The organism is Stenotrophomonas maltophilia group sp. SKK55, assembly GCF_057179845.1.
The window spans coordinates 395,542-448,944 of record NZ_JBXUHP010000059.1; the positions used below are offsets into that span (position 1 = coordinate 395,542).

Annotated in this window: 61 protein-coding genes (2 of these 61 cut by a window edge); 37 read left to right on the top strand and 24 right to left on the bottom strand. The window is 65.5% G+C overall.

Features of this window, described 5'->3' with window-relative positions; all coding sequences use genetic code 11:
* The 5 genes in view from AC2A1N_RS19880 to AC2A1N_RS19900 are tightly spaced (at most 59 nt apart) and all read left to right on the top strand, a layout consistent with a single transcriptional unit that may run on beyond the window.
* Window positions 1-74, top strand: the final stretch of a protein-coding gene (locus tag AC2A1N_RS19880; RefSeq protein WP_242892803.1) for a glycoside hydrolase family 43 protein. It extends 1,621 nt beyond the left edge of the window; the window shows 74 of its 1,695 coding nt (coding positions 1,622-1,695); its start codon lies off the left edge, out of view; it ends in the stop codon at window positions 72-74.
* Window positions 71-2,770: a glycoside hydrolase family 3 protein gene (locus AC2A1N_RS19885; protein ID WP_242892800.1), complete on the top strand. Its 2,700-nt coding sequence runs from the start codon at window positions 71-73 to the stop codon at window positions 2,768-2,770. The genes AC2A1N_RS19880 and AC2A1N_RS19885 overlap by 4 nt, the downstream gene beginning before the upstream one ends.
* Before the next feature lie 59 nt (window positions 2,771-2,829).
* The gene (locus tag AC2A1N_RS19890) at window positions 2,830-4,314 is read left to right on the top strand and encodes an MFS transporter (protein ID WP_484373234.1); all 1,485 of its coding nucleotides are present in this window, start codon (window positions 2,830-2,832) and stop codon (window positions 4,312-4,314) included.
* Window positions 4,315-4,330: 16 nt separating this feature from the next.
* Window positions 4,331-5,368 (top strand): glycoside hydrolase family 43 protein, encoded by a 1,038-nt coding sequence (locus AC2A1N_RS19895; protein ID WP_484373236.1) that lies wholly within the window; start codon window positions 4,331-4,333, stop codon window positions 5,366-5,368.
* Window positions 5,358-6,203, top strand: coding sequence for an aldose epimerase family protein (locus tag AC2A1N_RS19900; RefSeq protein ID WP_484373238.1), 846 nt, complete (start codon window positions 5,358-5,360; stop codon window positions 6,201-6,203). The genes AC2A1N_RS19895 and AC2A1N_RS19900 overlap by 11 nt, the downstream gene beginning before the upstream one ends.
* Before the next feature lie 89 nt (window positions 6,204-6,292).
* Here AC2A1N_RS19900 and AC2A1N_RS19905 read toward each other — a convergent pair whose 3' ends face one another.
* From AC2A1N_RS19905 to ptsP, 4 genes are all read right to left on the bottom strand, one after another.
* Window positions 6,293-7,546: a carbohydrate porin gene (locus AC2A1N_RS19905; RefSeq protein WP_484373240.1), complete on the bottom strand. Its 1,254-nt coding sequence runs from the start codon at window positions 7,544-7,546 to the stop codon at window positions 6,293-6,295.
* A 14-nt stretch (window positions 7,547-7,560) separates the two neighbouring features.
* Complete coding sequence (locus AC2A1N_RS19910; protein ID WP_484373242.1) at window positions 7,561-9,267, bottom strand: PTS fructose transporter subunit IIC; 1,707 nt, start codon at window positions 9,265-9,267, stop codon at window positions 7,561-7,563.
* An 86-nt stretch (window positions 9,268-9,353) separates the two neighbouring features.
* The gene (locus tag AC2A1N_RS19915) at window positions 9,354-10,310 is read right to left on the bottom strand and encodes a 1-phosphofructokinase family hexose kinase (protein ID WP_061478275.1); all 957 of its coding nucleotides are present in this window, start codon (window positions 10,308-10,310) and stop codon (window positions 9,354-9,356) included.
* A complete protein-coding gene (ptsP, locus tag AC2A1N_RS19920) occupies window positions 10,307-12,820 on the bottom strand; it encodes a phosphoenolpyruvate--protein phosphotransferase (RefSeq protein ID WP_484373244.1) in 2,514 nt (837 codons plus the stop codon). Before ptsP ends, AC2A1N_RS19915 begins: the two co-directional genes overlap by 4 nt.
* A gap of 157 nt (window positions 12,821-12,977) precedes the next feature.
* Here ptsP and AC2A1N_RS19925 point away from each other — a divergent pair, with 157 nt between their 5' ends.
* The 4 genes from AC2A1N_RS19925 (at window position 12,978) to AC2A1N_RS19940 (ending at window position 15,551) form a co-directional block, all read left to right on the top strand.
* Window positions 12,978-13,961, top strand: a complete 984-nt coding sequence (locus AC2A1N_RS19925) for a LacI family DNA-binding transcriptional regulator (protein WP_484373246.1) — start codon at window positions 12,978-12,980, stop codon at window positions 13,959-13,961.
* A gap of 96 nt (window positions 13,962-14,057) precedes the next feature.
* On the top strand, window positions 14,058-14,678 hold the full coding sequence (locus AC2A1N_RS19930; protein ID WP_484373248.1) for a hypothetical protein: 621 nt from the start codon (window positions 14,058-14,060) through the stop codon (window positions 14,676-14,678).
* Between the two features lie 45 nt (window positions 14,679-14,723).
* Complete coding sequence (locus AC2A1N_RS19935; RefSeq protein ID WP_484373250.1) at window positions 14,724-15,170, top strand: Rap1a/Tai family immunity protein; 447 nt, start codon at window positions 14,724-14,726, stop codon at window positions 15,168-15,170.
* A 147-nt stretch (window positions 15,171-15,317) separates the two neighbouring features.
* Entirely contained in the window at window positions 15,318-15,551 is a 234-nt protein-coding gene (locus AC2A1N_RS19940; protein ID WP_005416583.1) for a hypothetical protein, read from the top strand.
* Between the two features lie 15 nt (window positions 15,552-15,566).
* Here AC2A1N_RS19940 and AC2A1N_RS19945 read toward each other — a convergent pair whose 3' ends face one another.
* The 3 genes from AC2A1N_RS19945 to AC2A1N_RS19955 form a co-directional block, all read right to left on the bottom strand.
* The gene (locus AC2A1N_RS19945) at window positions 15,567-16,118 is read right to left on the bottom strand and encodes a cysteine hydrolase family protein (protein ID WP_484373252.1); all 552 of its coding nucleotides are present in this window, start codon (window positions 16,116-16,118) and stop codon (window positions 15,567-15,569) included.
* Window positions 16,119-16,121: 3 nt separating this feature from the next.
* The gene (locus AC2A1N_RS19950; protein WP_484373254.1) at window positions 16,122-16,760 is read right to left on the bottom strand and encodes a DUF6766 family protein; all 639 of its coding nucleotides are present in this window, start codon (window positions 16,758-16,760) and stop codon (window positions 16,122-16,124) included.
* Window positions 16,761-16,859: 99 nt separating this feature from the next.
* Window positions 16,860-17,048: a hypothetical protein gene (locus AC2A1N_RS19955; RefSeq protein WP_134967931.1), complete on the bottom strand. Its 189-nt coding sequence runs from the start codon at window positions 17,046-17,048 to the stop codon at window positions 16,860-16,862.
* Between the two features lie 148 nt (window positions 17,049-17,196).
* On the opposite strand from AC2A1N_RS19955, the gene AC2A1N_RS19960 reads away from it, so the two are divergent.
* The 8 genes from AC2A1N_RS19960 (at window position 17,197) to AC2A1N_RS19995 (ending at window position 23,078) form a co-directional block, all read left to right on the top strand.
* Entirely contained in the window at window positions 17,197-18,360 is a 1,164-nt protein-coding gene (locus AC2A1N_RS19960) for a zinc-dependent alcohol dehydrogenase (protein ID WP_088497169.1), read from the top strand.
* 10 nt (window positions 18,361-18,370) lie between these two features.
* On the top strand, window positions 18,371-18,868 hold the full coding sequence (locus AC2A1N_RS19965) for a hypothetical protein (protein WP_484373256.1): 498 nt from the start codon (window positions 18,371-18,373) through the stop codon (window positions 18,866-18,868).
* Between the two features lie 109 nt (window positions 18,869-18,977).
* Window positions 18,978-19,919 (top strand): acyl-CoA dehydrogenase, encoded by a 942-nt coding sequence (locus AC2A1N_RS19970; RefSeq protein WP_484373258.1) that lies wholly within the window; start codon window positions 18,978-18,980, stop codon window positions 19,917-19,919.
* The gene (locus AC2A1N_RS19975) at window positions 19,907-20,665 is read left to right on the top strand and encodes a PIG-L deacetylase family protein (protein WP_061478265.1); all 759 of its coding nucleotides are present in this window, start codon (window positions 19,907-19,909) and stop codon (window positions 20,663-20,665) included. The genes AC2A1N_RS19970 and AC2A1N_RS19975 overlap by 13 nt, the downstream gene beginning before the upstream one ends.
* Complete coding sequence (locus AC2A1N_RS19980; RefSeq protein ID WP_061478264.1) at window positions 20,662-21,249, top strand: class I SAM-dependent DNA methyltransferase; 588 nt, start codon at window positions 20,662-20,664, stop codon at window positions 21,247-21,249. Before AC2A1N_RS19975 ends, AC2A1N_RS19980 begins: the two co-directional genes overlap by 4 nt.
* Window positions 21,246-21,935 carry a glycosyltransferase family 2 protein gene (locus AC2A1N_RS19985; protein WP_472957781.1) on the top strand — a complete coding sequence of 230 codons (690 nt, stop codon included), beginning with the start codon at window positions 21,246-21,248 and terminating at the stop codon, window positions 21,933-21,935. Before AC2A1N_RS19980 ends, AC2A1N_RS19985 begins: the two co-directional genes overlap by 4 nt.
* A 177-nt stretch (window positions 21,936-22,112) precedes the next feature.
* Window positions 22,113-22,541 carry a BLUF domain-containing protein gene (locus tag AC2A1N_RS19990; protein WP_484373261.1) on the top strand — a complete coding sequence of 143 codons (429 nt, stop codon included), beginning with the start codon at window positions 22,113-22,115 and terminating at the stop codon, window positions 22,539-22,541.
* A gap of 138 nt (window positions 22,542-22,679) precedes the next feature.
* Entirely contained in the window at window positions 22,680-23,078 is a 399-nt protein-coding gene (locus AC2A1N_RS19995) for a BLUF domain-containing protein (RefSeq protein WP_484373263.1), read from the top strand.
* 15 nt (window positions 23,079-23,093) lie between these two features.
* On the opposite strand, the gene AC2A1N_RS20000 is transcribed toward AC2A1N_RS19995, so the two are convergent.
* Window positions 23,094-23,486 (bottom strand): response regulator, encoded by a 393-nt coding sequence (locus AC2A1N_RS20000; protein ID WP_061478260.1) that lies wholly within the window; start codon window positions 23,484-23,486, stop codon window positions 23,094-23,096.
* A gap of 307 nt (window positions 23,487-23,793) precedes the next feature.
* Here AC2A1N_RS20000 and AC2A1N_RS20005 point away from each other — a divergent pair, with 307 nt between their 5' ends.
* The 3 genes from AC2A1N_RS20005 to AC2A1N_RS20015 all read left to right on the top strand — a co-directional run bounded on the left by AC2A1N_RS20005 (window position 23,794) and on the right by AC2A1N_RS20015 (window position 25,661).
* Window positions 23,794-24,033 carry a hypothetical protein gene (locus tag AC2A1N_RS20005; protein WP_231352105.1) on the top strand — a complete coding sequence of 80 codons (240 nt, stop codon included), beginning with the start codon at window positions 23,794-23,796 and terminating at the stop codon, window positions 24,031-24,033.
* Window positions 24,034-24,191: 158 nt separating this feature from the next.
* Complete coding sequence (locus AC2A1N_RS20010; RefSeq protein ID WP_049416479.1) at window positions 24,192-24,713, top strand: ferritin-like domain-containing protein; 522 nt, start codon at window positions 24,192-24,194, stop codon at window positions 24,711-24,713.
* A 39-nt stretch (window positions 24,714-24,752) separates the two neighbouring features.
* Window positions 24,753-25,661: a manganese catalase family protein gene (locus AC2A1N_RS20015; protein ID WP_478457617.1), complete on the top strand. Its 909-nt coding sequence runs from the start codon at window positions 24,753-24,755 to the stop codon at window positions 25,659-25,661.
* Between the two features lie 121 nt (window positions 25,662-25,782).
* Here the strand turns inward: AC2A1N_RS20015 and AC2A1N_RS20020 are convergent, their stop codons facing one another.
* Together AC2A1N_RS20020 and AC2A1N_RS20025 are read right to left on the bottom strand one after the other, a co-directional pair.
* Window positions 25,783-25,911: a hypothetical protein gene (locus AC2A1N_RS20020; RefSeq protein WP_278252469.1), complete on the bottom strand. Its 129-nt coding sequence runs from the start codon at window positions 25,909-25,911 to the stop codon at window positions 25,783-25,785.
* 33 nt (window positions 25,912-25,944) lie between these two features.
* Window positions 25,945-26,106 (bottom strand): KGG domain-containing protein, encoded by a 162-nt coding sequence (locus AC2A1N_RS20025; protein WP_478457621.1) that lies wholly within the window; start codon window positions 26,104-26,106, stop codon window positions 25,945-25,947.
* Between the two features lie 303 nt (window positions 26,107-26,409).
* Here AC2A1N_RS20025 and AC2A1N_RS20030 point away from each other — a divergent pair, with 303 nt between their 5' ends.
* Genes AC2A1N_RS20030 through AC2A1N_RS20040 form a run of 3 tightly spaced genes read left to right on the top strand, consistent with a single transcriptional unit; the run spans window position 26,410 to window position 28,368 of the window.
* Window positions 26,410-26,877, top strand: coding sequence for a BLUF domain-containing protein (locus AC2A1N_RS20030; RefSeq protein ID WP_484373267.1), 468 nt, complete (start codon window positions 26,410-26,412; stop codon window positions 26,875-26,877).
* Window positions 26,874-27,641: a DUF72 domain-containing protein gene (locus AC2A1N_RS20035; RefSeq protein WP_484373269.1), complete on the top strand. Its 768-nt coding sequence runs from the start codon at window positions 26,874-26,876 to the stop codon at window positions 27,639-27,641. The genes AC2A1N_RS20030 and AC2A1N_RS20035 overlap by 4 nt, the downstream gene beginning before the upstream one ends.
* A complete protein-coding gene (locus AC2A1N_RS20040) occupies window positions 27,634-28,368 on the top strand; it encodes a DNA-formamidopyrimidine glycosylase family protein (RefSeq protein ID WP_484373271.1) in 735 nt (244 codons plus the stop codon). The genes AC2A1N_RS20035 and AC2A1N_RS20040 overlap by 8 nt, the downstream gene beginning before the upstream one ends.
* Window positions 28,369-28,407: 39 nt before the next feature.
* Here the strand turns inward: AC2A1N_RS20040 and AC2A1N_RS20045 are convergent, their stop codons facing one another.
* The 3 genes from AC2A1N_RS20045 to AC2A1N_RS20055 all read right to left on the bottom strand — a co-directional run bounded on the left by AC2A1N_RS20045 (window position 28,408) and on the right by AC2A1N_RS20055 (window position 29,685).
* Window positions 28,408-28,905 carry a YciE/YciF ferroxidase family protein gene (locus tag AC2A1N_RS20045; protein ID WP_134967920.1) on the bottom strand — a complete coding sequence of 166 codons (498 nt, stop codon included), beginning with the start codon at window positions 28,903-28,905 and terminating at the stop codon, window positions 28,408-28,410.
* 112 nt (window positions 28,906-29,017) lie between these two features.
* The gene (locus AC2A1N_RS20050; RefSeq protein WP_484373273.1) at window positions 29,018-29,434 is read right to left on the bottom strand and encodes a low affinity iron permease family protein; all 417 of its coding nucleotides are present in this window, start codon (window positions 29,432-29,434) and stop codon (window positions 29,018-29,020) included.
* Window positions 29,431-29,685 (bottom strand): hypothetical protein, encoded by a 255-nt coding sequence (locus AC2A1N_RS20055; protein ID WP_484373275.1) that lies wholly within the window; start codon window positions 29,683-29,685, stop codon window positions 29,431-29,433. The genes AC2A1N_RS20050 and AC2A1N_RS20055 overlap by 4 nt, the downstream gene beginning before the upstream one ends.
* Before the next feature lie 270 nt (window positions 29,686-29,955).
* Between AC2A1N_RS20055 and AC2A1N_RS20060 the strand changes: the two genes are divergently transcribed.
* Window positions 29,956-32,637, top strand: a complete 2,682-nt coding sequence (locus AC2A1N_RS20060) for an excinuclease ABC subunit UvrA (protein ID WP_484373277.1) — start codon at window positions 29,956-29,958, stop codon at window positions 32,635-32,637.
* Here AC2A1N_RS20060 and AC2A1N_RS20065 read toward each other — a convergent pair.
* Window positions 32,634-32,915, bottom strand: coding sequence for a hypothetical protein (locus tag AC2A1N_RS20065; protein WP_484373279.1), 282 nt, complete (start codon window positions 32,913-32,915; stop codon window positions 32,634-32,636). The two genes, AC2A1N_RS20060 and AC2A1N_RS20065, sit on opposite strands and share 4 nt — an antisense overlap.
* Before the next feature lie 516 nt (window positions 32,916-33,431).
* On the opposite strand from AC2A1N_RS20065, the gene AC2A1N_RS20070 reads away from it, so the two are divergent.
* Window positions 33,432-33,731: a hypothetical protein gene (locus tag AC2A1N_RS20070; protein WP_484373281.1), complete on the top strand. Its 300-nt coding sequence runs from the start codon at window positions 33,432-33,434 to the stop codon at window positions 33,729-33,731.
* A gap of 43 nt (window positions 33,732-33,774) precedes the next feature.
* Here the strand turns inward: AC2A1N_RS20070 and AC2A1N_RS20075 are convergent, their stop codons facing one another.
* Both AC2A1N_RS20075 and AC2A1N_RS20080 read right to left on the bottom strand, forming a co-directional pair.
* On the bottom strand, window positions 33,775-34,086 hold the full coding sequence (locus AC2A1N_RS20075; protein WP_484373283.1) for a hypothetical protein: 312 nt from the start codon (window positions 34,084-34,086) through the stop codon (window positions 33,775-33,777).
* Between the two features lie 236 nt (window positions 34,087-34,322).
* The gene (locus tag AC2A1N_RS20080; RefSeq protein ID WP_061478248.1) at window positions 34,323-35,276 is read right to left on the bottom strand and encodes an alpha/beta fold hydrolase; all 954 of its coding nucleotides are present in this window, start codon (window positions 35,274-35,276) and stop codon (window positions 34,323-34,325) included.
* Between the two features lie 168 nt (window positions 35,277-35,444).
* Here AC2A1N_RS20080 and AC2A1N_RS20085 point away from each other — a divergent pair, with 168 nt between their 5' ends.
* The 8 genes from AC2A1N_RS20085 to AC2A1N_RS20120 all read left to right on the top strand — a co-directional run bounded on the left by AC2A1N_RS20085 (window position 35,445) and on the right by AC2A1N_RS20120 (window position 43,059).
* The gene (locus AC2A1N_RS20085; RefSeq protein WP_484373285.1) at window positions 35,445-36,014 is read left to right on the top strand and encodes a TetR/AcrR family transcriptional regulator; all 570 of its coding nucleotides are present in this window, start codon (window positions 35,445-35,447) and stop codon (window positions 36,012-36,014) included.
* Between the two features lie 62 nt (window positions 36,015-36,076).
* A complete protein-coding gene (locus AC2A1N_RS20090) occupies window positions 36,077-36,553 on the top strand; it encodes a nuclear transport factor 2 family protein (protein WP_021202431.1) in 477 nt (158 codons plus the stop codon).
* 79 nt (window positions 36,554-36,632) lie between these two features.
* Window positions 36,633-37,364 (top strand): hypothetical protein, encoded by a 732-nt coding sequence (locus tag AC2A1N_RS20095; protein ID WP_134967915.1) that lies wholly within the window; start codon window positions 36,633-36,635, stop codon window positions 37,362-37,364.
* A gap of 223 nt (window positions 37,365-37,587) precedes the next feature.
* Window positions 37,588-38,235, top strand: coding sequence for an aldehyde dehydrogenase iron-sulfur subunit PaoA (gene paoA / locus AC2A1N_RS20100; protein WP_242892705.1), 648 nt, complete (start codon window positions 37,588-37,590; stop codon window positions 38,233-38,235).
* Window positions 38,232-39,182 carry an FAD binding domain-containing protein gene (locus tag AC2A1N_RS20105; protein WP_242892703.1) on the top strand — a complete coding sequence of 317 codons (951 nt, stop codon included), beginning with the start codon at window positions 38,232-38,234 and terminating at the stop codon, window positions 39,180-39,182. The genes paoA and AC2A1N_RS20105 overlap by 4 nt, the downstream gene beginning before the upstream one ends.
* Window positions 39,182-41,386, top strand: coding sequence for an aldehyde oxidoreductase molybdenum-binding subunit PaoC (gene paoC, locus AC2A1N_RS20110; protein ID WP_242892835.1), 2,205 nt, complete (start codon window positions 39,182-39,184; stop codon window positions 41,384-41,386). Before AC2A1N_RS20105 ends, paoC begins: the two co-directional genes overlap by 1 nt.
* Window positions 41,387-41,395: 9 nt before the next feature.
* Window positions 41,396-42,457: an XdhC family protein gene (locus tag AC2A1N_RS20115; protein ID WP_242892701.1), complete on the top strand. Its 1,062-nt coding sequence runs from the start codon at window positions 41,396-41,398 to the stop codon at window positions 42,455-42,457.
* Entirely contained in the window at window positions 42,433-43,059 is a 627-nt protein-coding gene (locus tag AC2A1N_RS20120) for a nucleotidyltransferase family protein (protein WP_242892699.1), read from the top strand. Before AC2A1N_RS20115 ends, AC2A1N_RS20120 begins: the two co-directional genes overlap by 25 nt.
* A gap of 104 nt (window positions 43,060-43,163) precedes the next feature.
* On the opposite strand, the gene AC2A1N_RS20125 is transcribed toward AC2A1N_RS20120, so the two are convergent.
* The 7 genes from AC2A1N_RS20125 to AC2A1N_RS20155 all read right to left on the bottom strand — a co-directional run bounded on the left by AC2A1N_RS20125 (window position 43,164) and on the right by AC2A1N_RS20155 (window position 49,991).
* Entirely contained in the window at window positions 43,164-43,634 is a 471-nt protein-coding gene (locus AC2A1N_RS20125) for a hypothetical protein (protein WP_242892697.1), read from the bottom strand.
* On the bottom strand, window positions 43,635-43,991 hold the full coding sequence (locus AC2A1N_RS20130; RefSeq protein ID WP_242892695.1) for a hypothetical protein: 357 nt from the start codon (window positions 43,989-43,991) through the stop codon (window positions 43,635-43,637). It abuts the gene before it with no gap.
* Window positions 43,992-44,448: 457 nt separating this feature from the next.
* Window positions 44,449-45,204, bottom strand: coding sequence for a tetratricopeptide repeat protein (locus AC2A1N_RS20135; protein WP_242892692.1), 756 nt, complete (start codon window positions 45,202-45,204; stop codon window positions 44,449-44,451).
* A 397-nt stretch (window positions 45,205-45,601) separates the two neighbouring features.
* Complete coding sequence (locus AC2A1N_RS20140) at window positions 45,602-46,000, bottom strand: hypothetical protein (RefSeq protein WP_242892689.1); 399 nt, start codon at window positions 45,998-46,000, stop codon at window positions 45,602-45,604.
* On the bottom strand, window positions 45,981-46,442 hold the full coding sequence (locus tag AC2A1N_RS20145; protein ID WP_242892686.1) for a hypothetical protein: 462 nt from the start codon (window positions 46,440-46,442) through the stop codon (window positions 45,981-45,983). Before AC2A1N_RS20145 ends, AC2A1N_RS20140 begins: the two co-directional genes overlap by 20 nt.
* Before the next feature lie 78 nt (window positions 46,443-46,520).
* Window positions 46,521-48,821, bottom strand: a complete 2,301-nt coding sequence (locus AC2A1N_RS20150; RefSeq protein ID WP_242892683.1) for a TonB-dependent siderophore receptor — start codon at window positions 48,819-48,821, stop codon at window positions 46,521-46,523.
* Between the two features lie 297 nt (window positions 48,822-49,118).
* Window positions 49,119-49,991, bottom strand: a complete 873-nt coding sequence (locus tag AC2A1N_RS20155) for an AraC family transcriptional regulator (RefSeq protein WP_242892679.1) — start codon at window positions 49,989-49,991, stop codon at window positions 49,119-49,121.
* A 556-nt stretch (window positions 49,992-50,547) separates the two neighbouring features.
* On the opposite strand from AC2A1N_RS20155, the gene AC2A1N_RS20160 reads away from it, so the two are divergent.
* Complete coding sequence (locus tag AC2A1N_RS20160; RefSeq protein ID WP_242892676.1) at window positions 50,548-50,874, top strand: zonular occludens toxin domain-containing protein; 327 nt, start codon at window positions 50,548-50,550, stop codon at window positions 50,872-50,874.
* Between the two features lie 958 nt (window positions 50,875-51,832).
* Here AC2A1N_RS20160 and AC2A1N_RS20165 read toward each other — a convergent pair.
* Window positions 51,833-52,291, bottom strand: a complete 459-nt coding sequence (locus AC2A1N_RS20165) for a DUF3693 domain-containing protein (RefSeq protein WP_484373291.1) — start codon at window positions 52,289-52,291, stop codon at window positions 51,833-51,835.
* 163 nt (window positions 52,292-52,454) lie between these two features.
* Between AC2A1N_RS20165 and AC2A1N_RS20170 the strand changes: the two genes are divergently transcribed.
* The 3 genes in view from AC2A1N_RS20170 to AC2A1N_RS20180 are tightly spaced (each overlapping or abutting the next) and all read left to right on the top strand, a layout consistent with a single transcriptional unit that may run on beyond the window.
* Window positions 52,455-52,694: a hypothetical protein gene (locus AC2A1N_RS20170; protein ID WP_484373293.1), complete on the top strand. Its 240-nt coding sequence runs from the start codon at window positions 52,455-52,457 to the stop codon at window positions 52,692-52,694.
* Complete coding sequence (locus AC2A1N_RS20175) at window positions 52,691-52,861, top strand: hypothetical protein (protein WP_484373295.1); 171 nt, start codon at window positions 52,691-52,693, stop codon at window positions 52,859-52,861. Before AC2A1N_RS20170 ends, AC2A1N_RS20175 begins: the two co-directional genes overlap by 4 nt.
* Window positions 52,851-53,403, top strand: partial view of a rolling circle replication-associated protein gene (locus AC2A1N_RS20180; protein ID WP_484373297.1) — the 5' portion only. The gene runs 197 nt beyond the window's last position; only the first 553 of its 750 coding nucleotides appear in the window; the start codon lies at window positions 52,851-52,853; its stop codon lies off the right edge, out of view. The genes AC2A1N_RS20175 and AC2A1N_RS20180 overlap by 11 nt, the downstream gene beginning before the upstream one ends.

The following is a 53,403-nucleotide window of genomic DNA, read 5'->3' on the forward strand; positions in this document are numbered from 1 at the left end:
ACCGGGCAGGCGGCTTCGTGGGCGCACTGCTGGGTCCCTTCGCGCGCGACGAGCGCACCGGGAGAAGCAAATGAGACTGTCGATTTCATCCAGGGCCCGCCGCCGTACGTGGCGTGGCCGGGCCACCCTGTTCGTCCTCACCTGCGTGGCGGCCGCGGCGTCCGCGTCCGCGGCCGCGCCACGGCCCTGGCTGGATGCCTCTACAAGCTTCGAGCAACGGGCCGCCGCACTCGTCGCGCAGATGACCCTGGAAGAGAAGGCCGCGCAGATGCAGAATGCTGCACCGGCAATCGAACGGCTGGGAGTGCCCGCCTACGACTGGTGGAATGAGGGGTTGCATGGCGTCGCACGGGCGGGCCAGGCCACGGTGTTTCCGCAGGCAATCGGCCTGGCCGCGACCTTCGATGTACCGTTGATGGGGCAGGTGGCCACGACCATCAGCGACGAGGCCCGCGCAAAGCACCACCAGTTCCTCCGAGAAGGCGCGCATGGCCGTTACCAGGGCCTGACCTTCTGGTCGCCGAACGTCAACATCTTCCGCGACCCGCGCTGGGGGCGCGGACAGGAGACCTATGGCGAGGATCCGTACCTCACCGCGCGCATGGGCGTGGCCTTCGTACGCGGCCTGCAGGGCGACGACCCCGTCTACCGCAAGCTGGACGCCACCGCCAAGCACCTGGCCGTGCACAGCGGCCCGGAGGCCGACCGCCATCACTTCGATGCACGCCCGAGCCGGCGCGACCTGTATGACACCTACCTGCCGGCGTTCGAAGCGCTGGTGAAGGAAGGCGAAGTGGATGCGGTCATGGGCGCCTACAACCGCGTGTACGGCGAGTCCGCCAGCGCCAGCCGTTTCCTGCTGCGTGATGTGCTGCGACGCGACTGGGGCTTCAAGGGCTACGTGGTCTCGGACTGCTGGGCCATCGTCGACATCTGGAAGCACCACCATATCGTTGCCACGCGCGAAGCCGCCGCGGCGCTGGCGGTCAGGAACGGCACCGAGCTGGAATGCGGCCAGGAGTACGCCACGCTGCCTGCGGCAGTGCGCCAGGGGCTGATCAGCGAAGCGGAGATCGACGATGCGGTGACCCGCCTGTTCACCGCTCGGATGCGCCTGGGCATGTTCGATCCGCCGGAGCGGGTGCGCTGGGCGCGCATTCCGGCCTCGGTGAACCAGGCGCCGGCCCATGATGCGCTTGCCCTGAAGGCCGCGCAGGCATCGCTGGTGTTGCTGAAGAACGACGGCGTCCTGCCGCTGTCGCGCGACACCAGGCGCATTGCCGTGGTTGGACCCACCGCCGACGACACCATGGCGCTGCTCGGCAACTACTTCGGTACACCGGCCGCGCCGGTCACCATCCTGCAGGGCATACGCGAGGCGGCCAAGGGCGTTGAAGTGCGTTATGCCCGCGGCGTGGACCTGGTGGAAGGGCGCGACGATCCCGGTGCCACGCCGTTGATCGAGCCGACCTTCCTGCGGCCCTCGGCGGACTCGCCCGAGCGCGGCCTGCGCGCCGAGTACTTCCGCACGCCCGACCTGTCTGGCACTCCGGCCCTGGTACGTACCGACGCGCAGATCGGCTTCCGCTGGGACCGCGGCTCGCCGACCGACAACCTGCTGGCACGCGGCGAAGCGGCACCGGGGCAGGGGATTCCCAACGACCGCTTCAGCATCCGCTGGAGTGGCCAGCTGCTGCCCCCCGTGTCCGGTCGTTACCGGCTGGAGGTGGCCGGCGATGATGGCTACCGCCTGTACCTGGACGGCAAGCGTGTGATCGATCACTGGGTGAACACGGATCGCCTGCATGCCGAAGGTGTCGAACTCGACCTGCAGGCGGGGCATGCCTATGCGCTGACACTAGAGTACTACGACGACCAGCGCGATGCCGGCGTGCGCCTGGGCTGGCGCATGCCCGGCGCCAAGGCGCCGTTCGATGAAGCGCTCGACGCCGCACGCGAGGCCGATGTGGTGGTGTTCGTTGGTGGACTCACCGGCGATGTCGAAGGCGAAGAGATGACGGTCAACTATCCGGGCTTTGCCGGTGGCGACCGCACCGACCTGCGGTTGCCCGAGCCGCAGCGCACCCTGCTGGAGGCCCTGTACGCTACCGGCAAGCCGGTGGTGATGGTACTCACCGGCGGCTCGGCCATCGCCGTGGACTGGGCGCAGGCGCATCTGCCGGCGATCCTGATGAGCTGGTACCCCGGGCAGCGCGGCGGCACCGCCGTCGGCCAGGCGCTGTTCGGCGACATCAATCCGGCGGGTCGCTTGCCGGTCACCTTCTACAAGGCCGGCGAAGTGATGCCGGCATTCGACGACTACGCCATGGAGGGCCGCACCTACCGCTACTTCCGCGGCACGCCGCTGTACCCGTTTGGTCACGGGCTCTCGTACACGCGCTTCGATTATGGAGCGCTCCGCCTCGATGCGGACACCATCGGCGCCGATGGCCGCCTGGGCGTGACGGTGGATGTGACCAATGCGGGCACACGCAGCGGTGACGAAGTGGTACAGCTGTACGTGCGGCGCGAACACGCCGGCAGCGGCGATGCCGTGCAGGAACTGCGTGGCTTCCAGCGCGTCCAGCTGGCCCCGGGCGAACGCCGCACGGTGACGTTCACCCTGCAGGCGGCGCAGGCCCTGCGCCACTATGACGAGGCGCGTGCGGCGTACGCGGTGCAGCCCGGTGCCTACGAGGTCAGGGTGGGGGCATCCAGTGCCGATATACGTGCGCAGGGCAGGTTCACCGTGGTGCCCGCCCATGACTGATCGCCCTCGTTGGCATCGGTTCCTCTTCGACCAGATTCCTTTTCAAGGACGTCCGCTGCATGGCAAGCACTGAACACGCGCTATCGGTACGCGAGAAGCTCGGCTACAGCCTGGGCGATCTCGCCGCCAACCTGATCTTCCAGACCCTGATCACCTACCTGGCGTTCTTCTACACCGACGTCTACCGCCTGCCGGCTGCCACCGCGGCCACGATCATCTTCGTGGTGGGCCTGCTGGGTGCGTTCGTGTTCACGCCGTTGATCGGCATTGCGGCGGACCGAACGTCCACCCGCTGGGGCCGCTTCCGCCCGTGGATCCTGTGGACGGCCATCCCCTTTGGCGTCCTGTCCCTGCTGGCGTTCAGCACCCCGGACCTGGGCGAGCGCGGGAAGGTGATGTATGCACTGGGCACCTACGCGCTGCTGGTCTGCGTCTACGCCGCGAACAACCTGCCGTACTCGGCGCTGAGCGGCGTCCTGACCGGCAGCATGGCCCAGCGCAACAGCCTTTCGGCGTACCGCTTCGTGGCCGTGATGATCGCGCAGTTCATCATCCAGGTGCTGCTGATGCCGCTGGTGTTGATCCTGGGTGACGGCGACCGGGTGCGCGGCTTCGAACAGGTCATGACCGCCTTCGCAGTGATCGGCACGGTGTTCTTCCTGATCACCTTCGCCACCACCCGCGAGCGCATCGTACCGACGCGCGAGCAGACCGGGGGCGTACTGCAGGACCTGTCGGACCTGCTGCACAACCGCCCGTGGCAGGTGATGCTGGCCCTGACCGTGCTGGTGTTCATCAACCTGGCGTTGAAAGGCGGCACCTACATCTATTACTTCCAGTACTACATGAGCGAAGCGGCGCTGGCCGGCTTCCTGGAAAACTCAGGCTTCAACGGCCTGATCCGTGCATTGAATGGCGCCCTCGCCAGCGCCGGCTTCGCGGCGTTCACCTGGCCGAAGGACGCGGCCACCTCGGCGTTCAGCCTGTTCAACGCGTGCGGCATCCTCTGCATGATCCTGGGTATCGGTGCATCACGGCGGCTGGCGGATCGCTTCGGCAAGCGCGATGTCTTCGGTGGCGCCCTGTTTGTCTCGACCCTGTTCCTGCTGGCCTTCTACCTGTTTCCACCCACGGGCGTGGCGGTGGCCTTCGCTGCCTTCATGCTGCATGGCTTCTGCTATGGCATCACCATCCCGCTGCTGTGGGCGATGATCGCGGACGTCGCGGACTACTCCGAGTGGAAGAACCATCGCCGGGCCACTGCGATCATCTTCTCGGCGATGCTGTGCGGCCTGAAGATCGGCCTTAGCGTGGGCGGCGCACTGGTCGCTGCGATCCTTGCCCACTACGGCTACCAGGCAGGCCTGGTGCAGCAGCCTGAGGCCGTGGTGCAGGGCATCCGCTTGACCGTAAGCGTCTACTGCTCCCTTCCTTTCCTGCTCGCCGTGGCGCTGCTGTTCTTCTACCGGATCGACAAGCGCGCGGAAACCCGCATCGAGCAGGATCTCCACCTGCGTCGCCGTTCCGCCGACGCCTCCGCGTAACGCCAAGATGACAACCATGATCGACCTCTCTGCCGGTGAAGACGGCCAGGCCAGCGAAGCCCGTCTTGCGCAGCTCAGCGCACACGCCATTTCGCAACCGCTGGTGACCCACATCTACACGGCCGACCCTTCGGCGCACGTGTTCGAGGGACGCCTGTACATCTATCCGTCGCATGACATCGACGGTGGCCAGCCCTTCGACGACGAAGGCGGCCATTTCGGCATGCAGGATTACCATGTGCTGAAGATGGATACGCCCAACGGCACCGCCGTCGATTGCGGCATGGCGTTGCACGTGCGCGACGTGCCTTGGGCGCGGAAACAGATGTGGGCCCCCGACGCTGCCTGCCGCGATGGCCGCTACTACCTCTACTTCCCAGCCAAGGACGCCGAGGGCCGGTTCCGCATCGGCGTGGCGATCGGTGCGCGACCGGAGGGCCCGTTCGTGCCCCAGCCGGAGCCGATCAAGGGCGCGTACTCGATCGACCCGGCCGTGTTCGAAGACGACGATGGCAGCCACTACCTGTACTTCGGTGGCATCTGGGGCGGGCAGCTGCAGAAGTATCGTGACAACCAGTTCAGCGAAGCGCACGAGGAACCCGAGGGCAGCGCGCCGGCCCTGGGCCCGCGCGTGGGCCGCCTGGATGCCGGAATGACCGAGCTGGCCGAACCCACCCGCGAAGTGCAGATCCTGGATGAGCATGGCCAGCCGCTGCGTGCGGACGACCATGCGCGCCGCTTCTTCGAAGGCCCGTGGCTGCACAGGTACCAGGGTCGCTACTACCTGTCGTACTCCACTGGCAACACCCACCAGCTGTGCTACGCCGTGGGTGACAGCCCGTACGGGCCGTTCACCTATGCTGGCGTGATCCTCACCCCCGTGGTCGGTTGGACCACCCACCACTCCATCTGCCAGTTCCAGGGACAGTGGTACCTGTTCTATCACGATGCGCTGATGTCCGGCGGCATTACCCACCTGCGCTCGGCCAAGTGCACGCCGCTGCACATGGAGCCGGACGGAAGCATCCGCACGATCAATCCCTATGGGGCCTGAGCGCATGTTGCCGAGGGATGATGCGCTGGCCCCGCTGCCGGCCGGTCAGCTGCACTGGCTGAGATGCGGCGAACTGGAGGTTGCGCTCGCCGCAGCGGCGGGCGGGCGCATCGCGCACCTGCGTTACCGGGGCGTGGAATGGCTGGTGGACGCGCAGGAGACCGGGGCGGCGGCGATCGCCTGGGGCTGCTACCCGATGGTGCCGTGGGCCGGGCGCATCCGCCGTGGACAGTTCCGTTTTGACGGCATGCCGCATCGGCTGCCGCTCAACTTCGACGGGCATGCCATCCATGGGGTGGGCTTCTCGCGACCCTGGCAGATCGACCGGCTGGATGCGGCCGCAGCCGAGGTGTCGCTGCAGCTGCCGCGCGACAGCTACTGGCCCTTCGGTGGCATTGCCATGCTGGAACTGCGGTTGCAGGGGCACACCCTGCAGATGCGCCTTTCGGTCCAGGCCGGCGAGCAGGCGATGCCGGCGGTGCTGGGCTGGCACCCCTGGTTCAGGAAGCCGGACCGGTTGCTGTTCAATCCTCGCGCGATGTATCCGCGGGACAGGGAAGGTATTGCCACGCTGCCTCACGTGGAGCCCACCACCGGCCCCTGGGACGACTGCTTCGTTGCCGACGGTGACATCACGCTGGTACGCGAAGGCCAACGCCTGCGGCTGAGGTCGGACCACGACCACTGGGTGGTCTACGACGCTGCGCCGCACGCCACCTGTGTCGAACCGCAGAGTGGCCCGCCGGACGGCTTCACGCTGGCACCGCACCGGCTGGAGCCTGGCCAGCGCCTCGCGTTGACGTTCGAACTGGCGTGGGTGGCGGACAGCAGCTGAAGCCCGGCCAGAGTATCGGTACGCCGCCCGGACCGGTTGTGGACCCTGGTGCCTGACACGGGCTGCGCCTCACCACCACGTGCCATCTGCTACAGGTTCCAGTCAACCCGCATGCCCGCGATCAGTGCATTCGGCAGGTCCCGCTGCCGCGCAGGTTCGTTGAACGGGTCCGGATGCACGATGTAGTGCAGGTTCGGTGCAATCCTGAGCTGCGGGGTGAGCTGGATGCCATAGCTCAGCTCCATCATCACCTGGCTTCCGTGCGGGGTGCCGCTGCCGCCGGCGGCAGCGCGGGCCAGGCGGAGGTTCTCCAGCGCGATGTCGCTGTACTTCTGCCGGGTGACGACGAAGCCGATGCTGTCCTGCGGCCGGCCGGCGAACGTGCCATTCTGCACAAGCCCGGCCTGCAGGAAGTGATCCTCGATCAGCTGCCCGGAGGTACCCTTGAGCGCCGCGCCGAAAAGAGTCAGGCCGCGGCCATTGCCATCGCCGGTAAGCTGCTGCTCGAAGCGCGCGAACGCACCGGAGCGACCATGGCGTGCCGTGTAATCCTGGCCACTGAGCAGCGCGGGAATGCCGTTGGCATCGCGCAGCGGATCGCGATAGGTCGAGTTGTCCTGCCAGCCACCGAGTTCGTAGCGGGCTTTCAGTCGTGCCGAAGCAGGGCTGCGCCAGCCGATCGTGTAGGGCACGATCCACCCGGTGGCCTGGTTCGTATTCCACTTCAGGCCATGCTGGCCATCCTCGGCCTGGCTCGGGTCGACTTGGTAGGCACCGATGCGCACGTAGACATCGGGCGTCACCCAGGCCGTGGCGTCGGCCATCCAGCTTGATACGGGCCACCAGGTGAAGTTGCTGGTGCGGAAAACGTAGGTCGGGTTGCCGCACGCCGAGTTGCCCTGGAAGTACTGGCACAGCTCCGACCCGAGGTGGTGGATGTTGGCGACGCTGCGACCGGCCTCCAGCACCAGCCGGTCGTTGAACAGCTTCTGTTCCAGGGTCAGGTTGGCCAGGCGGGTCCCCTGGCCGCCGTAGATTTCCTGCACCGAGGTGCTGTTGCCGGTGCTGCTGTTGGCGAGGTTGGTGCCGTGGCGATTGATGCCATAGGCCTTGATCGTGGCCCCCCGCCAGCCGAACGCAGCGTCGAGGTCAACATCGGCGCCGAACATCAGCTGGCCGGCGTAGGCGGTGCCGCTGCGCTTGCCACCATCGAGCGTGGCGGCCGCCTCGCCGGTGTAAGCCAGTTTGGGAGTGAGGACATCACTCGCGTTGGCAGCTACGGCCAGTGAGGGCAGGGCCAGCAGGATCGCTACCGGCACCAGGCGGCAGGAAGGGCAGGTCATGGGCGGGGTTCCTTTTACAGGGTGGGGGCCGTGACCGGCTTCTTGAGGATGCGCAGTGCAATCGCGGTGACCGCCACGCCGGCCAACAGCGCCAGCAGGTAGACACCAAGATGGGTGACTGCGTTCGGGATCGGCAGCACGAACACACCACCGTGCGGCACCTTCAACTCGACGCCTGCGGCCATCGAGATCGCACCGGCCACCGCCGAGCCGAGGATCAGCGCAGGAATGGTGCGCAGCGGATCGCGTGCCGCGTAGGGAATAGCCCCCTCGGTCACGAAGCTCAGGCCGAGCACGCCGGCGGCACCGGCGGTGCCGCGCTCCTCGGCAGTGAAGCGGTTGCTGAACAACCACGTCGCCAGCGCGATGCCCAGCGGTGGCGTCATGCCGCCGATCATGGTCGCCGCCATCGGCGTGTACACCTGGCTGGAGATCAACGCGGTGGAGAAGGCGTAGGACGCCTTGTTGACCGGTCCACCCATGTCAACGGCCATCATGCCGCCCAGCAGCAAACCGAGCAGGATCGCGCTGCTGCCTTCCATGCCGCGCAGCCAGTCGGTCAGCCAGGCCAGCAGTGCGGCCACCGGCGTGCCGATCACGTACATCATCAGCAGGCCGACCAGCAGCGTGCCCAGCACCGGCAGGATCAGCACCGGCTTGAGGCCTTCCAGGCTGCGCGGCAGGCGCAGCGCACGGTTGATCCAGTGCACGCCATAGCCGGCGATGAAGCCCGCGAGGATGCCGCCGATGAAACCTGCGTCCATGTTGACCGCAACCAGCCCGCCGATCATGCCGGGCGCGATGCCGGGGCGGTCGGCGATGGAGTAGGCGATGTAGCCGGCCAGCGCCGGCACCATCAGCATGAAACCGGACTTGGCGCCGATCTGGAACAGCGACCAGGCCAGCGTCCCCTTGTGTGCGTCGTCGAAGGCATAGATGCCGCCGAGTGCGAACGCCAGGGCGATCAACAGGCCGCCGGCTGTCACGAACGGCAGCATGAACGACACCCCGGTCATCAGGTGCTTGTAAGGACCGGTGGCCCTGGGCTTTTCGGTCGTGCGGCCTGAAGTCGCCGTACCTGCCTGCACGCCGGCCTCGGCCAGCGCCTTGCGGATCAGGTTCTGGCCGTCATTGATCGCCGGCTTGGTACCGCTCTTGAACAGGCGCTTGCCGGCGAAGCGCGCCAGATCGACTTCGCGGTCGGCGGCGATCAGCACCACATCGGCGGCGGCGATTTCTTCATCGCTCAACGCATCCTGCGCGCCGACCGAGCCCTGTGTTTCCACCCGGATCGCATGGCCCAGCGCTTTGGCAGCCTGTTGCAGGCCTTCTGCCGCCATGAAGGTGTGAGCGATGCCGGTGGGGCAGGAGGTGACGGCAACGATGCGCTTGCCAGCCCCGGTGGCGGGGACACTGGCCGGCGCGGCTGCGAGCGGTGCAAGCGCGGCGACCGGATCGTCCAATACCTCGCCCAGGCTGGCATGCACGATCCGGGCATTGCCGAAGCGTGCGATGTCTGCCTCGCCATTGCCCACCAGCAGCAGTTGGGTCGCGGAGGCGGCGTCCGAGGCGGGCAGCGCGCCGGTCACGCCCTGGTCGCTGCGGATTTCGATCATCAGCTCAAGCCCGCGCTGGCGGGCCGCGCGACGCAGGGCCTCGGCGGCAAGTACCGCCTCGATGCTGCGTTCGCCAGCGGCGATGACTACGGTGGAAGCGTGCATGGAAACTCCTGGAATGCTTCGGGTTCGTCCTTGCCGGAGGCATCGCGGGTGGCCCGAAGCCAACCGCTGCTCCTCCGGCAGGTGTTTCAATCCAACCGCTCGATCAGTACATCGCCGGCCCCGGCGCGCACCTGCGCCGGATCGAGCCGCCGCGCGTCTCCGCTATCCAGCCGGCTCATCGAGAACGCCGTGGCCAGTCGTGCACAGGCGGCCAGGTCGAGGGAGCGCTCCAACAGCGCGGCGGCGATGCCGGCGACCATGGCATCACCGGCGCCCACCGTGCTGCCCTGGGCCAGACGCGGCGGTCGCGCGACCAGTGCGCCGGCGCGATCAATGAACAGCGCGCCGTCGGTCCCCATGGAGATGGCGACGAGTGCGACACCGCGTTCGACCAAGGCCTGGCCTGCAGCGCGCAGTGCGCTGCGATCCGGCAGCGACGTGCCGGTCCAGGCCTCCAGTTCGTGGCGGTTGGGCTTGATGGCGTAGGGCAGCGCGCCCTGCGCGCCGTCCAGCGCAGCTACGAGCGCATCGCCGCTGGTGTCCAGCAGCACGCGCGCACCGGCCGTTCCGGCCTGCGCCTGCAACCGCGCCCATGCATCGGCCGGTAGTCCGTGCGGCAGGCTGCCGGACAGCACGACCGGCAGGCCGGGCGCGAGCAGGGCGCCGAGCTGGCGCGACACCGCGTCCAGATCGGCAGCGTCCACGGCCAGGCCTGGCAGGTTGATGTCCGTCGTTTCGCCGTTGGCCTCTTCGACCAGCTTGATGTTGGTGCGGGTATGGCCCGGAACGCGCAGGCAGCCGTCAATGATGCCCCGCTCACGGAACAGCGTGCGGAACACGCCGTCGTTGCCGTCGCCCAGCACACCCAGCGCGGTGATCGGCACGCCCCAGTCGGCCAGGCAGGCCGCCACGTTGATGCCCTTGCCGCCTGCGTCGTCGCGGGAGCTGCCGGCGCGATGCACCCGGCCTGGCTGCAGGCGGGCCAGGCGCACGGTCTGGTCGATGGCCGGGTTCAGGGTCACGGTGACGGCGCGGGCAGTCATGCGCGCGCTCCATCGAGGCCGCGCACCTGCTCGGCGGTTTCGCACCCCAGTGCGGTGCTGGCCAGCGCTTGCAGTTCGGTCATCGCGGTGCCACGCAGGCGCGCCTTCACCGCCGGGATGTCGTTCGGGGTCATCGACAGTTCGTCCACGCCCAGGCCAGCCAGCAACATGGCGCCGAAGGGATCGCCGGCCAGGCCGCCACAGACGCCGACCCAGCGCCCATGCAGCCGTGCGCCTTCAACCGTGGCACGGACCGCGCGCAGCACCGCCGGATGCAGGCTGTCGGCCTCGGCGGCGAGTTCCGGGTTCTGGCGGTCGATCGCCAGCACGTACTGGGTCAGATCATTGGTGCCGATCGAGAAGAAGTCGGCATGGCGCGCCAGTACGTCGCTCTGAGCGGCGGCAGCCGGCACTTCGATCATGATGCCGATCGGCACCACCGGCGCCTCCAGCTCGGCACGCAGGCGCTCACAGATGGCGCGCAGTGCGACCAGCTCGGTCACCGACGTGATCATCGGGAACATGATGGACAGGCGTGCACCGTCCTTGGCGGCGCGATACAGCGCACGCAGTTGCGGCTCCAGCAGGTCAGGGCGGCGCAGCAGCAGGCGCGCGCCGCGCACGCCGAGGAACGGGTTCTCCTCGCGTGGCAGTTCCAGGTGCGCCACCTGCTTGTCGCCGCCGATGTCGAGCGCGCGCACGATCAGCGGGCGGCCGTTGAGTGCCTTGGCCATCGCCAGATAGGTGGTGTACTGCTCCTCCTCGCTGGGCGTACTGCCACGTTCGAGGAACAGGAACTCGGTGCGCATCAGGCCGACGCCTTCCGCACCCTGTTCCAGTGCCAGTGGCACCTGGTCGGGCAGGTTGACGTTGGCGCCGATGTCGATGCGGTGGCCGTCGGGGGTCTGGGCGGGTTGCGCGCGTTGCGCGGCTTCGCGCTCGCGGATCTGCTGCTGTTCGGCGATCCATTCGCGTGCCGAGGCGAGATCGGCTTCGGAGGGGGACAGGTAGAGCCGTCCGCTGCTGCCGTCCAGGATCGCTTCGCGGCCTGGCTGGATCGCCAACAGCCCGGCGCCGCCGGCCACCAGCGCCGGCAGGCCCAGCGTGCGCGAGAGGATGGCGGTGTGCGAGGTCGGCCCGCCCTGCGCGGTGGCCAGGCCGAGCACGCGACCGGTGTCGAGATTGGCGGTATCCGAAGGCGAGAGATCTGTGGCGATCAGGATGCACGGTTGCGACGGCAGATCCGCCAGGCCACCACCTTCAGCAGAAGGGTCAAGCTGCGCCAGCACGCGTCGGCCGACATCACGCAGGTCCGCCGCGCGCCCGGCCAGCACCGGATTGCCCAGCGCCGCCAGCCCGGAGGCGATCTGCTCGATGGCCTGGTGCCATGACCACGCCACACCATGGCCTTCGACCATCAGCTGGCAGGTGCGGGTGATCAGGTCGGTGTCGTCGAGCAGCGCGGCCTGCGCCTTGAAGATCGCCGCATCCGAAGCGCCAAGGCGGCGCTGGGTGTCGTCCTGCAGGGCGGCCAGCTGCTGGCGGGTGCGGCCGAGTGCATCCTGCAGGCGTGCGCCGCCCTCGCCAAGCGGGGCAGGACGGTCAGTGACTTCCGCCTGCGTGCTGGCCAGCACATGCACCGGGCCGATCGCCAATCCGGGGCTGGCGCCGATGCCAATGATCGTTGCCTGCGCTTCGGGTGGTTTCCACCCGGCGACAGGGGCTGCTGCCTTGCGCTGGGCTGCACGCTCGGCATCAGCCCTTTCCTGTGCGACCAATCCATCCATGACCTTGCGCAGCGCAGCCAGCAGCGCGGGGGCATCGGCGCCCTCGGCAGAAACACGCACGGCATCGCCCTCACGCAGCCCGAGCTGAAGCAGCGCTACCAAACTCTTGGCATCGGCCGCCTGATCGCCTGCGCGGACCTGCGCGCGGGCTGCGAAGCCGCGCGCCGTCTCGGCCCAGCGCGTGGCAGGACGGGCGTGCAGTCCGTTGGGGTAGGCGATGGTCCATTCGAAGCGCTCGGCCAGATCCACCGCTGGCGCGTGGGTGGCGGCAATCGCAACATCGCCGGCCAGCGCGTTCATGATCTCACCCGCCTCGGTGGTGGTGAACAGCCGCTGCAGCGTGGACTCGTCCTGGATCAGCCGGGTCAAGCGGCGCAGCACCGTGATGTGGGTATCCGACTGGGCAGCGATGCCGACCACCAGACGGGTGATCTGTCCCGGGTTCCATTCCACGCCTTGCGGCAACTGCAGCACGGCGATGCCATCGCGGAGCACCAGATGGCGGTCCTCGCCAAGCCCGTGCGGGATTGCCACGCCGTGTCCAAGGAAGGTGTTCGCCAGCGTTTCGCGCCGCCCCATGCTGGCTTCGTAACCCGGCGCCACGCAGCCGGACGCGACCAGCATCTGCGCGACCTGGGCAATGGCATCGGTCTTGTCCTGCGCCCGCGCGTCCAGGCGGATCAGTTCCCGGCTGGCCGGGGAAGGGGAGGTCTGGGGCGACAAAGGGGGCTCCGCGGAAGGGGTGGCTGAGACGTATTGGGAACGTTCCCACTCGCCATTTCAATGTGCAGTGCACAAAAATCCAATAGTCCTTTGGCGTTAACATGGTCCTGGACGGCCGTCCGGCCCAGAAAAGCGCTCGATTCCGGGAACGTTACCAGTGAGCATCAGCATCAATGACGTCGCACGCGTGGCGGGGGTATCCAAGTCCACGGTGTCGCGCGTGCTCGGCGGAGGCCCGGTCAGCGAGGCCGTGCGCGGCCGGGTGGAGGCGGCGATCCGCCAGACCGGGTACCACCCCAACCTGCAGGCCAGACGCCTGCGCGCCCGGCACACCGGCATCATCGGCCTGATCGTGGCGGATATCCGCAACCCGTTCTTCACCGCGCTGATCCGCGCCGTGGAGGAAGTCGCGTACCGGGAAGGCCTTCGCGTCACCCTCTGCAACACCGATGAGGACCCCGAGCGCGAAGCACTGTACCTGCAGTTGATGCATGAGGAGCGCATCAGTGGGTTGATCTTTGCGCCCACCCGGACCACGGTGGGGCGGTTGAACCGGTTGAGGCTGGATTATCCGACGGTGCTGGTCGACCGTGCCGCACCGGGTGGCACGATCGACAGCGTGGTCCTCGACAACGCAGCGGCGATGTCAGGCCTGGTCGAGCACCTGGCCGAGCGCGGTTATCGCCGCATCGGTGGCCTGTTCGGCAGCACCAGTACCACGGCGGCCGAACGCCGCGACGGCTATATCGCAGCAATGCGCAGGCACGGGCTGGAACCGGACTACCGCGAGGTAGAGCCCACGGCCGAGGCCGCCATCGCAACGGTCGAGCAGTGGTTGTCCAGTCCTTCGCGTCCCGATGCGCTGGTCGCCAGCAACAGCCTGCTGCTCATGGGCGCATTGAAAGCGGCCCGCAGCGCTGGGCTTGCGATTCCAGGAGAGCTGGCGCTGGCAGGGTTCGACAATGAGCGATGGACCGAACTGGTCGAACCCGGGGTTACCGTGGTCGAGCAGCCGGTTGAAGAGATGGGGCGAGCTGCGATGTCGCTGTTGCTGGAGCGCCTGCGCATGCCGGAGCTGCCGGTACGCAGACTGGTGATGACGGGAAGGTGCGTGGTCAGAGGGTCAACGGCTGCGCGATAGTCTGGCGCAGTCCATGAGGCTGGCACTGGGGTGTTGGCGGGTCGCGCGTTGTCTGCTAAAAGCCATCTGGACACGCAGACCGGATGGATCATCGCCTTGTCAGAGCCTTATTCAGCGCTGTTGCGCCTGCAGTTGCGCCACGAAGATCTCTCCAGATGGCTGGCGGCGCCCCTGCCTTCGCCATCCCGATGGTCCGACTGGCGATGCATCGCCGGGCCGTGGCGCTTGCGCAACGGTGAATGCCTGGCGTCTTCAAGCGACGAGGCGTTGGATGAACTGCTCGTAGACTGCCAGGCCCTGCTGGCCCGCTACCCCGACAATCGCGCCGCATTGAAGGCCTTCCTTGCATCCGCGCAGGCCGAGAACATCCAGGTTGCCGTCTATGACCGCACTGGTACGCACTTTGTTGCGGGATCGCTGACGTATTCGGAAAGCCTCTACGATCTCATCGCGTTTCTGACTGTGGCACGGGGCGCGGCCGATTTCCTGAAGGCGGGCGACCACGGGGTGGCACTGGTCCACGACTATCTCTGGGCAGAGGAAGGTGAGCGCGAGACCGTTGCCGCGATTGCCCTGGCCGGCCAGGGGCAATCCGGATTCCTTTCTTCCACGGACCTGGATACCGCTGCCGCGCCCTTCGACGCCTTGGTGGATGCCATGCTGGACGCTGAGGACGACCCGGCGTTTCAACCACGCAACCAGCTTGATCAACTCTGACCGGCGCCGCGTGGAATCCGGAAAAACGACAGCCAGGACCCTGATATGAAAGGACATCACGCCCGCCGCGCACACCGCCGCATGCGTTGGCTCCTGACACTGGGCCTCGGCGCCCTGGTGGGACCCGCCGTGGCAGGCACAACGCAACCGGAACGCACCTGGCTTGTCAGTGGGGCGGAGCTCATCACGCTGCTGGAGGGCAAAGGCGCTGACGGGTTCTGCGATGGCGAACACTGCCGGGGGCTGTCCAGCGCCCGGGCCAGCAGCTACATACTGGGCGTTGCCGATGCCAGCCGCGGGCAGTGGTGTGGGCAGGGCCGGATCCTTCCGCATGAACTGGTCGATCAGGTGTCTTCCCATCTGCGGCAGCTGCCCCGCGAGCGATTGCAACAGGATGCGTCTCCCCTGGTTGTCGAAGGGCTGCGCGCTGCGTTTCCCTGTGGTCACGGCAAATCGCCTGGTGGCAGTGCCGAGCCCGGCAAGGCACGCTGAGACGCGTGGGCTGGGCGTTGCCAACGCGCGCTGCGGCCTGCGTAATGAACACATCGGTGTTCTGCACGCTGGCGACACGATGCATTCACGACCGCCGACACCCGCGCCCGCGACACTGCATGCTCCTTCCTCCGCATGAGGTGCCCCATGGCCACCTGTGATGTCTGCGGCAATGACTACGACAAGAGCTTCACCCTCCAGCAGGGCGGACGCAGCGGCACCTTCGATTCGTTCGAGTGCGCCATCCATGCGTTCGCACCGCGCTGCGCACATTGCGACTGCGCGATCATCGGGCATGGCGTTGAAGGAAGCGGTCAGATCTTCTGCTGCGCACATTGCGCCGGTCACGCCGGTGTAAAGGGAATCGCAGACCGGGCCTGAGCCCGCTCCGGCCTGTCATGCCGGGACGAGCGAGGCGAGCCGTGCGACCCGGGCTGCACCCGAATCGGCGAGCAGCGCCATCGCACGCTGTTTCCGGGCCGGCGTCCCCGCCACGGCCTCCCGTGCCACCACTACGTCGAATTCCCTGGCGTTGGCGTCCAGCGCGGTAGCCAGGACACATGAATCGGCCGTCATCCCGCTGAGCCAAAGGCTGCGCACGCCAAGCTTGGCCAGCAGAATCGGCAACGGGCTGGCCAGGAACGCCGAATGCTTGGGCTTGAGCACGAAGTAGTGGCCGGGCAGGGGAGAGAGGAGGTCGGCAATCCGCCCGGCCGGTCCTCCGTCCCGCTGGCACTGTGCTACTTGTTGGCGGAAGTCACGCTTCCAGTCCGAGAAGTTGTCATTGGCGTAGATGACCGGCCATCCGTGGCCATCAAAGTGGTCTCTCAAGCGTCGGATCTGTGTGGCCGCCCGCTCCGCTGCTGGCGCCAGCGCCTGCGCGCCTGGGAAGTCGAAGCGACTGAACATATCGATGATCAGCAAGGCGGTCGACGGAGCATTTCCCATGGTTCAATCCCCTGTCTGCGCGTGCGGAGCTTCGACCGGCTTGGATTGCGGTGAGTCCTTCTGCCGCAGGAAGATCGTAAGCACGACGAGGGACAGCACGGCAAGGAATTCGCTCTGCCAGTTCTGCATCGATTCGAACCAGAACGTGCTGCTGGCCAGATGCTCCAGGAAACCCGGCACCGGCAACCCCTGCAGCTGCTGCTCGACCTGCTCGGCGCGCCAGCTACCCAGTGCATGCAATGCAAAACTGAGCAGGAACAACAGCCCGAAGGCAATCGCAAGCGAGTGACCGTAAAGCACCTTCCATGCGCCGCCGCGACGAACCGGCCACGGCGCAGGTCCCGGCTCGATGCGGTTCTGCTCCTGCGCCGGGTCCAGGGGCCGGGATTCGGCTGAGCCACGCTGGCGCAGGCTGACGGTCAGAAGAACGTACATCCCCATCTGCAGGAACTCGCTCTCCCAGTTCTCGAATGTAGCGCTCACGAAATGCCCGGTCGCCAGGTAGTGCCAGAGGCCGATCGGCGCGCGTCCGTGCTGCGTCAACGCCTGATTGTGCACGTGATGTCCCGCAACTGCCTGCCCGACAATGAAGACGACAGTGAGTGCGAGCAGTACCAGCGAGAGACCGTTGCGTTTCCACATGCAACACCTCTTTCAGCCTGACCAGAAGCCGTGCATGCAGCTTGCGCCGGCAGCACATCATGACGCGTGAACCCGGCGCATCCAGGATGTGAGGCGGCCTCAACGCTTGCCCGTCGGATCGGGATCGGGACGCTCGTAGTCCTCGGGTACGGCCTTGGGGCCATCACCGTCGTCCGGCATGTCGTGCTCCTTCCACTTCGCTCGATCATTGTGCCGCTTGTCCGGCGTGTGCGCTTTCGATTGATCGTCCACGTCTGTTGTTGGATTGAAAGGCAGCTTGTCGTTCATGGTGAGCTCCTGTGGCGGGTGTTCGCAGCGTGCCCCGGGCCGGGTTAACGCCACGACGCCGCGGAATGAACGCTGCGCACACCTGGATGTCACCGGGGCAGGAGGACGTCCCTGCAATGCTGTCGTTCCGATCTTCTGGAGAAGCACGATGCAGGCATTGACCTATCACGGACGCAAGGATGTGCGCGTCGAGACCGTGCCGGACCCGGTGCTGGCAGCCGAGGACGACCTGATCCTGAGGGTTACCGCCACCGCCATCTGTGGCTCGGACCTGCACCTGTACAGGGGCAAGATTCCCGATCTGCACGACGGCGATGTGCTGGGGCACGAATTCATGGGCGTGGTGGAAGAGGTCGGCAGCGGCGTAACCCAGGTGAGGCCGGGCGATCGCGTGGTGATCCCTTTCGTGATCGCCTGTGGCGAGTGCTTCCACTGCCGGCTGGCCGAGTATGCCGCCTGCGAGACTACCAACCCGGGCAAGGGCGCTGCGCTGAACCAGAAGGGCCTTCTGCCTCCGGCGGCGTTGTTCGGGTACAGCCATCTGTATGGCGGCGTGGCAGGCGGACAGGCCGAATTCGTGCGCGTGCCCAAGGCGAATGTGGGCCCACTGCGCATTCCGGAAGGCGTGGCCGACGAACAGGTTCTGTTCCTGTCAGACATTCTGCCCACCGGCTATCAGGCCGCGCTGAACGCAGGGGTCAAGCCGGGCTCGACAGTGGCGATCTTCGGTGCCGGTCCGGTGGGACTGATGAGCGCGGCCTGCTGCCGGCTGCTGGGAGCTGAGACCATCTTCATGGTCGACCATCTTCGCTACCGCCTGGACTACGCGCGCCGCGCCTATGGTGTGACGCCGATCGACTTCAAGGAGATCGAGGACCCGGCCGACTACATCCTGACCCAGACCAGTGGGCGCGGCGTGGATGCCTGCATCGAGGCCGTCGGTTTCGAGGCCGAGGGCAGTGCGCTGGAGTCAGCGCTGACCGCCGTGAAACTGGAAGGCAGCAGCGGCGTGGCCATCCGTCAGTGCATCGCAGCCGCCCGCCGCGGCGGCGTGGTCAGCATTCCCGGTGTCTATGCCGGTTTCATCCATGGGTTCCTGCTGGGCGATGCGTTCGACAAGGGCCTGACATTCAAGATGGGGCAGACTCACGTGCAGGGACTGATGCCGGAACTGCTGGACGCAATCCTGGAAGGAAAGCTGGATCCGGGAGACATCATCTCGCACCGGATGCGCCTGGCCGACGCAGCGCAAGGTTATGCGATGTTCGATGCCAAGGACGACGACTGCCGCAAGATCGTATTGACCCCCTGAGCAGGCCGTCATGAGTGGGATTGTCATGGCCTGTGTCTACGCAGTCTGGCTGGCCGCCGGTGCGCTGGACTTCCACTTTCACCGGCGTACCGACCTGCCGCACACGTCCGCGATGCGCGAGAGCCTGCTGCATGGGCTGCAGCTGCTGCTCATCGGCAGCGGCGTACTGGCGTGGCTCGTGCTGGAAAGCACGTGGTCGCTCGTCACGCTGTTGGCAGTCCTGGTCATCGCGCACGCAATCGCCGGCTACTTCGACACTGTCAGCGCGGACGGGCGGCGACGCATCAGCCCGGCCGAGCAGCACGTGCACAGTGTGCTCGACGCCGCTCCTTGGGTCCTGCTGGGCGGGGTGGCGTGGCAGGCCGAACCTCGATGGGCAGTCAATGTGGCACCGGCAGCACCGGCGCTGTGGTGGTTCGTATTGCTGCCGGCACTTGGCCTAATGGTGTTGCCATGGCTATGGGAGCTGCGCCTGTGCGTGCGTGCCAGCGAACATCGCCAGCGGTGAGCGCGTGAGGAACACTGCGCCGGGTATTCATGTGGCCGCCACACCGCCAAGACAGTGATGTGACCGCAGGGCGCCTACGTTCATGACCTATCTTCATTGCAGATCGGCCATGCAGGATGTGATGTTGCCTTCTTCGCTGTTCAACCGTGCACGCCAGGTTCTCGCCCAGCAGCCCGCACTGCCTTTGCCCGGAAGTGGCCACACGCTGCAGCGCTGGCGGGCGCTGGCGGCGTGGGGCGCAGAGGATCTCTGCCTGGCCAAGGTACTGGAAGCGCATTACGACGCCCTGGCGATCATTGCCGAGCTGAACGCGCCTGTGGTTGCTGAAGGGCAGCTGCTGGCGGTATGGGCCGCAGAAGGCCCAGCCAACACCCTGCGCATCGACGCCGGCGATGGGCTGTATGGCGACAAACCCTGGTGTTCAGGCAGCGCTTGGGTGGATGCGGCACTGGTAACCGTGCGGAGCACACAGGGCGTGTGGCTGTGCCACGTGGAGGCGGAGCATTGGTGCACGCTTTCGGGTGAGCCCTGGCCGGCCGCTGGCATGGCTGGCATTCCGTCCACGACGGTGCGCTTCGACGGCGCACCGATGACGATTCTGGGAGCGCGCGACGCCTACCTGCAACGCCCGGGCTTCTGGCACGGCGGGGCGGGCATCGCGGCGGTCTGGTTTGGCGCAGCGGTGGCACTGGCTGAACGCATGCGACCGGCCTGCAGCGACGGCAACCGCGCACGGCTGCTGGGTGCAGTGGACCTTGCCCTGGGGCCGGCTGCGGCGCTGCTTCGCGAAGTGGCCGCGCGCATCGACGACGCGCCCCAATCGGCGCATCGGGAAGACGTAGTGCGGCTGCGCTGCGTGGTCGAGCGGGCGGCGACGCGCGTCCTGGACCTTGCAGGTCGGGCGCTCGGGCCGGCGCCGATGTGCCTGGAAGACGGTCACGCCCGCCGCTGGGCGGACCTGACGGTGTTCCTCAGGCAGTGCCACGCCGATCGGGATTGGCAGTGGCTGGGTGAGCAGCGGGCAGCAGAGGAGACCGCATGGGCGCTGTAGCCAGCACACCCCTGCAAGGACAGGGAACGCAAGAACAGGCCTGGCTGCGCTGCGATTGGCTCTGGCAGCAACCGTCCACGCCCGCCCGCTCGCTGTGCGCCGACCATGACCGCCTTGTGGTCGTTGCGCCGCATCCCGACGACGAGATCCTTGGCTGTGGCGGGCTGCTCCATCAAGCCGCGGCACAGGGCATGGAGATTGGTGTCATTGCCGTGACGGATGGTGAAGCGTGTTATCCGGGTGAACCTTGGTGGACACCGGACCGCCTGCGGTCGGCGCGTCGGGCAGAGCTTGCCGCGGCGCTGGCGGAGCTTGGGATTCCGGCTGACGCCACGTTTCATCTCGGCATCGGCGATGGCGCGGTCAGTAAGCACGAACAGGGCCTGCAGGACTGGCTGCAGCAGCACCTGCAGCCGGGTGATCTGGTACTGGCGCCCTGGCGCTTCGATGGACACCCGGATCACGAAGCGGCAGGGCGTGCAGCCTGCCGCGCCGCGCGCGCAGTGGGTTGCTGTCGACTGGAGTACCCGGTATGGGGCTGGCACTGGCTGGATCCGGCCTGCGCGCACATGGCGTGGGAGCTCCCGCGACTTGTCGATATTTCCGCAGTGGCGTCGGTGAAACGAAGCGCCATCGCCCGGTTCCGGACGCAGACCGGCAACGTGCCGGGCCTGAACAGCCCGCCGGTGCTGCCTTCCCATGTACTGGCCCGATTTTTCCGCGATTACGAGGTGTTCCTGGCATGAGCGCGCAACCATACTTCGATGAACTGCATGAGCAGGAAGATCCTTTTGGCTACCGCAGCCGGTGGTATGAAGAACGCAAGCGTGCACTGCTGTTGGCAAGCCTGAGCCAGCGCCAGTTCAATCGTGGCTGGGAGCTGGGTTGCTCCAACGGCGTGCTGACCGAGGCCCTGGCGGCGCGCTGCGAGCGCCTGCTGGCCACCGACATCAGCCCGCGCGCAGCGTTCCGGGCCCGCCGCAACCTGGCCCACCTGCCGCACGTGCAGGTCCACTGCGCCAGCCACCCCGAGCAATGGCCGCCGGGGCGCTTCGACCTGATCGTCTGCGGTGAGATGGGCTACTACCTGGGGACGAGCGCCCTTCGCGAGCTACGGGCCGGAATCGATGAAGCACTTCGTGACGACGGATTGCTGGTCGCCTGCCATTGGTTGCCCCCGTTCCCTGGGCGGGCGAGCCGGACCGAAGTCGTGCATCGCTGCCTGGGAGACGGCCTGCACGAAGCCTTCCACTATCGCGATGCGGACTTCGTGCTGCAAGGCTGGACGCGCGGCACGCTGTCACTGGCCCGCAACGAGGGCCTGCGGTGATAGGCGTTCTGGTCCCCGCGCACAACGAGGCAGCCAGCATGGCGCGCTGCCTGCAATCGATCCGAAGAGCTACCCTGCACCCGGGCCTGGGCGGCGAAGCAGTGGACGTGGTGGTTGCACTGGACGCTTGCTCGGATGCGACGGCGTCCATCTGCCACCAGCAGCGCGTCGGCATTGTGCGGCTGGATGCACGCTGCGTAGGGGTTGCCCGCGGCGTGGCCGCCGCCGAGCTGCTGAGTCGTGGCGCCAGGTGGCTGGCCAGCACGGACGCCGATAGCGAGGTCCCTGGCGATTGGTTGGTTGGACAACTGGCGCAGCCGTGTGACGCCTTCTGCGGACTGGTGGACATTGCGGCGACCTGCCCGTCCGAACAGCGCCTGCGCAGGGTATTCCAGGGGCGGCAGCAGTGGGGCGAGGGCCACGGGCGCATCCATGGTGCCAACCTGGGTGTCTCTGCCCATTCCTATCGTGCGGTTGGCGGTTTTCCTGCCTTGCGCTGCGGGGAAGATGTTCAGATGGTGAGGGCGCTGCAGGCCCGCGGCGCGGATGTACGCTGGGCCGGAGCTCCCGTCGTCCTGACCAGCGCCCGTCTGGAAGGGCGCGCCGCAGGGGGATTTTCGGCTTATCTGGCGGAGATGGGGGCGGCGGGTGCCCCTGCCGTGCTGACCGGGCCGGCCATTGCGTAAACACCGGCCGTTTCGCCGCACCGCAGCATGCACTCGCGCCGTCAGGCGTCTCCGATCCAGCCCGAATCCATGAAACCCGCGCACATGGGCCCATGCGTGACGCGCTCCCTGTACGCGTTTACGGCGTGTGAACGCTGTCGCCCTTAGATTGATCGGCTGGGAGAGTAGGAGCAGCCGATGCCGAACAGCGCGATTGTCTACGCCAGCCGGGCTGTCCCCGGGTTCACGCCGGAACGCCTGGCTGCACTGATGGAAGATGCGGCCCGCTTCAATCGATCAGCGGGCGTGACCGGGGTCCTGTTGTTTGACGAGCAGCGCTTCCTGCAATACATGGAAGGCCCCGCCGACGGGTTGGATGTTGCGTTCTCCCGCGTAAGCGGCGCCCGCAGCCACACCGAACTGACCGAACTCGGGCGTGGCCGTGTCGGGCAGCGGCGGTTGCCGTTCTGGCCAATGCGCTGCCTGTCGGTCAGCGCGGGCGAGCTGCAGAGGATTGCCCTTGCCGACTGGAGCCATTTCATCCAGCGGGCGGTAACGAGCCAGGACGAAGGGGGAGCGATGGAAAAGCTGCTTGCAATCGTTGAGCCCTACGCGAACGCCGCCTGAAGTCCGGGTCGGGTGTTAGCGGAGTGTGCAGCCGAGGGGAGGGGGCGGTGCCCCAGCGCCTGAAGGCCCTCATCCGCGCCTACAGCGGGGCAGCGATCATTGCCGTGCAGGAAACCTCCTGCGCCAGAAGGGACGAATGTGCCCCTCCGCGCGATCGCCTACGCAAGTGAGGCGATACCGGGGCTTTCCATGGACCATGTGGACGACCTCGCCAGGGCCGCCGCCGGCTTCAACTTCGAATCCGGCGTTACGGGTGTGCTTCTTTATGATGGGCTCCGCTTCCTCCAGTACATCGAGGGACCGGAAGACAGCATCAACGTGGTGTACAGCCGCATTCTCAGTGCCCGCAGCCATCGCGAACTGATCGAACTGGGCCGCGGCAGGGTTTCAGGCCGGTTCTTTCCTTATTGGTCGATGCGGTTGCTGTGGGTTGAGGCCTCCGAGATCCGCAGCGTGGCGCGTAGCAACTGGGACGGGCTCTCCCGTGGTGGTGCGCTGCGCCAGCTGAGCCTGGTGGTGGCCCCACACCTCGCTTGACCGCTGCGGTTGGGGTCAGTGTGCGGAAGGGGGTGCGCAGGCGTCGCCCACCACGCGCCGCACCGTCTCCTGCAACTGATCGACGTGGAACGGCTTGGCCACGAAGGCGGCGCGGCGGTGACGCTGTGGCACCAGCTGGTCATAGACCGCAGAGACGAACAGAAAAGGGATGCCAAGTTCCGCCAGGCGATCGGCGACCGGAAACACCACGCCGTCACGAAGCTCGACGTCCAGCACGGCGCCGTCGAACCGCTGGGTGTCCAGCAGCCCCAGCGCGTCGAACACGCTGTAGGCGTGTGTCACCTGGTCGCCTGCCTCCTCAAGTGCATGTTCCATCAGTACTGCCAGGTCGAGCTGGTCTTCCACCAGCAGCAGGTTGCATCTGCGCTGGCTCATTCCGGATTGCATGTGTGCAGTCTGTATTGCTTCGGGAGTGCCAGTCTGTGCTGTGCAGCATCAATACGGCGCGTGCGGGTTGTCAGCCCCGCGCGAAGCCCGTGCAGCGCGCTTCCAGCACCGTCGAGGCAGCGTGCAGGGCCGGATGGCGTTCGTTGACGGCGCCTTGGCGCGTGCCATGGATACTGCCGCCGTCCCCCGCATTGGAGCTTCTCTCATGCCGCTATCCGGAACCGATTCTGCTTCTCCACGCGTGCTGCGTGTCGAGTGCATGCCGCTGGACTGCGGTGGCACTGCGATCGTAGTGGAACTGGACCGCATGCCTGAACGCACGTGGATGAAGTCGCTCAAGCGGGCGCTGCAGGCCGACGATCTCCTGGAGGGCGCGCACGCCAAATTCGATGGGCGCTTCGTGTATGTCGTGGGCGTGGAAGGCGGCGCTCATCGTATGCAACATCGTGTGGTACAGGCGCTGGTGGCAACGGACGCTCCGCGCGCGTCGGGCGGCAGCCGGCAAGGTCAAGCCGGCGGCGCGGCACTGTCCAGCCCGATGCCCTGATCGCGGACCGGGGCCAGCCCGCAGTCCGTGCATGTTATCGCTGCATCAGGGCCGCGTGCAGCGGCCACCTCCAGCGGTTCACAGCGCCCGACAAGGCGGTGATTGCCAGCGTTCCACCATGTTCTCCGGAGGCATGTCGCCCCAGACCGGAGATCGAGATGGCAGACCACAACGACACCCGACGCGAACGCCTGCTGAAATGGCTGCAGGATGCCTACGCCATGGAACAGGAAGCGGAGACCATGATGAAGGCCATGGCTTCGCGGATCGAGAACTACCCCCAGCTCGCTGCCCGGATCGGCCAGCACGTCCAGGAGACACAGGGGCAGGCCGCTTCCCTGCGGCAGTGCATCGAGGCGCTGGGAGGAAGCGTGCCCACCGCAAAGGGATTGTTCGCCAGCATGACCGCCGCCATCCACGCCGCTGGCAACACCCTGATGGAAGATGAGGTAGTCAAGAGCGTGGGCCTTTCGTTCGGCTTCGAGAACACCGAGATCGCCACGTACCGGGCGCTGGTGATCGCTGCCGAGCGCGCCGGTGCGCCCGACATTGCGGCGGTGTGTGGCCAGATCCTGCAGGAAGAGGTTGCCATGGCGCGCTGGCTGGAGGACCACCAGGACGGCCTGGTCGGTGCGTTCCTCAACCGTGACGAAACGCCTGGCGCCCAGGCCAAGCGTTGACCGCAAAGCCAGCCCACGCCAGCCACTGGAGAAATCCTCATGTTCTTTCATCACAAGAAACTGATGTATACCGTGCGCGTCCGCGAATCCAATCCGCAGCTCGCCAGCCTCATGCTTGAGCAGTTCGGCGGCTCGCAGGGCGAGTTGGCCGCCGCGATGCGCTACTTCACCCAGGGACTTGGCGAATGCGATCCCGGGCGCAAGGACCTGCTGATGGACATCGCCACCGAGGAGATCAGCCACTTGGAGATCATCGGCACCATCATCGCCATGCTCAACCGCGGGCCCAAGGCGATCCAGTCCGAAGGGCTTGCCGAGGCCGAGGACATGCGGCTGCTGGGCCAGAACAGCACCAGCCACACCGAACAGATCCTGTACGGCGGCGGCCCGGCGCTGGTCAGTTCCAGCGGGGTTCCGTGGACAGCCGCCTACATCGACTCGATCGGCGACCCCAGCGCCGACCTGCGCTCGAACATTGCGGCCGAAGCGCGCGCCAAGCTGGTGTATGAGCGCCTGATCAACGTCACCGACGACCCGGGCATCAAGGATGCGCTGCGCTTCCTGATGACCCGCGAGATCGCCCACATGAAGTCGTTCGAGAAGGCGCTGCACAGCATCCAGCCCAACTTCCCACCGGGCAAGCTGCCGGGGGATCCCGCGTTCACCGATCTGTACATGGACATGTCGCAGGGCGACGGCGCCGACAACCTGCAGGGCAGTTGGAACAGCGGCGAGCTCTGGGAGCGGGTCAGCGACCGCGAGGCACAGGCCGCTGTGGACGGTGGCGACGGCAGCGGCACGGTAGACCTGGATCCGCGCGAACAAGCGGCGGTGCAGGCCATGACCCTGCGCACGCTCTCCGACCCGGAAGCACGGCCGACCACCGGGGCCGAGCTGGGGGCCGGCCCGGGCGCGGGCGCACTGGACCTGCCACCACGCGAGCCGTGAAAAACCTGGGGCGCGCGCCTGCGGCGCCCCAGTTGAAACGCCCGTGAGTGCCGCGAGGGCGCACGAAAGCGGGCGGACATCACGTCCGCCCACGAAGGGGTACATCGGGTTTCAATGCCGATCAGCGCTGCTGGCCACCGCGGTTGTTGCCGCCGCCACGTTCCTGCTGTTGCTGCCCGCCTCCCTGGTTGCCGCCCTGGTTGCCACCACCGCGACTGTTCTGGCCGCCTTCGCGGCCGATGTCGGCCATGTGCTGGCGGTCCTGGCTCACTGCTTCGCCGCCCTAGCGGCCGGCTTCGCGTGCTTCTTCCGAGCTGAATTCATGGGCGCTACCTGACTCGTGCGCGGCACGTCCACCCTTGGCGGCGATCTCGCGCTGCCTGTCCTCGTCCATCGAAGCGAAACCGCGGTTGCTGTTGCCCTGGTTCTGGTTCTGGTTGGCCATGGAAAGTCTCCTTGGGTTCAGCCGCCCGATTGGCGGCAGCGACCATCTTCCAGATCCGGCGCTAGACGGCGGTGGCATGGCTGCCAGCGTGGCCTCATCCGGAAGCCCGCGATTCCTCATCCTGCCTCCACGAACCATGGTGCACGCGTGTGCGCACCGGCAGACACGTCTTCCGCAACCCAACCGCGCGTCAACGCGATGCGGAAGGGACACGCCACTGTTCGACGCGGCGTCCACACCGATCTCACCGCGCGTACGCTCCGCGTGGCTATGGTAGAGCGGTCTGCAACAAGCGGTGGTGCCATGCCTTTTCGAGCAATTGCCTACGTAAGTGAAGCCTCCCGCAACCTGACGGAACAGCGGCTGCAGCAGCTTGTGGCGGAGGCGGTGCAGTTCAACGAATCCGTCGATGTCACCGGCACACTGCTGTTCGATGGCTCGCGCTTCCTGCAGTACCTGGAAGGCCCGGAGGCAGGAATCAAGGCCGCTTACATGCGCATTCTGGGAGCCAGCAGCCACAGTGGGATCGTCGAGCTGAACCGGGGCAGGGTGGGGCGTCGACAGTTTCCGCACTGGCGGATGCGCAGCGTGCGGGTGGACGAGCTGGCGCTGGGAAAGGTCGCCATCTCCGACTGGACCGGCTTCGTGCGCAGCGCGTCGGCGCTCGACTCGGGGAAGAGTGCACTGGATCGTCTGCTGTCGGTTTCGCAGTCGCACACGGAGGCAGGTGCGGGCGGCATCACCGAACCGGACGGGCAGCTGGCACGATGAAGGCCGCAGCCGCCCCGGTCGCGCCCGCCCCACCACGCGTCGGTTGTGCGGGATGGTCGCTGCCGCGGGCGGATCAGGAAGCGTTCGGCGCGGGCGACAGCCTGCTGCAGCGTTATGCCACACGCCTGCCGATGGTGGAGATCAACTCGTCCTTCTATCGACCGCACCAGCCCAGGACTTACGCGCGATGGGCCGCGAGCGTGCCGGAGGGCTTCCGGTTCGCGGTGAAACTGCCGCGCGAGATCAGCCATGAGCGTCGGCTGCGCGATGCAATGCAACCGCTCGAACAGTTCCTTGAAGGCGTGCTGGCGCTGGGTGGAACGCTCGGTCCATTGCTGCTGCAGTTGCCGCCCAGCCTGGTGTACGACACGATCACGGCCGAAACCTTCCTGCGGGGCCTGCGCGCACGCACGCGGGCCGATCTGGCGTGCGAGCCGCGCAACCCGAGCTGGTTCACGCCGGAAGTGGATGCGCTTCTGAGCGCGCATGGCGTGGCACGGGTCGCCGCGGATCCGGCACGTGTGCCGGCGGCAGCGATCCCCGGCGGTGACCGCACGTGGAGCTACTGGCGCTGGCACGGCCAGCCGCAGATCTATCGCAGTGCGTACAGCGAGCAGACCCTGGCGGAGCTGGCGCAACGGCTGCAGCGCGAAGCCGATGCGCAACGGCCGGCCTGGTTCGTACTGGACAATACCGCACTCGGCCACGCCACCCGCAACGCCCTGCGCCTGCAGGCGCTGCTGCAGGAGAACGCCCATGCCTGAAGGTCCTTCCATCGTGCTGTTGCGGGAAGCGGCGAGCCATTTCAAGGGGCACGTGGTCCGCACCGTGTCCGGTAACAGCCGCATCGACCTGTCACCGCTGCAGGGCCGCCGGGTCAAGGCGGTCCGCAGTTGGGGCAAGCACTTCCTGCTGGAATTCAGCCGCCACACGCTGCGCATCCACCTGATGATGTTCGGCAGCTGGCGCATCGACGAACGGAAGCCAACCCCGCCGCGTGTATCCCTGATGTTCGACAATGGCGAGCTGAACTTCTATGCGTGCTCCGTGCGGCTGATCGACGAGCCGTTGGACGATGTCTACGATTGGCGCGCGGACGTGATGAACGAGGCCTGGGATCCGAAGCTGGCCCGGCGCAAGCTGAAGGCCCTGCCGGACGTCCTGGTCTGTGATGCGCTCCTGGACCAGAGCGTCTTCGCCGGCGTGGGCAACATCATCAAGAACGAGGTGCTGTTCCGGATAGGCGTGCATCCCGCCTCCCGGCTGGGCGACCTGCCGCCACGAAGGCTTACCGCCTTGATCGAGCAGGCTCGCGCCTACAGCTTCGATTTCCTGGAGTGGAAGCGCCGCTTCGAGCTGAAGAAGCATTGGCAGGTGCACACGAAAAAGGTCTGTCCCCTGTGTGGTGGCCCGATCAGCAAGCTCTATCTGGGGACAACGCGGCGACGCACGTTCTTCTGTCCCAATGATCAGGTACTGTACGGGACCTGAGGCTGCCGTCCGTGGCAGCCGTATTCCGCGGCGCGCCGATCAGGCGGCCTGTGCAGCCTTGGCGTTGCCGCCGCCCTTGGCCAGCAGGGTCAGCTTCTCGTCGGTGGCCTTCTCTTCCTCCAGCGTCTCCAGCAGCAGCGGTAGGGCGTCCTTGTAGCCCAGCTGCTTGGCCAGCGCGGCGATGGTGCCGTAGGACGCAATCTCGTAGTGCTCGACCTTCTGCGCGCCGCCAATCAGGGCCGCATCCCGCACCGGTCCCTTGTCGATGCTGTCGATCACTTCCTTGCCTTCTTCCACCAGGCCCTCCATCGCCGCACACTTGATGCGCTTCAGGCGAATGCCCAGGATCTCCACCACCTGGTCGATGCGCTCGATCTGGCCCTGGGTTTCTTCCAGGTGCGTTTCGAACGCTGCGGCCAAGTCCGGGTTCTCGGCCGCACGGGCCAGGCGCGGGAGGGCCTTGGTCAGCTGCTTTTCGGCACTGTAGATATCCGAGAGTTCATGGATGAACAGGTCTTCCGCCGTCTTGATAGCCATACTGGGCTCCGCAGTGAGTGGAGTGCTCAGCGTAGGTCCTGCCCGGTTGCGATCGGGCAGGGGCCAGGTGAAGGCGGCATGTGAGCGCCCGCAGGATTACTGCGCACGGTCTTTACGAGAGTGCGCCCGAACCACACGGCATGCAGCGCTCCTTCCTGGACTTGATGTCTGCAGCGGTCTTCGCCAGTGCCTCGCAACGCTGGCGAATGTCCTCAAGATGCGCCGGCTCCATCGACTCCAGGTTCAACAGCTCCTGGTTGGCGTCCATGCTGACCCGGATCAGTTCATCCAGCTTGATGTGCAACGCGGCCGTATCGGCGTTCTGCGTGTGCTGGATCAGGAACACCATCAGGAAGATCACGATGGTTGTTCCCGTATTCACCACCAGCTGCCACGTGTCATTGAAGTGGAAGGCCGGCCCGCTCGCGGCCCAGGTGATGATCACACCCAGCGCTGCGACGAATGCCCCCAGGCTGCCGGACAATCGCGCCGTCGCGGCCGCGACACGGGCGAAACCGCGCCGGATCACTGGTCACCTCCCCCGGCCTCCTCATCCGTGCGACGGTCTGGCAGCCTGACCCGCTCCCCAAGGCGCTTGTCCTGCTCGTCCGGCGTTGGCGCAGCGACGAAGGGTGAGATCGGGTCACTGGCGGGGAAGGTTTCCTGCAGCGCCTCGTCATGATTGCGGCGGTTGTGCAGCGTCGCCTGCAGCGGACTGACAGGATCGGGGCGCTGCGCCTCCGTGTCCGGATGGAGAAGGTCTTTCTGGTCGCGTTGCATGGTGCATCTCCAGGTTGATCACCACCTCGCAGGTGGCGGGCCCAGCATAGGAATGCACTGTGAGCGGCCCCATCAAGGGCGGGGCAACGTGGCGTCAATCCTCAGGCAACGCGCGTTAACAATCAGCGTGGCGGCGCGGTCTGCGTCGGCCATGGCGTTCTGATGCGGCACGTGGTTGCGCACCCCCTCACGCCATTCACCCCGCAACAGCGAGAATGGCCTACCGGGCGCACCATGCGCGAGCCGCCCACCGATTGCAGGAATGCTGAGATGTCCAACACCCCCTTTGGCGAGTCGTCATGTGCTGCCGCAGCCAGCGGCTGCATCGAGGTCCGCGGTGCGCGCGAGCACAACCTGAAGAATGTCGATGTCTCCATTCCACGCAATGCGCTGGTGGTGTTCTCCGGCGTATCGGGGTCCGGCAAGTCCTCGTTGGCCTTCGGCACGGTCTTCGCCGAGGCGCAGCGGCGCTACTTCGAATCCGTCGCGCCGTACGCGCGTCGCCTGATCGACCAGGCCGGCGTGCCGGACGTGGACGCCATCGACGGCCTGCCGCCGGCGGTGGCCCTGCAGCAGCAGCGCGGCGCGAGCAATGCGCGCTCGTCGGTGGGCAGCGTGACCACGCTGTCCAGCCTGGTGCGCATGATGTACTCGCGGGCGGGGGCCTACCCGGCCCACCAGCCCATGCTGTACGCCGAAGACTTCTCGCCCAACACCCCACAGGGTGCCTGCAGCACCTGCCACGGCCTGGGGCACGTCTATGAGGTGACCGAAGCGCGGATGGTGCCGGACCCATCGCTGAGCATCCGCGAGCGCGCCATCGCCTCCTGGCCACCGGCCTGGCATGGCCAGAACCTGCGCGACATCCTGGTCACGCTGGGCTACGACATCGATGTGCCGTGGAAGAAGCTGCCGAAGAAGGACCGGGACTGGATCCTGTTCACCGAGGAAACCCCGACCGTGCCGGTCTATGCCGGGTTCACGCCCGCCGAGTCCCGCGCCGCGCTCAAGCGCAAGCTCGAGCCCAGCTACATGGGCACGTACACCGGCGCACGCCGCTACGTGCTGCACACCTTCGCCAACACCCAGAGCGCGCTGATGCGCAAGCGTGTTTCCCGCTACATGGAGGGCCGGCTGTGCCCCGCATGCCACGGGAAGCGCCTGAAGCCGGAAGCGCTTTCAGTCACCTTCGCCGGCGTGGACATCGGCGAGTTCCTGCGGCTGCCGCTGGACCAGCTGGCGACGTTGCTCGAGCCCATCGCGCAGGGCGACTTCAGTGCACACAGCCACGGCGCGCGTACCAGCAGGCGTGCAACGCCCCGCGATCGCGCCAAGCGGGCAGCAAGTGGCCGCGCGACCCACGCCGGCGCACCCGACGTGCGCCTGACCTCAGCCTTGTCTGAGGAAAAGCGCCTGGCGGCGCAACGGCTGGCGGGCGGGGTCATGGCGCGGGTACGGCAACTTCGCGAGCTCGGCCTTGGCTATCTCTCGCTGGATCGCGCCACGCCCACGCTGTCGGCCGGCGAACTGCAGCGCCTGCGCCTGGCCACGCAGCTCAGCTCGCTGCTGTTCGGCGTGCTGTACGTGCTCGACGAACCGTCGGCCGGCCTGCATCCGGCCGACAGCCAGGCGCTGTACGACGCACTGGAACGGCTGCGCGACGGCGGTAACTCGGTGTTCGTTGTTGAACATGATCTGGAGCTGATGTGCCGCGCGCAGTGGCTGGTCGATGTGGGCCCGCAGGCAGGAGAACATGGCGGACGCGTTCTCTACAGTGGCGAGCCCGACGGCCTGCGCAACGTTCAGGATTCGCGCACGGCGCAGTACCTGTTCGACCGGGTGCCCGCGCCGGCCAGCCGGCAGCGCAGTGCCAACAGCTGGCTGGAGCTGAAAGGCATCCACCGCCATAACCTGAACGGCGTGGATGCGCAGGTGCCGTTGGGGTTGCTGACCGCAGTGACCGGCATTTCCGGATCGGGCAAATCCAGCCTGATGGCGCAGGCGCTGCCCGAGCTGATGCTGCTGCACCTGGGGCACGAGACGGTAGATGACAGCACCGACAGCGCGCCCACGGATGGACCCAGCGTGATCGAAGCCACGCGGGGCCAGCTGGCCGGCGACGTGGACGCGATCCAGCGCGTGGTGCAGGTGGACCAGAAGCCCATCGGCCGCACGCCACGCTCCAACCTGGCTACCTACACGGGCCTGTTCGACCACGTGCGCAAGCTGTTCGCCGCGACACCCGACGCGCGCCGCCGCCGATTCGACGCGGGCCGCTTTTCGTTCAACGTGGCCAAGGGCCGATGCGAGACCTGCGAAGGCGAGGGTTTCGTCAGCGTCGAACTGCTGTTCATGCCCAGCGTCTATGCACCATGCCCGACCTGCCACGGTGCCCGCTACAACGAGGCCACGCTGAAGGTGCAGTGGAACGGTCGCAACATTGCCGAGGTCCTGCAGATGACGGTGGACCAGGCCCATGCGTTCTTCGCCGAAGAAGAAGCCATCGCCCGCCCGCTGCAGCTGCTGCAGGAGATCGGCCTGGGTTACCTGCGGCTGGGCCAGCCAGCCACGGAACTTTCAGGGGGTGAGGCGCAACGCATCAAACTGGCTACAGAGCTGCAGCGCAGCCAGCGCGGGCGCACGCTGTACGTGCTGGACGAACCCACCACCGGCCTGCATGCAGCAGACGCGGACAGGCTGCTGATGCAGCTTCAGCGGCTGGTGGACGCAGGCAACACGGTAGTGATGATCGAGCACGACATGCGTTCTGTCGCGCAGGCCGACTGGGTGATCGACGTCGGCCCGGGCGCTGGCGGCGCGGGCGGCACCATCGTGGCGGCGGGGGCACCGCATCAGGTGGCCCACGCCAAGGGCAGCAGGACGGCACCGTTCCTGGCATCCGAGCTGGGGCAGGGTGTGCGCGAGCGGAATCATCCGGCAGGAGGCGCCTAGCCGCAGGACAGCAGCGTCCAGCAACGATCGGCAATCTCTGCCGCGCCAGGGTGGCCGCGCAGGCTTGATCGTTTCGCAAGGCGGCACTGCAGATCGTCCATCCAGGCTGACCGGGTACCGTGCGGATCTCTCACATAGATGTCGCAGGCAAGCCGGATGACCGGCGCCACTTCGTGCCGGAGACTCACCGCGGGCAACGCGCCCAGGTTGAACGCGGTTTCCCAGTGGGCCAGCTCGCGCTCCACATCGACAACGTGCTTGCTTCTTCCGCGGCTCACGGCGCCTACCCCTGTTCGAAACCTCACAGTACACGCTTGCTGCCGGGAGCCTGTTCATCACAACCGTTCATACAACGCGCTTGCCGGCACGTTCCCGTAGCGGCAACAGGCCCACAGTCAATCGGCAGCACACTTGCTGCGACGGAGCAATCGTGGCGCAGCGTTCGGCTGGCTGGAGTCGTTCCGCAGGGTCCAGCAGGACGAAGCACACGTATTCGAATGCGCAAAGCGCGCCGATGCGGCATCTTCCTAGGCGTCGCATCCGGACCTGACATCGCGCAGGCGTATGCTCGGGTCATCCAGGAGCAACGCGATGACTTTTCCGATCTGCATCTACGATAGAACGGGCACGGGGCTCCGGCTGCCCGCGGGGTGGTGGATCGACCTTCAGTCCGATCTGCCCGCGCTGGTGAACGGCGCCGCACGCATCGACCTTCCGCGCTCTTCGAAAGACGAGCATCCACGCTTGGATCCAGAGGTCCTGAGGGACCTTTTCCGGCGCATCGGGGGTTCGCAATGGCTAGGTTGAATCCGGTGCGTTCCCTGGGAGTGCGCTGGCTGTTCTTCCGTCTTCGCAATGGCCAATCCATCAGTCCCGCCAGGTTGATGTCCGTCTGGTCCGAGGCTGCCGAATCCAATGAGTGCGCCGTGCGCCGCGAGACCATCGACGGCGCAGGCTACGTCTATGCCCTGTACGCGCCCAACAGCCTGCTTTCCCCCCGGCGTGTGGAGCTGCGCATGAGAGCGCTGCTGGAGGAGGCCGGCTACGCCTTCACGATGGGCAGCCTGGCGGGGCGGCACCCGGGCGACGGTTGAGGCACGGCGCTGAGGCGCCGGCCGGACAGTCCATGCGTCGCTCTCATTCGGGGCCATCAGACTCCAGTGGTTCGTCAGGTGCGGGATCGAAGAGCGCCAGCATCCGTTCCCGCCGACACTGTTCGAGCCAGTGGTGCCATATCTCCACCTCGTCCATCAGCCCCGTGGCACCGCACGCGGGGCACGTGAGCGTCGTGCCCAATGGACTCGTCTTGAGGCCCTCGTCCTGAGTCATTGATGAGCGCAAGCCGCAGCTCTTGCAGGTCGATCGCAACTGATCGAGGCGAACGATGGCGCCATTGCGCGCAAGAAGGGGCTGGATCGCGTGGATCCGGAAGGCATTGGGAGGATGCATGGCCGTGTCGTCTGGGGCTGGACACGGGAGCAAAGGATTCTGCGCCGGAGAAGAGCCGTGAGAACGCAGTGTGCCTTGTTGGAGGTTAACCCTTCATCAAGGTGCGCACCGCGCTCCATGATTGGCCTGAAATCCCATGGCCGCAATCGTGCACTGACGTGGCAGCCGGCGCTCGTCCGGTGCCGGCCCTGCCTCTGGGCAGGAAGGGCTCCGCCATCACGACGGAGCCCCTACACTCACTTTTCCTGCAGGAACGCCAGCAGATCCTGGTTGACCTTGTCCTTGTGGGTGTCGGTCAGGCCGTGCGGCGCACCCGGGTAGACAATCAGCTTTGCGCCCTTGATCAGCTTTGCCGACTGGCGGCCCGAGATATCGATCGGCACGATCTGGTCGTCGTCACCGTGGATGACCAGGGTGGGCACATCGAATTTCTTCAGGTCCGCGCGGAAATCGGTGGCCGAGAACGCAGCGATCGAGTCGTAGGTGTTCTTGTGGCCGCCCTGCATGCCCTGTGCCCACCACGCATCGATCAGCCCCTGCGACACCTTCGCGCCAGGGCGGTTGAAGCCATAGAACGGGCCCGACGGAATGTCCTTGTACAGCTGCGCGCGGTTCTCCATCTGTGCCTTCCGGATGCCGTCGAACACTTCGATCGGCAGGCCGTTCGGGTTGTCGGCGGTCTTCAGCATGAACGGCGGTACCGAGCTGATCAGCACCGCCTTCTTCACCCGCCCGGTGCCATGCCGGCCGATGTAGCGCGCCACTTCACCACCGCCGGTGGAGAAGCCCACCAGGGTCACATCGTGCAGATCCAGCGTATTGATCACCGTGGCCAGGTCATCGGCGTAATGATCCATATCGTTGCCGTCCCACGGCTGGCTGGAGCGGCCGTGGCCGCGACGGTCATGGGCAATGACGCGGTAGCCGTGGTTGGCCAGGAAGATCATCTGCGACTCCCAGCTATCCGAGTTCAACGGCCAGCCGTGGCTGAAGGTCACGACCGGGCCGTTCTTCGGGCCCCAGTCCTTGTAGTACAGCTGCACGCCATCGGCGGTGGTGATGTAGCTGGCGGTGCGCGCGATGCTGGTGACTGCCGCCGGCCTGGGCGGTTCGGCGGCCTGCGCGGACAGGCCGGCCTGGACCGAGAGGGCGAGGGCGGCAACGGCCAGGGTACGGGCGAAGGTGTTCATGCGGGAACTCTCATGGGTGGGTGGTGAGACGTACTTTGCGCCTGCAATCAGGCGTCCGGGTGATGAACTGTCCTGATTTCTTGATAGATCGTCTTGCACGGATGTGCGCGTACGAATCGATCGCGATCGCCCGTTGACAGGGTAGAACGATCGTTCTACTTTGCAGCCATGAGCAAGCTCACCACCGACACCCAACAGAAGATCTTGGCCACGGCCGAGGCGCTGATCTACCAGAACGGGATCCACGCCACCGGCATGGATCTGCTGGTGAAGACCTCGGGCGTGGCGCGGAAGAGCATCTACCGCCACTTCGAGAACAAGGACGACCTGGCCGCCGCCGCGTTGAAGGCGCGCGACGTGCGCTGGTTGGCCTGGTTCCGGAACGAATGCGATAAAGCGGACACCCCGGAAGCGCGCATCCTCGGAATGTTCACCGCGCTCAAGAGCTGGTTCCAGTCCGAGGGCTATCGCGGGTGTGCGTTCATCAATACCGCGGGGGAGATCGGCGACCCGGCTGATCCGATCCGGCAGATCGCGCGTGATCACAAGCAGAAGCTGCTCGATTACGCGCTGGAACTTACCGAACAACTGGATGTGGAGCAGCCGGCGGATCTGGCCCGTCAGCTGCTGGTCCTGATGGAAGGCGCCATCACCCTGTCGCGCGTGATGGGTGATTACGACGCCGCAGACACCGCGAAGGATGTCGCGAAGCTGTTGTTGGAACAGGCCAAGCGTTAGCGCCTGGGTACGCCAGATCCTTTGAAGCAACCCGTGTATCCATTTCGATTGGAGGTCTCCCCGTGTCCGCAGAACAACCCCGTCCGCCGCTTCCTCCGTTCACCCTCGAATCCGCCACCCAGAAGGTGCGTCTTGCCGAGGATGGCTGGAATTCCCGCGATGCCGACAAGGTGTCGCTTGCCTATTCGCTCGACACCCAGTGGCGCAACCGTGCCGAGTTCACCAACGGCCGGGAGGAAGCCCGGCAGTTCCTGGCACGCAAATGGAACAAGGAACTCGAGTACCGCCTGATCAAGGAGCTCTGGGCCTTTACCGAAAACCGCATTGCGGTCCGCTACGCGTACGAATGGCACGACGACTCCGGCAACTGGTTCCGTTCCTATGGCAACGAAAACTGGGAATTCGGAGAGGATGGCCTGATGCAGCGCCGCTTCTCCTGTATCAACGACATGCCGATCAAGGAGAGCGACCGCAAGTTCCATTGGCCGCTGGGGCGTCGCCCGGATGATCACCCGGGGTTGTCGGAGCTGGGTATGTGATTCCCGCTGAGGCGCCATCCGAAGCACGCTCAGGTACGATGGGGCGGCCGGCATCCGCGCCGGCGGGGCAGGGGGCGCAATGGACATGCAGGCACGGGGCGGATTCGTTCCGCCCGCGAAGACCGATTCGCAGGAACTCACGTTCCACTGGCTCTACCAGCGGGTGCAGGGGCTGGTTGAGCACAGCATCTACCCCAAGGCGGGAAGGGTGGAGACGTGGGCGTTCCGCATCGGCATGGGTGCGGCGATCATCGGCATTCTCATTGGTCAGCTTCCGGATCGATGGCTGCCTGTTGGCGCAGTGCTCCAGGTGGTGGTTGCCTGCCTGGCAATCGAAATCGGAGGGTTCATTGTCGGTGGCGTCCTGGCCGCCCGCAGGGGCATTCGCCAGTTCAGCCAGCCGCGGCTCTCGCACGCCCGGGAGATGGATGAAGACTTCGCTCACTGGCAAGCGGTGGTGACCGAGCTTCGCGGATTCCCGCGCGTCCAGCGCGAGCGGCGACTCAAGTTCGTCAGCACCTTGCGCACAAACATGATTGAGCGCATGGGCATGATGTATGGCGGCCTGCAGCGGCTGGGACCATTCCCGCTGTTGATTGCCCTCTACCTGCAGTTCCGTGGATGGAAATGGGGTGACTGGGCGGGCGCTTTCGATGTTGGCCTGCTAGGCGCACTGCTCATCTTCGCCATGGTGCTGCTGTACGTGCTGGGCTGGATGCTGATCGGCCTTCGCACCAGGCTCGATACCTACGTTGCCTTGTTGGAAGGCTCCATCCACGAGCCCGAGCCCTCCCAGTCAACGCCCTTGTAGCGTCGGGCCATCATGTTCTTCATGTTGAGGGACAAACAGGATTGTGAGCCATCCAGTGAGGCATACGCATCGCTCAAGTTGGCAGGTTCGTACATTTCGCCGGCTTCACAGATCTGTACCCCGCAGATGGGCATAGTGGCCTTTGGGTAGTGTGAGCGCGTCCATCCAGCCACGGGATTTTCCCGAACGCCAGGAGGTCACTGTGCCAAGTTGTGATGAAGGAATGAAGTTGACGCGTCGCCAGGTGATCGCCGGTGGCGTCACGACCGTGGCGATGTCCGCCGCACCGGGGGCATCATCGCTCGCCGCCGAACTGGCGGCGCCCACGCCGCCCAGGTCCCCGGTCATCGGCACGGTGGCCTTGACCGTCAACGGCGAGCGGCGGGAGCTTGAGCTCGACACCCGGACCACGCTGCTCGATGCCCTGCGCGAACATCTGAAGCTGACCGGCACCAAGAAGGGCTGCGACCACGGTCAATGCGGTGCCTGTACCGTGCTGGTCAACGGTGAGCGCATCAATGCCTGCCTCAGCCTGGCGGTGCAGCACCAGGGCGATGCCATCACCACCATCGAAGGCCTCGGAACCCCCGATGACCTGCATCCGATGCAGGCCGCCTTCATCAAGCATGACGGCTACCAGTGCGGGTATTGCACGCCGGGGCAGATCTGCTCGGCGGTGGCGGTACTGGACGAGATCAAGCGGGGTGTCCCCAGCCATGTGCAGGCGGATGTCAGCGCACGGCCCCGGGCCACCAACATGGAAATGCGCGAACGCATGAGCGGCAACCTCTGCCGCTGCGGCGCCTATTCCAACATTGCCGAGGCGATGGCAGAGGTCGCTGGCGTGACCTCTGCAGGGAGGCGCGCATGAGGGCCTTCAGTTACGAACGCGCGAAATCCCCGGCCGAGGCCGCTAGGGCCGTCGCCGGTACCGAGGGCGCGAAGTTCCTGGCCGGAGGGACCAACCTGCTCGACCTGATGAAGCTGGAGGTCGAGACGCCAGCGCACCTGGTCGATGTGCAGGACATCGGCCTGGACAGGATCGAACCCACCGACGAGGGCGGCCTGCGCATCGGCACGCTGGTCACCAATACCGCGCTGGCCTCGCATGAGCGTGTGCGCCGCGACTACGCGGTGCTGACCCGCGCGATCGTGGCAGGCGCCTCCGGGCAGTTGCGCAACAAAGCCACCACCGGCGGCAACCTGCTGCAGCGCACGCGCTGCCCGTATTTCTACGACCCCAATCTGCCCTGCAACAAGCGCCTGCCCGGATCCGGCTGCGGCGCACTCGAGGGGTTCTCCCGGCAGATGGGCGTGATCGGCACCTCGGACAGCTGCATCGCGACCTACCCGGGCGACATGGCGGTGGCCCTGCGGGTGCTGGACGCCTCGATCCAGACCGTCAGCGGTGACGGCAGTACGCGCAGCATCCCGATTGCCGATTTCCATCGTTCTCCCGGCGACAGGCCGCAGCAGGACAACGTGCTGCAGCACGGTGAGCTGATCACCCACGTCACGCTGCCGAAGCCCCTGGGCGGTCGGCACGTGTACCACAAGGTACGTGACCGCGCGTCCTATGCGTTCGCACTGGTGTCGGTCGCCGCGGTCGTGCAGCGAGACGGCTCGGCGCGGTTCGCCTTCGGTGGGGTTGCGCCGAAGCCGTGGCGCGTCGAGGCAGCCGAACCGCTGCTGCGCGACGGCGTAAAGGTCGCGACCCGGCAGGTGTTCGCCGGTGCCCGTCCGACGCCGGAGAACGCGTTCAAGATCGCGCTCGCCGAGCGCACCCTCGCGGCGGTGCTGGTGGAAGGAGAGCGCTGATGCCCCTTGAATTCAACGCCCCCGCCGGCGACAACCTGTTCGACAAGGCCAAGGTCGTCGGCAAGTCGACGCCGCGCATCGACGGTCCACGCAAGACCACCGGCACCGCCCCCTATGCCTACGAGCGCCATGACGTGGCGCCGAACCAGGCCTACGGCTACATCGTCGGTGCGGGCATCGGCAAGGGGCGCATCATTTCGATGGATGCCTCCCGCGCACGTGCCGCGCCCGGCGTACTGGCGGTCATCACCGCACCGGAAACCAAGCCAGTCGGCACATCGAACTGGAACAATGCGCCGCTGTTCGGCGGACCCGAAGTGGCCCACTACCATCAGGCCATCGCCTGCGTGGTGGCAGAGACCTTCGAGCAGGCCCGCGCCGCCGCGGCGCTGATCCGCACCCGCTACGAGCGCGGCAGGGGACGCTTCGATTTCCCAGCCCTGGCGCCGTCCGCGCCGCTGGCAAAGGGGCGCGGTGGCAAGCCCGACCGGCAGACGCTCGGCGATTTCGACACCGCCTACGCGAGCGCCGCGGTCAAGCTCGACCAGACCTATCACACCTCCGACGAAAGTCATTCGATGATGGAGCCGCACGCCACCATCGCCGCCTGGGAGGGTGACACGCTCACGCTGTGGACGGCGAACCAGATGATCGACTGGGCCAGGCAGGGCATGGCGGCGATCCTCGGCATCGATCCTGCCAAGGTGCGCGTGGACTCGCCCTATATCGGCGGCGGCTTCGGCGGCAAGCTGTTCATCCGTGCCGACGCGGTGCTGGCCGCGTTGGCGGCCAAGCAGGTCGGGCGGCCGGTGAAGATCGCGCTGCAACGCCCATTGATGCCCAACAACACCACGCACCGGCACGCCACCCTCCAGCGCGTGCGGATCGGCTGCGGAAAGGATGGCCGGATCTCCGCCATCGCCCATGAGAACTGGTCGGGCAACATCAACGGCGAGGACGGCGAAAACGGTACCCTGCAGACGCCCAAGCTCTATGCAGGCGCCAACCGCCTGGTGGCCAACTACATCGCCACGCTCGACATGCCCGAAGGCAATGCGATGCGCGCACCAGGCGAAGCACCGGGCCACATGGCGCTGGAGGTGGCGATGGACGAAATGGCCGAGAAGCTGGGCCTCGACCCGATCGCGTTCCGCATCCTCAACGAGCCCGAGGTCGTGCCCGGCGATCCGTCCAAGAAGTTCTCCGACCGCAACCTGGTGCGCTGCCTGCGCGAAGGCGCGGAGCGCTTCAACTGGAACAAGCGCAACCCCAGGCCGGCGCAGGTCAGGGAAGGGGACTGGCTGGTCGGCATGGGCGTGTCCGCGGGCTATCGCGGCGCACCGACGATGAAGTCGGCGGCGCGGGTCCGGCTTGACGGCCAGGGCGGGGTGATTGTCGAGACCGACATGACCGACATCGGCACCGGCTCCTACACGATCATCGCGCAGACGGCAGCCGAGACCATGGGCGTGCCGCTGGACCGGGTCCAGGTGACCCTCGGTGACTCCCGTCATCCCGCCTCCGCCGGTTCCGGCGGCCAGTGGGGCGCGGCAAGCTCCACCGCGGGCGTGTACGCGGCGTGCGTCAGCCTGCGCCGTAAGGTGGGCGAGAAACTCGGCTTCGACGGCGACACCGCAGACTTCGCCAATGGCCGCATCCAGGCGGGTGGGCGGACGATCAAGCTGGCGGAAGCGGGGACACTGTCGGCGGAGGACGGCATTGCCTTCGGCGACTTCAAGCAAGGCTACGACGTCGGCACCTATGCAGGGCATTTCTGCGAGGTTGCCGTGCATGCCTACACGGGAGAGACACGCATTCGCCGCATGCTTGCCGTATGCGATGGCGGCCGGATCCTCAATCCGCTGTCCGCACGCAGCCAGGTCATCGGCGGGATGGTGATGGGTGCGGGCGCGACCCTGATGGAGGAACTGGTGGTCGACAAACGGCTGGGCTTGTTCATCAACCACGACCTGGCCGGCTACGAGGTTCCCGTGCACGCCGACATCCCGTACCAGGAAGTGATCTTCCTCGACACGCTGGATCCGGTGATCTCGCCGATGAAGGCCAAGGGTGTGGGTGAACTGGGCATCTGCGGGGTCGGCGCCGCGATCGCCAATGCGGTCTACAACGCAACCGGCGTGCGCGTGCGCAACTATCCCATTACCCTGGACAAGCTGTTGCCCGGCTTGCCCGACGTGGGCTGATCCTTGCGCATGGACCGACCCGCAGCTTCGCCCACTCTGGAGGCCTCCGCCGCGGGCGGAGGGGAGCCCGGCGATCTTGCCGAGGACCTGTCCGCAGCGCCGGGCTTCCTCGCCGAAGGCAGCCCGCGCGGCGTGCTTGAGACGGCCTTGACGCACGTGCGCGCTGGGGAGCACGCCGTGCTCGCGCTGGTGCTGGAAACCGATGGCTCCACTTACGCCGGTGCCGGCGACATGGTGCTGTTCTGCAACGGCAGCCAGGTCGGCTGGCTGAGCGGCGGATGCCTGGAACCCGAGCTCGCGCGACGCGCGGAGCAGGTGAGCGCGGCAGGGCAGGTCGACTGGATCGAAATCGACACCCGCAGTGACGACGACCTGTTGAGTGGGTCCGCCCTCGGGTGCCGCGGCCGGCTGCGGATTGCGCTCCTGCCGTTGCGTGCCATGGCCGGCATCGACGACGTCATCGAGGCCTGGCTCCGCGAGGGCGTGTCACTCCAGCGCGACCTTCGCACGTCGGGGCAGGTCGTTTTCCGCGCCGGCCATCGCGAGCAGGCGTGGCAGCTGCATCCGATGGAGGGTACGCAGTCCTTTGGCGAGGGTGCGTGGCGTTTGCCGTTGCTCCGGCTTCCGCGGGCCCTGGTGTTGGGGGGCGGCCCCGAAACGCCCTTCCTGGTTCCGTTGCTGCGCGGCCTGGGGTGGCGGGTCAGCGTGGCCGAACGGCGAGCGCGCTGGGCCTCAGCAGGGCAGTGCGCGGATGCTCATCTTCAGACCAACCCTGCCGAAGCCCTTCATGGCGACCCGTGCGACGCGGCACTGGTGATGCATCACGATTTCGAACTGGACCGGGAGACGCTGGTGGCCCTGGCTGATACCAACGTCGCGTTCATTGGGCTGCTGGGTCCGCGGCGAAGGCGCGAGGACCTGTTCAAGCTGCTGACACCGGATCAGCGCCACCGCCTGTCCCCGAGACTTCGGTCACCGGTCGGCCTGGACATCGGCGGCCGAGGGCCAGAGGCGATTTCGCTCAGCATCGCCGCGCAGCTGCAGCAATGGCGAAGCGCGCACGGCAGGTGACTGACGCGCATGCGGTCGTCGTGCTGGCTGCCGGCGGGAGCACCCGACTTGGCCAGCCCAAGCAGCTTCTGACCCGGCAGGGCGAGACCCTGGTGCATCGCGTGGTGCGGTTGGCGCGGGAGCTCGCGCCAGCGCAGGTACTGGTCGTGGTGGGCGCGAACGCACAGGCGGTGACATCCAGCATTGCCGGGCTGGATGCCACCCCGGTAACCAACCACCACTGGGAACGCGGCCTGGCGAGCAGCCTGCAGGTTGCCGGCGCACACCTGCTGCCCACGGTGACTGCGGTGATGGTCGTGGCATGCGACCAGCCCGCAATCGAACGCTCCCATCTGCAGGTGCTGCTTTCGGGCGCCCGCGCCGCAGCGTCAACGTGCGCGGGCACCCGCCACGGAAATGTGCTTGGCGTTCCCGCAGTAGTGCCGCGTGCATGGTTCAACTCTGCGGGTGCAACCGGTGACCGCGGCTTCGGAGCGCGCCTGCGGCAACTTCCTGTCGATACGGTGCATGTCCTACAGGCACCGGAACTGGGCCTGGATATCGATACGCCAGAAGATCTTGCGCTTGCGCGCGATGCGGGCTGGATCGATGCCGGGAGGTGACCCGCATGATCACTGGACCAATGCCTGTCGCGCACGTGACGAGCGGAAGGACTGGAGCCCGAACCCTCGCAGCCCGCAGCCCTGTAGAGTCGAGCCATGCTCGACTACGGCACGCCACATCGCGCCCCATCAGGCACATCGCCAGCAAGAATCTGCAGCACCCGATCCAACACAACAGGCTCCGGCACGCCCGCCAGTACCTGCTCCAGGTAATCCAACGGCTCCAATTGCCATTGGAGGAGCGCCCGCAACCGCACAACGGCGGGCGCCCGCTGCTTCGCGTCCAGCGAGGCCCACAACAGCAGATGGTGCGGGCGCCTCTCCAGCCACAGCACGGGTATGCCTCGGCAATGAACCTGGAACGCGGCATCTCGATGCCGCTCGACGAACTGGAAGCCCTGTCGTGGCCGATCCTCCACGAACTGCATGGCTTGGCGGCGCAACTGCAGAAAGCGATCGCCAGGGATGCTGTGGAAACCGATAGGCGAGGGCTTGGGCGGTGCCAGCCACTGCGTCTGTGCCGCAACCACCACCACAAGACAGAGCGCGTTGGCCGCCCAGCGGCACCACGCCACTCAGCCCTCCGGATGCAGTCGGGTACTGGCGTGTGCGGTAAGGCCGATTCCGGCCATGATCAGGCCCTCCATCACGCGCGGGCCGACGTATTGCTCCAGCTCGCCGTTCTCGCGAGCGCGCTGCGCGGCCAGCAGGATCTCCAGCACCACCCGAAGACCCGCCAGCGAGCAGTCGGTATCCGCCAGGGCGATGCGTCGGCCGGGCATCTGATGGCGCTCAGGCCAGGGCTGGCCATCGGAGGCGGCGCCGGCGCCGATGCTGTGCAGCAGGGCGATGAGGGTGTTCGGGTCCAAGGCAGGACCGTTGGCGGACGCGTCGTGGATCGGGTGCGGGGCAGGGGAGTGGGGCTGGGTCATGGCGGGGCTCCTTGCGTGCATGCAGAAGCCGCCACCGATAAAGGTGGCGGACGATGCGTGGTTCGAAACCCCGTGTGTGGATGACCGGGCAGGCGCAAGGCCTCCACGCACCGCCCGCCATAGCCGACTGACGGATTGCCAGCCGGCACCGCGCGAAGCAGTGCCGGCTGGCAAGTGCGAGCAACATCCACACAACCGGGGTTTCGAATCCCGACCACCGATGCACGGTGGCAGGGCAAGGAATACGCGGACCTATGCGTGATGCCAATGCAGTAGGGCCGATGACGTCACCACTTTCAACATTTTCAGAATCGTTGCATACGGCGCAACCAGGCTGGAGCCTTGCGCTACAACGCTATCGGCGATGTCGGTGGTGCAAGCCTAGCGAGTGTCGGCATCCGCCCGGCGAGGCATTGAGCGAGGCGAATGCGACAGGATTGCCAACGGCTGCCAGGCGTCAGTAGGCCTTCAACGCGGCCTTAGTCCGCTCCAGCCATGCGGCATTGTGGCTGCGCGCATGGCGCGACCAGTGCTGGGCATCATCGATGATGCTGGCGAACAGACTGCGGGCCTGCTCGCGATCGTCGGGTTGCGGCTGCGCCATCAGCCATTCGGCGTAGAGGCAGCGTGCGGCCGCATCGTTTCCGCATTCCACGGCGCGCTCGAACGCGGCACGGGTGCCGGGCGCTTGGGCAGCCGCCAGTGCCTGCGCGTAAAGCAGGGTCTGTTCCGGCTTGCGGCCCACGTCCGGGTGGCGTGCGAACAGGCCGTCCAGCGTCTCCACCGCAAGCGCAGCGTGCCCGGACTCGAGGCGGGCACGCGCCAGACCGGTCAGGATGTAGGGGTCGTCACCCAGCGGCGAGCTGGCCGCGTGCTCGAGCAGGGTTCTGGCTTCCTCGGCCTGGCCGGCATCCAGCAGCGTCATGCCCAGGCGAACCCGGTTCTGCACGGTCGGCGTGCGCGCCAGTTCGGCACGGGCGCTGCGCAGGTCCTGGCCCGGGTCCATGAGCTGCTTGGCGGAACGGACGACCTGCCGGGCGCCGCGCGAATGGCGGACTTCCGGGAAGTAGATCGCCAGGAAGTAGACGACGCTGCCGAGCAGTGGGAACGAGAAGAGCAGGATGAGCCAGTAGAGGCTCTGGCCCGAGCGGATGGCGTGCACCGCGAAGTAGATGGCGGCCAGTACGTGGAGTCCGATTCCGATATAGGGCATGTGTGCCGCCTCGTCCTTGTGAGGGTTGGCACTATAGTGGGAGAGGGGGAGGGCGCCAATGGGGTGGGGGTAAACGGGCGTGACGCGTCACGTTAATTGAATTAAATCCTGCCGCGCGACTCGCGATAAGGGATGTTTATCGGGGGAAAGGCGAGTGCCTGCTCCTGGTCGAAAGCAGAAGTCAGGCAAACTCCTGCTTTCCTTGGTCAACAAGGCCGCAGTCGCCCTTCACACTGTCAAATCAACAGGCGGGGTGCCAGCACTCGATGCCGGCACAAGAACAAATCCGGCTCGAGCCGCCATAGGACATCTTGAAGATGATCAAGCACTGCCCCCTGGTGTACCAGCCGTTCCGGATGGCCGCAACGCTGAAAGTATCGCGTCCAGCGAAGGCTGTTCAGGGCGTTTGGACAGATTGAGACAGCAGGTTCCTCGCAACCTCTACTGCCTTCTCACGCGAAGTGGCAATATGAAGAGGGTAGCCCCAGAACTTCGAAAAGGGCACCGAAAACGCCTTGTACGCAAGGCGTTTGCTCGGATTCGGCTCGACCAGGACCATTGCCAGAACCAGCCTTCGAAGCTCAGCTTTGTGCTGCTTCATCCACAGTCCCATGCGTTTTTTCTCGGCTGGAGAGTGGTCATGTTCCTCCGATGGCGCAGTATCTGTAAGAAGCACAAAGGGCTCCCCCCGGCGCAAATTCTCCTCGAACGCTTCGAAGTCATCTCGATGCTCATGCCCCGGGCCTTGCGTGAGGTCCATCCAGACCAGGGGAAAATCAGTACTGTTCATCGACATGGACTTCTCCGTTGAGTTTGATGTGCCGCCAAGTGGATGCCACAGCGAAAAGGCCGGGCAGCGTAATAAAGAAGATTGCAGAGAAGGTGACGTGCCAACCGTCCCTGAAGCCATCGAAGACGCCTCCGAGAGTATTCAAAAGCACAAGCGCGCTTCCCAGTATCAGCGCAAGCCAGTAGGCTCTGCGGGTGGCTGAAAGTGCGAGAAGCACTGTCACGATCCAGCATCCGTAATAGGCGGGAAAAGCCCACAGCGCGTCTTGATCAAACGTGATCGCTGGCGTCGCTCCTTTGGCCCTCGCGAAGTCGTTCACGTAGAAAAACAGTTGGAAGGTGACAAAGAGAATGGCGCCAGCGGCAGTCGCTAGCCAGAATAAGGCGACGGTGTTTGGAATGCCTCCGCGCCTGGGTGTGGCGGTGGGTGAGGAAGGTTGAGTGGACATCGCGGCTTCTTCTCCGATGAACGGGTATGGATCTTGTCGTGTAAGGGGGCGAGTCGTGGAATGGCTGCAAGGGGCTGGTCAGTACTTGTAGTTCAGCGTCACCATTACGTTGCGCGGCGCGCCATAGCCGACGGTGTCGAAATCCCCCTTCTGAAGCGCGTATTTCCTGTCCAGGATGTTGTTGATGTTGATAGCCACACTGGATTTTTCCGTGATGGAGTAGCGGCCCATCACCGAGAGAAGTGCATAGGATCCCTGTTCTCCACCCAGCGAACTGGTTCCTGTGTTGGGCGCGTTATAGAAGCGGCTTTGCCATCTGAACCCGCCACCCAGGGTCAATCGGTCCCACTGACCGGGCAACCGATATGTCGTGAAAAGCTGCGCCGTCGTTCGAGGCAGCTGCGAATTCAAGCGATCGCCGGCACCGTCCTTCGCAGTGAAATGCGCGATACCCGCGTAGATGTTCCATCCAGCGGACAGTTCTCCCTGAAGATCCAGCTCGACGCCGCGAGACTTGGTGCCGTCGGCGCCGCGGTAGGCCTGTGCTCCACTGGGTGTGTATGCTCCGGCGACCGATTGTGCGGCGTTGTCCAGGTCGGTCTGGAAGAGGGCAATCGAGGCACTCAAGCGCCCGTCGAGAAGCGCCCCCTTCAGGCCCACTTCGCTTGTTCTTCCCCTGGACGGGGCCAGCACGTTGCCGTTGCTATTCCGGTACTCGGTCTGTGGATTGAAAACTCCTGTGTAGCTGGCGTAGATCGAGTACGTCGTGTTGATGTCGTAGATCAGGCCGGCGTATGGAGTGAACTCACCACTTTTCTTGTAGTGCAACGGCACTGAACCGGCCGCGTCGTCCACTTCATAGTTGCTGAGGCGACCTCCGACAATTAGTCTCAGGGGCTCACTCAGCGAGAGTCGCGTCGCACTGTAGATGCCACTTTGCTTGATTCGGGTGCGCGTCGGCGTCCTGGGCATCGCATCGAAGTCGGGCCTGCGGAATTCAGGGCTCAGCTCATAGACGTTCACCGGCGAGACGCCTGCATAGAATGGTGGGACGTCCTCCTGATCTGCCTTGCGCCGAGAGCCGGTGGCGCCGACGACCAGGTCGTGCTGTCGGCCAAACAGTTGGAAGGGGCCACTGGCCATGGCATCGAAGGTGTTCTGCCGGCTGCGTCCCTCGGATGCCAGTGCTACCGGATAGGCCCCGTTGGGGAAGAAACCCAAGCCTGTGGCACGATCAGGGCGGCCGATCAGGCCAAGGAGTTCGGCAGCGTGTTCCGCTCGATACTGATTCGCGGTGGCCTGAAACTTCCATCCATTGCCGAACAGATGCTCAATTTCGGCGAAGGCGGTTTTGAACCTATTGTTCCAGTAGCTCCAGTCCTGCGCGTAGTTCTTGGAGCGTGCATACTCCGCTTGCGTGCCATCGCTGAACCAAAGCGGCAGACCTCCCCAGGTCGATCCTTTCGGCGTGATGTCCTGGTATTCGTATCCCACACGAAATATCGTGTCTGCGGTCAGATCTGCCTCGATCACGCCGTACAGTGACTTCCTCTGCGGCCTGTAGCCGTCAAGATAGCTGTCCCCGCGTTGGTACGTTCCCACCAGGCGGGCCCGAATCCGACCCTCGGCGGTCAACGGTGTGGAGATATCGCCGACGCCGCGATAGGTTTCCCAGCTTCCGCCCCCCAACGACGCGGCCGCCGAAAAATCACGGGATGGTCGCTTGCGGACAAGGTTGATTGCGGCTGAAGGGTTGCCGGTACCTGTCAGTAGGCCCGACGCGCCACGCACAACTTCCAAGCGATCGTAGAAGGCTGTATCAACTGAGCCGATGCCGCTTCCATTGACGGTGCTGCCGACCACCGTGGGTATGCCGTTGTACTGGATGTTGTTGACCAGGAAACCGCGCGAATAGAAGCTGGTGCGCTCACTATCGGACTGATACGTGGCGATGCCTGAAGTGTTCTCCAGGGCAGCCTGTACCGAATCAAGTTGCTGGTCATCCAGACGCTGGCGCGTTATCACAGTCAGTGCCTGTGGCGTTCCCTTGAACGACAGCGGCATGCGCGTGGCGGCAGAGGACTCCTGCGTCGTATAAGAGCCGGTGCCTTCTGTGGCTGCTTTATCCTTGCGGCCAAGCACTGTAACCGTGGGCAACGCGATCTCTTCCGGAACTGCCTCTTGGTCGGCGCGCTCCGACGGAGCGGGTTCGCCTGCCAATGCAGTCGGCGTGATCACCAGGGCCAGTGCAATCGCCACGGTCAGGCGAGCGCATTGAACGGTCCGCGATCGCCTATCAGCTGGATAAGAACGTCCTACTGTGCTGGCCAGTTGTTCGATCTGGCAGTGGAAAGCATCGGCGATCAGCAAGCCGGTCATGAATAATAGTCATTCGCATTTGAGGTAGCGCATTTAACAACGAAATCCGTTGGAGAAATGGCGAACCCAGGCCAGTCTATTGTTCAGTTAGGCCAGCGGCAGGTGGGCAGGCATGCGAAGCGTCAGGCGACCAGGATCCCGGCGGCGCAGAGCGACCAGCGTCCATGCGCGGTCCTGGCCAGCTCAATCCGGCCTGAGGGACGGAAGGCCTTTGAAAAACACCTGATGGAGTGACGCGGTTCCGGGTAAGGTCGCAGCAGGCCATGGCCCGCCTTGAGCTGTAGTTGGCTAGCCCATTCAGCTCGGTAATCGGCCGTCCAAGCGGATTCCCAGCGGCGCTATTTGCGGCGCAATCATGGAACGTTCCAAAAGATATCGCCCAGGCGGCTTCCCCATCGCCTTGCGGAACATGGTCACAAAGCCGCTCGCACTACCGTATCCTAGATCCAGTGCGACCGTTTGGACGCTTTCACCTTTAGCCAAACGCTGGAGCGCGAGGATAACGTGCAACTGCCTGCGCCAACGCCCAAAGCCCATTCCAACTTCATTCTGCAGGAGGCGGCTCATGCTGCGCTCGCTCATGCCGACGCGGGCAGCCCATACGCCTTTCGTGGTCTTGTCAGCCGGGTCGATCAGCAGCAGTTCGGCCAATCGACGGAGTCTTGCATCACGAGGCATCGGCAGATGCAGATCTTCAACTGGGGCCTCCACCAGTTGGTCGAGGAGTGTAGCAATGAGCCGCTCCTCCTTACCTCCAACTTCATACTGCTCCGGAAAGTCAGCCGCCTTCAGCAGCAGTTCGCGTAGCAATGGCGATACGGCAACGGTACAACAGACTTTGGGGAGGCCTCGTGCGGCGTCGGGTTCGACAAACAGGCAATAGCATTCTGTCTGCCCAGCCCCCCTCGCCGAATGGGGAAGATCGCCAGGTATCCAGACTGCGCACTGCGGCGGAACGATCCAGACGCCGTCTTCCACCTCGCAGGTCAAGACACCCCGAACCGAGTAAATCAGTTGCGCCTTATGGTGCTGGTGGCGCCCGTTCTCCCAGTCCCGCGCCAGTGAGGTGGCAGCAACGGCTACAACTGCCTGGGAAAGGCTGTCGATGTTCGCGTGCGATGCGATATCGTTAGTGAATGTTCTTGACATGATGTGGGGATCGATAGGCAAGCGGCACTCCGTGGCCCGATTAGGAAGCGTGACTACTCAGTTGTCAATCAAGCAGTGCTCCCTTCGGCTGTGCGCTCCTCGCGGCTTTGCACGGTAGAGGCGCGCCCAATGATCGACTCTGAAGTCGCCTCGCGCATCTCAGTCTGCTCTTGAAGCCCTGCCCAGCGGAGGTGCGCCTTCAAGATCGCCCTGTTCTTTCACATGCTGCGGCCTCAACTGTCGTTCGCGGGTTGCAACGAGAGTCGGCAGACAGGCTCTTCTGACAAAGGGCATGCGCGCGTAGACCCGCGCCAACACGAAGGGCAGGGAATTAGGGGGATTTATCGGGGCGGGGGTAGGGCGGCGGTCGAATGCTGATGAGGATCGGAGCTCTAGCGACCTGGAGCAGTAGCAGCGATCTAGTAGGATAACTTCAGTCCGTTAGAACGTGATCATTTGCTAGACCAAGTCCGGTTCACGATGGCTCCTTCGTGCTGTACGACGAGGCGCATTCGGATGGCAACACTCAGGGGCTGGAGCGCTATGGCAGGCTGTTCCCGTCCACATCCACTACGAGGTGAGCAGCCTGATCGGCTCGCATACCCACATGAATCGTGCGTTTGGCATGCAGCGAGCTGGTGTTCTGGCGTGGACCCGCGTGCAGGCTGATCCTTACGACGAGCGGATACGCGACAAGGCCGAGGAAGAAATCTGGGTCTACCCGAAGAACCTCTACGACAGGTATCGCAGTGCAATGCTGCATACGGCCAGCCACAAGTTCAAGGTGCCGAAGCGAGTCTGGCAGGGCCTGTCAGTGGCCGTCGCCTTGATAGGCATACGCAGCCCGAGCTGTACTGTATGGCCTCGGGCACCACTGAGCAGGACACCACTTGCACCTGCGTAACGGAGCAGGGCACCAAGGCAAAGATTTCGCTGCCGGTATGCGTGGCTATCGCACGCGATGGCCCGGCCTACAACCCTTATCGCGCACCACGCCAGGAATCGGAGTCGAGTCAGGATCACCCAGCTCGCGGCATCGCTCAGTCCGCGCCATCTGGCGCGCCTGGGAAGTCACCACATGCACTGGTTGAGGTCGGGAAACACCCTATGGGGACGTTCCCGGAGACACCGCCTTACCCGGCCAGCTTCTGATTATCGTGACGCGTCACGGGCAATGATCTCGCGGCGAAAGAACCCAGCCTCCATCAGCAGACATCTCAGTCCTAGCTGTCGACGGCTGCTCAGCGGCCTCAATGGATCGCCGTACACCATCAAAACGCTCACTCCAGGCACTGTTTGTGCGGCCCAGGGTAAGCACGCCAATGGTTGTAAGACTCACCAGAGTCAAAAATCCGGTAATTAGCCACGGGAAATTCCAACACTTCCGCTCAATCGGCGGAAGGTACTCAGGCCGTTCGCGCTCCATACGCCCCGCCAATCACGTCCAGATTGCATTGTACTGGGGGTGTAGGGGCAGCGCCCCTACGGAAGCGCTTTACACGCGCTGACGCGGCTTTGGCCCACGACTCATGTAAACCACATTGGACGTCTCGGCGTCGGGGCCGGGATCAGGCACGCCGAACCGTCGTTCTCGGCAAATTCTGAGTGCTTCGGCTAGGTAGATCACGATGGATTTCGCCGTGCTTGAAGCTTTCCGTGTAACTGCAGCCCGGGGAGCTGCCTCAGCCATCATCAGCCGCCATTCCCGCGCGATGTTGCAGGTCAGGGGCCACTAGGTCATGTCGCAAGGTTCCAGCTGGTGACCCTCAGGCGTAAACATGTGCCCAGCTTGGAATCCGAAACCGGCCCAAGGGCCGGTCAGGTCGATGCGATCATGGGGATCGATCTTGCATGCTGCAATCTCATCCTTGTCGGGGGAGCCAGCAGGGAGGCAAGAGCCAAGCCAGAGCCGGGGCCATTGCCAAGCGGAGCCCACGAACTGGATCACCCCCGATACAACATTGCGCATAATGTATATCGTGCAAGGCTTTACCTGGCTGCGGCATTGCCTGGACATCACGGGGCAGGGCGAAGCCAACTGCCAGCATCACCGCCATTGCGGTCGCCGCCAGTCTCTTCCAGAAGTGTCGCTCCGGCGAGGTCTGGGCCTCTGACTTCATGATCTGGATTGCCGCCTTCTCCGGCTGCGGATGCCCTTGAATCTTCAAGCATTCCGCGACAACCCACACTTGAGGAACACGCTTCCCGGTGCGGTAGTGAGAAATGGCGCCGTCGGAAATGCCGAGCTTCGGAGCGAGCTTCGCAAAGCTCTCGACGCCTGCCGCCTGCCGCGTTTTCTCGAAAAACTCCACCCAGTCCATGACCGTCTCCACCCGTTGACTACGGGCGAAGACTACAGGTGTTGACGGCTACGGGTGTAGCCGGTTATGGTGCGCCCCATCGACTACGCCTGTAGCCGATACCCCCGGTCGGCACCCCAAGGCCGCCCGGGGGCCCCTTGGGGCTTGGGGAGGGGTAGGGCACATGGACGCACTTGTTCTCGCCGTGCTGCTGGGGTGTATCGCAGCCGTGTCGTTGGGGTTAGCTAAATTCGTGACGTGGTGTGTTGATCGGCGTGCGTTCTCCGCTGGTCGCGCTGCACGCGAAAGCGAGTTCATTGCTCAGTCGGTCGCTGAGCTGCGCCGTCTGGAAATCGAAGCTACGAAGCGCGGCAACCTGCTTGCCGCAGCCGAGCTTGCCGACGAACAGGAGCGCGTCGCATGAGCAGGTACCCGTCATTCGCCGAGCTGGCGGAGTTCGATATGGGCCTTGCGGCACTCGTCGCCTTTGTGGCCGTGGTACTCGGGTTGGCGATCATTTCCATAGTCATTGAGCAGGCGTGGCTGGCACTTCGTCACTGGTTCAAGCGGCGGAAGGGCGATGGCCGATGAACAGTCATTTCCCCAACAGTCCGTGCTACCTGTGCGGGGGCAGCCTACAGATCCTCCGAGCATCGGATGCGACGCTGAATTGCTGCACCAGCTGCGGCGCGTTGATTACCAGGCGCAGGGATACGCCGAGCTACTCCAGCGCGTTCCCTGGCAGCAGTTCTGGACGCTCACCTTCAAGCTCAGCAAGACCAGTCGAACAGGCGGCATGCACGAGGAAGCGGCTGATAAAGCGTTCCGCTACTTCGTCAGCTGCCTTAACCGCAGCATCTACGGTCCCAAGTGGGCATCGCGTTGGCACGGCGGCATTCAGTGGGCGCGAGGGCAGGAGTTCCATCGCGATGGTCGCTTGCACTTCCACGCCGTTGCAGCTGCACCTACCGATGACCTCAATCGCCTCGCCAGTCGTTACGAGTGGCACGAATGGTGGTACCGGGAGTTCGGTCGCAATCGCATCGAAGCGCCGCGCAGCCAGGCAGACATTACCGGTTACGTAAGCAAGTACGTCACGAAAGGGGGTGTGGTCGATTTCTCGCGGAACTTCG

What these genes read in the sequence shown, in the direction of transcription:
- AC2A1N_RS19905 (WP_484373240.1), bottom strand. Translation starts at nt 7,546, where the DNA reads ATGACCTGCCCTTCCTGCCGCCTGGTGCCGGTAGCGATCCTGCTGGCC.
- AC2A1N_RS20140 (WP_242892689.1), bottom strand. Translation starts at nt 46,000, where the DNA reads ATGTCGATGAACAGTACTGATTTTCCCCTGGTCTGGATGGACCTCACG.
- AC2A1N_RS19940 (WP_005416583.1), top strand. Translation starts at nt 15,318, where the DNA reads ATGGCCACCTGTGATGTCTGCGGCAATGACTACGACAAGAGCTTCACC.
- AC2A1N_RS19980 (WP_061478264.1), top strand. Translation starts at nt 20,662, where the DNA reads ATGAGCGCGCAACCATACTTCGATGAACTGCATGAGCAGGAAGATCCT.
- AC2A1N_RS20120 (WP_242892699.1), top strand. Translation starts at nt 42,433, where the DNA reads ATGGCGAAGCGCGCACGGCAGGTGACTGACGCGCATGCGGTCGTCGTG.
- AC2A1N_RS19900 (WP_484373238.1), top strand. Translation starts at nt 5,358, where the DNA reads ATGGGGCCTGAGCGCATGTTGCCGAGGGATGATGCGCTGGCCCCGCTG.
- AC2A1N_RS19960 (WP_088497169.1), top strand. Translation starts at nt 17,197, where the DNA reads ATGCAGGCATTGACCTATCACGGACGCAAGGATGTGCGCGTCGAGACC.
- AC2A1N_RS19965 (WP_484373256.1), top strand. Translation starts at nt 18,371, where the DNA reads ATGAGTGGGATTGTCATGGCCTGTGTCTACGCAGTCTGGCTGGCCGCC.
- AC2A1N_RS19970 (WP_484373258.1), top strand. Translation starts at nt 18,978, where the DNA reads ATGCAGGATGTGATGTTGCCTTCTTCGCTGTTCAACCGTGCACGCCAG.
- AC2A1N_RS19975 (WP_061478265.1), top strand. Translation starts at nt 19,907, where the DNA reads ATGGGCGCTGTAGCCAGCACACCCCTGCAAGGACAGGGAACGCAAGAA.
- AC2A1N_RS19890 (WP_484373234.1), top strand. Translation starts at nt 2,830, where the DNA reads ATGGCAAGCACTGAACACGCGCTATCGGTACGCGAGAAGCTCGGCTAC.
- AC2A1N_RS20010 (WP_049416479.1), top strand. Translation starts at nt 24,192, where the DNA reads ATGGCAGACCACAACGACACCCGACGCGAACGCCTGCTGAAATGGCTG.
- AC2A1N_RS20135 (WP_242892692.1), bottom strand. Translation starts at nt 45,204, where the DNA reads ATGCCCTATATCGGAATCGGACTCCACGTACTGGCCGCCATCTACTTC.
- AC2A1N_RS19895 (WP_484373236.1), top strand. Translation starts at nt 4,331, where the DNA reads ATGATCGACCTCTCTGCCGGTGAAGACGGCCAGGCCAGCGAAGCCCGT.
- AC2A1N_RS20070 (WP_484373281.1), top strand. Translation starts at nt 33,432, where the DNA reads ATGGCTAGGTTGAATCCGGTGCGTTCCCTGGGAGTGCGCTGGCTGTTC.
- AC2A1N_RS20040 (WP_484373271.1), top strand. Translation starts at nt 27,634, where the DNA reads ATGCCTGAAGGTCCTTCCATCGTGCTGTTGCGGGAAGCGGCGAGCCAT.
- AC2A1N_RS20085 (WP_484373285.1), top strand. Translation starts at nt 35,445, where the DNA reads ATGAGCAAGCTCACCACCGACACCCAACAGAAGATCTTGGCCACGGCC.
- AC2A1N_RS20170 (WP_484373293.1), top strand. Translation starts at nt 52,455, where the DNA reads ATGGACGCACTTGTTCTCGCCGTGCTGCTGGGGTGTATCGCAGCCGTG.
- AC2A1N_RS19915 (WP_061478275.1), bottom strand. Translation starts at nt 10,310, where the DNA reads ATGACTGCCCGCGCCGTCACCGTGACCCTGAACCCGGCCATCGACCAG.
- AC2A1N_RS19950 (WP_484373254.1), bottom strand. Translation starts at nt 16,760, where the DNA reads ATGTGGAAACGCAACGGTCTCTCGCTGGTACTGCTCGCACTCACTGTC.
- paoA (WP_242892705.1), top strand. Translation starts at nt 37,588, where the DNA reads ATGAAGTTGACGCGTCGCCAGGTGATCGCCGGTGGCGTCACGACCGTG.
- AC2A1N_RS20055 (WP_484373275.1), bottom strand. Translation starts at nt 29,685, where the DNA reads ATGCAACGCGACCAGAAAGACCTTCTCCATCCGGACACGGAGGCGCAG.
- AC2A1N_RS20105 (WP_242892703.1), top strand. Translation starts at nt 38,232, where the DNA reads ATGAGGGCCTTCAGTTACGAACGCGCGAAATCCCCGGCCGAGGCCGCT.
- AC2A1N_RS19945 (WP_484373252.1), bottom strand. Translation starts at nt 16,118, where the DNA reads ATGGGAAATGCTCCGTCGACCGCCTTGCTGATCATCGATATGTTCAGT.
- AC2A1N_RS20000 (WP_061478260.1), bottom strand. Translation starts at nt 23,486, where the DNA reads ATGCAATCCGGAATGAGCCAGCGCAGATGCAACCTGCTGCTGGTGGAA.
- AC2A1N_RS19955 (WP_134967931.1), bottom strand. Translation starts at nt 17,048, where the DNA reads ATGAACGACAAGCTGCCTTTCAATCCAACAACAGACGTGGACGATCAA.
- AC2A1N_RS20095 (WP_134967915.1), top strand. Translation starts at nt 36,633, where the DNA reads ATGGACATGCAGGCACGGGGCGGATTCGTTCCGCCCGCGAAGACCGAT.
- AC2A1N_RS20150 (WP_242892683.1), bottom strand. Translation starts at nt 48,821, where the DNA reads ATGACCGGCTTGCTGATCGCCGATGCTTTCCACTGCCAGATCGAACAA.
- AC2A1N_RS20020 (WP_278252469.1), bottom strand. Translation starts at nt 25,911, where the DNA reads ATGGCCGACATCGGCCGCGAAGGCGGCCAGAACAGTCGCGGTGGTGGC.
- AC2A1N_RS20030 (WP_484373267.1), top strand. Translation starts at nt 26,410, where the DNA reads ATGCCTTTTCGAGCAATTGCCTACGTAAGTGAAGCCTCCCGCAACCTG.
- AC2A1N_RS19910 (WP_484373242.1), bottom strand. Translation starts at nt 9,267, where the DNA reads ATGCACGCTTCCACCGTAGTCATCGCCGCTGGCGAACGCAGCATCGAG.
- AC2A1N_RS20175 (WP_484373295.1), top strand. Translation starts at nt 52,691, where the DNA reads ATGAGCAGGTACCCGTCATTCGCCGAGCTGGCGGAGTTCGATATGGGC.
- AC2A1N_RS20145 (WP_242892686.1), bottom strand. Translation starts at nt 46,442, where the DNA reads ATGTCCACTCAACCTTCCTCACCCACCGCCACACCCAGGCGCGGAGGC.
- AC2A1N_RS20075 (WP_484373283.1), bottom strand. Translation starts at nt 34,086, where the DNA reads ATGCATCCTCCCAATGCCTTCCGGATCCACGCGATCCAGCCCCTTCTT.
- AC2A1N_RS20165 (WP_484373291.1), bottom strand. Translation starts at nt 52,291, where the DNA reads ATGGACTGGGTGGAGTTTTTCGAGAAAACGCGGCAGGCGGCAGGCGTC.
- AC2A1N_RS20015 (WP_478457617.1), top strand. Translation starts at nt 24,753, where the DNA reads ATGTTCTTTCATCACAAGAAACTGATGTATACCGTGCGCGTCCGCGAA.
- AC2A1N_RS20025 (WP_478457621.1), bottom strand. Translation starts at nt 26,106, where the DNA reads ATGGCCAACCAGAACCAGAACCAGGGCAACAGCAACCGCGGTTTCGCT.
- AC2A1N_RS20035 (WP_484373269.1), top strand. Translation starts at nt 26,874, where the DNA reads ATGAAGGCCGCAGCCGCCCCGGTCGCGCCCGCCCCACCACGCGTCGGT.
- AC2A1N_RS20080 (WP_061478248.1), bottom strand. Translation starts at nt 35,276, where the DNA reads ATGAACACCTTCGCCCGTACCCTGGCCGTTGCCGCCCTCGCCCTCTCG.
- AC2A1N_RS19935 (WP_484373250.1), top strand. Translation starts at nt 14,724, where the DNA reads ATGAAAGGACATCACGCCCGCCGCGCACACCGCCGCATGCGTTGGCTC.
- AC2A1N_RS20130 (WP_242892695.1), bottom strand. Translation starts at nt 43,991, where the DNA reads ATGACCCAGCCCCACTCCCCTGCCCCGCACCCGATCCACGACGCGTCC.
- AC2A1N_RS20060 (WP_484373277.1), top strand. Translation starts at nt 29,956, where the DNA reads ATGTCCAACACCCCCTTTGGCGAGTCGTCATGTGCTGCCGCAGCCAGC.
- AC2A1N_RS19990 (WP_484373261.1), top strand. Translation starts at nt 22,113, where the DNA reads ATGCCGAACAGCGCGATTGTCTACGCCAGCCGGGCTGTCCCCGGGTTC.
- AC2A1N_RS20045 (WP_134967920.1), bottom strand. Translation starts at nt 28,905, where the DNA reads ATGGCTATCAAGACGGCGGAAGACCTGTTCATCCATGAACTCTCGGAT.
- AC2A1N_RS19885 (WP_242892800.1), top strand. Translation starts at nt 71, where the DNA reads ATGAGACTGTCGATTTCATCCAGGGCCCGCCGCCGTACGTGGCGTGGC.
- AC2A1N_RS20115 (WP_242892701.1), top strand. Translation starts at nt 41,396, where the DNA reads ATGGACCGACCCGCAGCTTCGCCCACTCTGGAGGCCTCCGCCGCGGGC.
- paoC (WP_242892835.1), top strand. Translation starts at nt 39,182, where the DNA reads ATGCCCCTTGAATTCAACGCCCCCGCCGGCGACAACCTGTTCGACAAG.
- AC2A1N_RS20005 (WP_231352105.1), top strand. Translation starts at nt 23,794, where the DNA reads ATGCCTGAACGCACGTGGATGAAGTCGCTCAAGCGGGCGCTGCAGGCC.